Origin of the sequence: Vibrio sp. Of7-15, assembly GCF_022347565.1 — a bacterium.
In the GTDB taxonomy this organism is placed as follows: domain Bacteria; phylum Pseudomonadota; class Gammaproteobacteria; order Enterobacterales; family Vibrionaceae; genus NORP241.
On record NZ_JAKRGH010000010.1, the window covers coordinates 115,344 to 165,794 of the forward strand.

54 protein-coding genes and 1 tRNA gene (1 of these 55 cut by a window edge) are annotated in these 50,451 nt (G+C 40.0%); 13 read left to right on the plus strand and 42 right to left on the minus strand.

The features are described from left to right. The 4 genes in view from MHO82_RS12870 to MHO82_RS12885 are tightly spaced (at most 23 nt apart) and all read right to left on the minus strand, a layout consistent with a single transcriptional unit that may run on beyond the window. Nucleotides 1–72: the start of a hypothetical protein gene (locus tag MHO82_RS12870; RefSeq protein WP_239184352.1), read on the minus strand. 180 nt of this gene lie to the left of the window's left edge; only the first 72 of its 252 coding nucleotides appear in the window; the start codon lies at nucleotides 70–72; the stop codon falls past the left edge of the window. 9 nt (nucleotides 73–81) lie between these two features. Then, nucleotides 82–465 carry a M15 family metallopeptidase gene (locus MHO82_RS12875; protein ID WP_239184353.1) on the minus strand — a complete coding sequence of 128 codons (384 nt, stop codon included), beginning with the start codon at nucleotides 463–465 and terminating at the stop codon, nucleotides 82–84. 23 nt (nucleotides 466–488) lie between these two features. Then, complete coding sequence (locus MHO82_RS12880) at nucleotides 489–944, minus strand: phage protein (protein WP_239184354.1); 456 nt, start codon at nucleotides 942–944, stop codon at nucleotides 489–491. Beyond that, entirely contained in the window at nucleotides 944–2,059 is a 1,116-nt protein-coding gene (locus MHO82_RS12885; RefSeq protein ID WP_239184355.1) for a DUF2586 domain-containing protein, read from the minus strand. The genes MHO82_RS12880 and MHO82_RS12885 overlap by 1 nt, the downstream gene beginning before the upstream one ends. 858 nt (nucleotides 2,060–2,917) lie before the next feature. Here MHO82_RS12885 and MHO82_RS12890 point away from each other — a divergent pair. Next, complete coding sequence (locus tag MHO82_RS12890; RefSeq protein ID WP_239184356.1) at nucleotides 2,918–3,169, plus strand: ogr/Delta-like zinc finger family protein; 252 nt, start codon at nucleotides 2,918–2,920, stop codon at nucleotides 3,167–3,169. An 18-nt stretch (nucleotides 3,170–3,187) separates the two neighbouring features. Here the strand turns inward: MHO82_RS12890 and MHO82_RS12895 are convergent, their stop codons facing one another. The 4 genes from MHO82_RS12895 to MHO82_RS12910 form a co-directional block, all read right to left on the minus strand. Further along, entirely contained in the window at nucleotides 3,188–3,403 is a 216-nt protein-coding gene (locus tag MHO82_RS12895; RefSeq protein WP_239184357.1) for a hypothetical protein, read from the minus strand. Nucleotides 3,404–3,524: 121 nt separating this feature from the next. Then, a complete protein-coding gene (locus MHO82_RS12900; RefSeq protein ID WP_239184358.1) occupies nucleotides 3,525–5,681 on the minus strand; it encodes a replication endonuclease in 2,157 nt (718 codons plus the stop codon). Next, entirely contained in the window at nucleotides 5,681–5,908 is a 228-nt protein-coding gene (locus MHO82_RS12905) for a hypothetical protein (protein ID WP_239184359.1), read from the minus strand. Before MHO82_RS12905 ends, MHO82_RS12900 begins: the two co-directional genes overlap by 1 nt. A gap of 116 nt (nucleotides 5,909–6,024) precedes the next feature. After that, on the minus strand, nucleotides 6,025–6,309 hold the full coding sequence (locus tag MHO82_RS12910) for a hypothetical protein (RefSeq protein WP_239184360.1): 285 nt from the start codon (nucleotides 6,307–6,309) through the stop codon (nucleotides 6,025–6,027). A gap of 328 nt (nucleotides 6,310–6,637) precedes the next feature. Between MHO82_RS12910 and MHO82_RS12915 the strand changes: the two genes are divergently transcribed. Further along, the gene (locus MHO82_RS12915; RefSeq protein ID WP_239184361.1) at nucleotides 6,638–7,243 is read left to right on the plus strand and encodes a helix-turn-helix domain-containing protein; all 606 of its coding nucleotides are present in this window, start codon (nucleotides 6,638–6,640) and stop codon (nucleotides 7,241–7,243) included. Between the two features lie 107 nt (nucleotides 7,244–7,350). Here the strand turns inward: MHO82_RS12915 and MHO82_RS12920 are convergent, their stop codons facing one another. The 19 genes from MHO82_RS12920 to MHO82_RS13010 form a co-directional block, all read right to left on the minus strand. After that, a complete protein-coding gene (locus MHO82_RS12920) occupies nucleotides 7,351–7,608 on the minus strand; it encodes a hypothetical protein (protein ID WP_239184362.1) in 258 nt (85 codons plus the stop codon). Between the two features lie 420 nt (nucleotides 7,609–8,028). Further along, complete coding sequence (locus tag MHO82_RS12925; protein WP_239184363.1) at nucleotides 8,029–8,319, minus strand: TM2 domain-containing protein; 291 nt, start codon at nucleotides 8,317–8,319, stop codon at nucleotides 8,029–8,031. Between the two features lie 207 nt (nucleotides 8,320–8,526). Beyond that, nucleotides 8,527–8,823, minus strand: a complete 297-nt coding sequence (locus MHO82_RS12930) for an antibiotic biosynthesis monooxygenase (protein ID WP_239184364.1) — start codon at nucleotides 8,821–8,823, stop codon at nucleotides 8,527–8,529. Between the two features lie 226 nt (nucleotides 8,824–9,049). Next, complete coding sequence (locus MHO82_RS12935) at nucleotides 9,050–9,646, minus strand: hypothetical protein (protein WP_239184365.1); 597 nt, start codon at nucleotides 9,644–9,646, stop codon at nucleotides 9,050–9,052. A 95-nt stretch (nucleotides 9,647–9,741) separates the two neighbouring features. Beyond that, entirely contained in the window at nucleotides 9,742–10,218 is a 477-nt protein-coding gene (locus MHO82_RS12940; protein ID WP_239184366.1) for an STM3941 family protein, read from the minus strand. Between the two features lie 358 nt (nucleotides 10,219–10,576). Beyond that, nucleotides 10,577–11,143, minus strand: a complete 567-nt coding sequence (locus MHO82_RS12945; protein WP_239184367.1) for a hypothetical protein — start codon at nucleotides 11,141–11,143, stop codon at nucleotides 10,577–10,579. Nucleotides 11,144–11,635: 492 nt separating this feature from the next. Beyond that, complete coding sequence (locus MHO82_RS12950) at nucleotides 11,636–11,800, minus strand: hypothetical protein (RefSeq protein WP_239184368.1); 165 nt, start codon at nucleotides 11,798–11,800, stop codon at nucleotides 11,636–11,638. Between the two features lie 331 nt (nucleotides 11,801–12,131). Beyond that, a complete protein-coding gene (locus MHO82_RS12955; RefSeq protein WP_239184369.1) occupies nucleotides 12,132–12,608 on the minus strand; it encodes a hypothetical protein in 477 nt (158 codons plus the stop codon). A gap of 335 nt (nucleotides 12,609–12,943) precedes the next feature. Further along, nucleotides 12,944–13,489: a hypothetical protein gene (locus MHO82_RS12960; protein ID WP_239184370.1), complete on the minus strand. Its 546-nt coding sequence runs from the start codon at nucleotides 13,487–13,489 to the stop codon at nucleotides 12,944–12,946. 145 nt (nucleotides 13,490–13,634) lie between these two features. Continuing rightward, the gene (locus MHO82_RS12965; protein WP_239184371.1) at nucleotides 13,635–13,982 is read right to left on the minus strand and encodes a hypothetical protein; all 348 of its coding nucleotides are present in this window, start codon (nucleotides 13,980–13,982) and stop codon (nucleotides 13,635–13,637) included. A 111-nt stretch (nucleotides 13,983–14,093) separates the two neighbouring features. Beyond that, the gene (locus tag MHO82_RS12970) at nucleotides 14,094–14,678 is read right to left on the minus strand and encodes a hypothetical protein (protein ID WP_239184372.1); all 585 of its coding nucleotides are present in this window, start codon (nucleotides 14,676–14,678) and stop codon (nucleotides 14,094–14,096) included. Nucleotides 14,679–15,192: 514 nt separating this feature from the next. After that, nucleotides 15,193–15,765, minus strand: coding sequence for a hypothetical protein (locus MHO82_RS12975; RefSeq protein ID WP_239184373.1), 573 nt, complete (start codon nucleotides 15,763–15,765; stop codon nucleotides 15,193–15,195). Between the two features lie 128 nt (nucleotides 15,766–15,893). Next, nucleotides 15,894–16,508: a hypothetical protein gene (locus MHO82_RS12980; protein ID WP_239184374.1), complete on the minus strand. Its 615-nt coding sequence runs from the start codon at nucleotides 16,506–16,508 to the stop codon at nucleotides 15,894–15,896. 81 nt (nucleotides 16,509–16,589) lie between these two features. Beyond that, on the minus strand, nucleotides 16,590–17,183 hold the full coding sequence (locus MHO82_RS12985) for a type IV secretion system protein (protein WP_239184375.1): 594 nt from the start codon (nucleotides 17,181–17,183) through the stop codon (nucleotides 16,590–16,592). A 254-nt stretch (nucleotides 17,184–17,437) separates the two neighbouring features. After that, a complete protein-coding gene (locus MHO82_RS12990) occupies nucleotides 17,438–18,016 on the minus strand; it encodes a hypothetical protein (protein WP_239184376.1) in 579 nt (192 codons plus the stop codon). 94 nt (nucleotides 18,017–18,110) lie between these two features. Next, on the minus strand, nucleotides 18,111–18,470 hold the full coding sequence (locus MHO82_RS12995) for a hypothetical protein (RefSeq protein WP_239184377.1): 360 nt from the start codon (nucleotides 18,468–18,470) through the stop codon (nucleotides 18,111–18,113). 166 nt (nucleotides 18,471–18,636) lie between these two features. Then, nucleotides 18,637–18,936 (minus strand): DUF6694 family lipoprotein, encoded by a 300-nt coding sequence (locus MHO82_RS13000; RefSeq protein ID WP_239184378.1) that lies wholly within the window; start codon nucleotides 18,934–18,936, stop codon nucleotides 18,637–18,639. Between the two features lie 446 nt (nucleotides 18,937–19,382). Then, entirely contained in the window at nucleotides 19,383–19,730 is a 348-nt protein-coding gene (locus MHO82_RS13005; RefSeq protein ID WP_239184379.1) for a hypothetical protein, read from the minus strand. 162 nt (nucleotides 19,731–19,892) lie between these two features. Then, complete coding sequence (locus MHO82_RS13010; protein WP_239184380.1) at nucleotides 19,893–20,288, minus strand: hypothetical protein; 396 nt, start codon at nucleotides 20,286–20,288, stop codon at nucleotides 19,893–19,895. A gap of 767 nt (nucleotides 20,289–21,055) precedes the next feature. Between MHO82_RS13010 and MHO82_RS13015 the strand changes: the two genes are divergently transcribed. Beyond that, nucleotides 21,056–21,316, plus strand: coding sequence for a hypothetical protein (locus MHO82_RS13015; protein ID WP_239184381.1), 261 nt, complete (start codon nucleotides 21,056–21,058; stop codon nucleotides 21,314–21,316). Nucleotides 21,317–21,431: 115 nt separating this feature from the next. Here MHO82_RS13015 and MHO82_RS13020 read toward each other — a convergent pair whose 3' ends face one another. The 4 genes from MHO82_RS13020 to MHO82_RS13035 all read right to left on the minus strand — a co-directional run bounded on the left by MHO82_RS13020 (nucleotide 21,432) and on the right by MHO82_RS13035 (nucleotide 25,792). Beyond that, nucleotides 21,432–21,998 (minus strand): hypothetical protein, encoded by a 567-nt coding sequence (locus MHO82_RS13020; protein ID WP_239184382.1) that lies wholly within the window; start codon nucleotides 21,996–21,998, stop codon nucleotides 21,432–21,434. A 310-nt stretch (nucleotides 21,999–22,308) separates the two neighbouring features. After that, complete coding sequence (locus MHO82_RS13025) at nucleotides 22,309–23,949, minus strand: methyl-accepting chemotaxis protein (protein WP_239184383.1); 1,641 nt, start codon at nucleotides 23,947–23,949, stop codon at nucleotides 22,309–22,311. 220 nt (nucleotides 23,950–24,169) lie between these two features. Continuing rightward, on the minus strand, nucleotides 24,170–25,276 hold the full coding sequence (locus tag MHO82_RS13030; protein WP_239184384.1) for an endonuclease/exonuclease/phosphatase family protein: 1,107 nt from the start codon (nucleotides 25,274–25,276) through the stop codon (nucleotides 24,170–24,172). 33 nt (nucleotides 25,277–25,309) lie between these two features. Continuing rightward, on the minus strand, nucleotides 25,310–25,792 hold the full coding sequence (locus tag MHO82_RS13035) for a hypothetical protein (RefSeq protein WP_239184385.1): 483 nt from the start codon (nucleotides 25,790–25,792) through the stop codon (nucleotides 25,310–25,312). A gap of 201 nt (nucleotides 25,793–25,993) precedes the next feature. Between MHO82_RS13035 and mobB the strand changes: the two genes are divergently transcribed. Beyond that, nucleotides 25,994–26,566 (plus strand): molybdopterin-guanine dinucleotide biosynthesis protein B, encoded by a 573-nt coding sequence (gene mobB / locus MHO82_RS13040; RefSeq protein ID WP_239184386.1) that lies wholly within the window; start codon nucleotides 25,994–25,996, stop codon nucleotides 26,564–26,566. A gap of 51 nt (nucleotides 26,567–26,617) precedes the next feature. Here mobB and torS read toward each other — a convergent pair whose 3' ends face one another. Then, nucleotides 26,618–29,575 carry a TMAO reductase system sensor histidine kinase/response regulator TorS gene (gene torS, locus MHO82_RS13045; protein WP_239184387.1) on the minus strand — a complete coding sequence of 986 codons (2,958 nt, stop codon included), beginning with the start codon at nucleotides 29,573–29,575 and terminating at the stop codon, nucleotides 26,618–26,620. Between the two features lie 101 nt (nucleotides 29,576–29,676). Between torS and torT the strand changes: the two genes are divergently transcribed. The 3 genes from torT to MHO82_RS13060 all read left to right on the plus strand — a co-directional run bounded on the left by torT (nucleotide 29,677) and on the right by MHO82_RS13060 (nucleotide 32,374). After that, complete coding sequence (gene torT / locus MHO82_RS13050; RefSeq protein ID WP_239184388.1) at nucleotides 29,677–30,705, plus strand: TMAO reductase system periplasmic protein TorT; 1,029 nt, start codon at nucleotides 29,677–29,679, stop codon at nucleotides 30,703–30,705. Between the two features lie 105 nt (nucleotides 30,706–30,810). Further along, nucleotides 30,811–31,269, plus strand: coding sequence for a methylglyoxal synthase (locus MHO82_RS13055; RefSeq protein ID WP_239184389.1), 459 nt, complete (start codon nucleotides 30,811–30,813; stop codon nucleotides 31,267–31,269). Nucleotides 31,270–31,387: 118 nt separating this feature from the next. Then, nucleotides 31,388–32,374 carry a zinc-binding dehydrogenase gene (locus MHO82_RS13060; protein ID WP_239184390.1) on the plus strand — a complete coding sequence of 329 codons (987 nt, stop codon included), beginning with the start codon at nucleotides 31,388–31,390 and terminating at the stop codon, nucleotides 32,372–32,374. Between the two features lie 28 nt (nucleotides 32,375–32,402). Here the strand turns inward: MHO82_RS13060 and helD are convergent, their stop codons facing one another. Continuing rightward, the gene (gene helD, locus MHO82_RS13065; protein ID WP_239184391.1) at nucleotides 32,403–34,490 is read right to left on the minus strand and encodes a DNA helicase IV; all 2,088 of its coding nucleotides are present in this window, start codon (nucleotides 34,488–34,490) and stop codon (nucleotides 32,403–32,405) included. Between the two features lie 242 nt (nucleotides 34,491–34,732). On the opposite strand from helD, the gene yccS reads away from it, so the two are divergent. The 4 genes from yccS (at nucleotide 34,733) to MHO82_RS13085 (ending at nucleotide 40,337) form a co-directional block, all read left to right on the plus strand. Beyond that, on the plus strand, nucleotides 34,733–36,901 hold the full coding sequence (gene yccS / locus MHO82_RS13070; RefSeq protein WP_239184392.1) for a YccS family putative transporter: 2,169 nt from the start codon (nucleotides 34,733–34,735) through the stop codon (nucleotides 36,899–36,901). A gap of 121 nt (nucleotides 36,902–37,022) precedes the next feature. Then, nucleotides 37,023–37,664 (plus strand): LysE family translocator, encoded by a 642-nt coding sequence (locus MHO82_RS13075; protein ID WP_239184393.1) that lies wholly within the window; start codon nucleotides 37,023–37,025, stop codon nucleotides 37,662–37,664. 248 nt (nucleotides 37,665–37,912) lie between these two features. Next, the gene (locus tag MHO82_RS13080; RefSeq protein WP_239184394.1) at nucleotides 37,913–38,398 is read left to right on the plus strand and encodes a DUF3015 family protein; all 486 of its coding nucleotides are present in this window, start codon (nucleotides 37,913–37,915) and stop codon (nucleotides 38,396–38,398) included. A gap of 79 nt (nucleotides 38,399–38,477) precedes the next feature. After that, nucleotides 38,478–40,337, plus strand: coding sequence for a DUF4105 domain-containing protein (locus tag MHO82_RS13085; RefSeq protein WP_239184395.1), 1,860 nt, complete (start codon nucleotides 38,478–38,480; stop codon nucleotides 40,335–40,337). Nucleotides 40,338–40,392: 55 nt separating this feature from the next. On the opposite strand, the gene MHO82_RS13090 is transcribed toward MHO82_RS13085, so the two are convergent. Then, nucleotides 40,393–41,325 carry an exopolyphosphatase gene (locus tag MHO82_RS13090; RefSeq protein WP_239184396.1) on the minus strand — a complete coding sequence of 311 codons (933 nt, stop codon included), beginning with the start codon at nucleotides 41,323–41,325 and terminating at the stop codon, nucleotides 40,393–40,395. 234 nt (nucleotides 41,326–41,559) lie between these two features. Between MHO82_RS13090 and MHO82_RS13095 the strand changes: the two genes are divergently transcribed. After that, nucleotides 41,560–42,111, plus strand: a complete 552-nt coding sequence (locus MHO82_RS13095) for a hypothetical protein (RefSeq protein WP_239184397.1) — start codon at nucleotides 41,560–41,562, stop codon at nucleotides 42,109–42,111. On the opposite strand, the gene MHO82_RS13100 is transcribed toward MHO82_RS13095, so the two are convergent. The 7 genes from MHO82_RS13100 to nrfB all read right to left on the minus strand — a co-directional run bounded on the left by MHO82_RS13100 (nucleotide 42,085) and on the right by nrfB (nucleotide 47,995). Then, nucleotides 42,085–42,603 carry a GNAT family N-acetyltransferase gene (locus MHO82_RS13100; protein ID WP_239184398.1) on the minus strand — a complete coding sequence of 173 codons (519 nt, stop codon included), beginning with the start codon at nucleotides 42,601–42,603 and terminating at the stop codon, nucleotides 42,085–42,087. The two genes, MHO82_RS13095 and MHO82_RS13100, sit on opposite strands and share 27 nt — an antisense overlap. 10 nt (nucleotides 42,604–42,613) lie before the next feature. Beyond that, complete coding sequence (nrfF, locus tag MHO82_RS13105) at nucleotides 42,614–42,991, minus strand: heme lyase NrfEFG subunit NrfF (RefSeq protein WP_239184399.1); 378 nt, start codon at nucleotides 42,989–42,991, stop codon at nucleotides 42,614–42,616. Between the two features lie 86 nt (nucleotides 42,992–43,077). Beyond that, a complete protein-coding gene (locus MHO82_RS13110) occupies nucleotides 43,078–43,608 on the minus strand; it encodes a DsbE family thiol:disulfide interchange protein (protein WP_239184400.1) in 531 nt (176 codons plus the stop codon). Nucleotides 43,609–43,633: 25 nt separating this feature from the next. Beyond that, on the minus strand, nucleotides 43,634–45,583 hold the full coding sequence (locus MHO82_RS13115) for a heme lyase CcmF/NrfE family subunit (protein WP_239184401.1): 1,950 nt from the start codon (nucleotides 45,581–45,583) through the stop codon (nucleotides 43,634–43,636). 134 nt (nucleotides 45,584–45,717) lie between these two features. Next, complete coding sequence (gene nrfD, locus MHO82_RS13120) at nucleotides 45,718–46,698, minus strand: cytochrome c nitrite reductase subunit NrfD (protein ID WP_239184402.1); 981 nt, start codon at nucleotides 46,696–46,698, stop codon at nucleotides 45,718–45,720. Continuing rightward, nucleotides 46,695–47,384 carry a cytochrome c nitrite reductase Fe-S protein gene (gene nrfC / locus MHO82_RS13125; protein ID WP_239184403.1) on the minus strand — a complete coding sequence of 230 codons (690 nt, stop codon included), beginning with the start codon at nucleotides 47,382–47,384 and terminating at the stop codon, nucleotides 46,695–46,697. Before nrfC ends, nrfD begins: the two co-directional genes overlap by 4 nt. Nucleotides 47,385–47,395: 11 nt before the next feature. Further along, complete coding sequence (gene nrfB, locus MHO82_RS13130; RefSeq protein WP_239184404.1) at nucleotides 47,396–47,995, minus strand: cytochrome c nitrite reductase pentaheme subunit; 600 nt, start codon at nucleotides 47,993–47,995, stop codon at nucleotides 47,396–47,398. A 576-nt stretch (nucleotides 47,996–48,571) separates the two neighbouring features. Between nrfB and nrfA the strand changes: the two genes are divergently transcribed. Then, nucleotides 48,572–50,002 (plus strand): ammonia-forming nitrite reductase cytochrome c552 subunit, encoded by a 1,431-nt coding sequence (nrfA, locus tag MHO82_RS13135; RefSeq protein ID WP_239184405.1) that lies wholly within the window; start codon nucleotides 48,572–48,574, stop codon nucleotides 50,000–50,002. A gap of 273 nt (nucleotides 50,003–50,275) precedes the next feature. On the opposite strand, the gene MHO82_RS13140 is transcribed toward nrfA, so the two are convergent. After that, nucleotides 50,276–50,351 (minus strand) — tRNA-Gly (locus MHO82_RS13140). Nucleotides 50,352–50,451: the final 100 nt, after the last annotated feature.

Below are 50,451 nucleotides of genomic sequence, written 5' to 3' on the forward strand. Positions count from 1 at the left end.
AGTAATTTTCAATGCGATGCCTTTCAGTACTTCCCACAAGGTTTTTCCAAGAACCCCTGTAATAAAAGGCATATTGCCCTCCTATGGGTATACAGTGCGACACAGCTGGAAGTGAGGGCCATCTTTAAATGTTTTCCAATCTCCACCCCATTCAATGGTAACGCCAAGCTCAGCCGCAGCTGTTTTCATTGCTCTGGCAATCTGGTGGTATAAAGGCCAACTCCAATCAATGCGCCCGTGAACATAAGCCCCTAAGTCCACCGCATGGCCTGTTAAATGTCGGCTACGTAAGGTTTTTGAAGCCCCTTTTTCCACCAATGCTTGTTGTCGCTCTGGTGTACGAAGCCCTTCCAGTACTGAAAAATCCACTTCGGTGATTTCAATAGCACGTTCAACCACTTTCACCAGATCAGAATGCACACCCTGTAAGCGCGTTTTAGAACGGTGACTTAATACAAAGCTCATAGTTTTACTCCCAGCTGCGTGGCTTAGCCGATCAAGTTACGAACGTCGTAACCACTTAGGTATGACACACCGTCGATGTGGATAAAGTTAGGATCTGTTACTAAACCTTTCACTTTGTGTTTTGATTTGTCCACCGATGACGGATCAATATCCAGTAAGCTATCAATCATCAGTTTCACGCCATACACTTCTATTTTTAGCTCTTCACTACCCGTATTTGCGTAGAAGATACAGTCATGTGGGCGAATGCTACGCCAGCTGCCTGCCGATTTGGCCGCTTCACCCAACAGCTTAAAGTTTTTGGTATCCAGCTCGTATTCCAGCTCAGCACTTACTGCACCGTCGGTATAACCATCTGGCACACCACGTGTTTTTGCTACGTCTGATTCATCTGAAATACTAACGGATGCTTTTTCCACATGAACTAAAATGCCGTGGATATCGATATCGAAACTAACACCTGAAATTCGTTTTTCCATTAAATGTCTCCTGGGTTGCTAAGATCTAACATTAAGTTGGCTGTAATTTTTTTCGGGCAATCTTTTGGTTTTGCCGACAGGTAAATAACAACAGAGTTTTTACTTTCCCAAACAATGGAAATGTCGTCTGATTTTGGTGATTCAATTTCACCCGGCATCACCAATTGGCCAACACTGCCACTCACGGCCATTTCACGTAGTGGACGGCAATAACGCTGTTGAGCACGAGCCGTGCTGCTAGGACTGCTGTTAAAAGAGCGATCACCAATATCAGCAATGGCAATTAAACGAATACGACGGGCAATTTTGTCCATAATGCGGCGATATTCGATCACCTGGTAATCACCGCCTTCCACATCAAGCAGACGGCCATCAGCCCAGTAGATACCATCGTAATCAGGGAACCATGCTGGAACCGATAAACGATTTTGTTCTAGTGTTTGCAATGTTGCCGTGGTTAGCTCTGCGCCAGCACTATCAACAGGCAAAGTAACATCACCCACCAGCGGGCCTGTTTTAATGCGCATTGGTGTATCGGCAATAGATGCCATGCGATTACATAAACGGCCCATCAACTTACCCAGTGCATCTGGGAAGATTTGTGGTACCAGCATTACGCCATCAGCGGCAATACCATCTTGAATAGCGACAGTTGCCACTTCGTAATCAGCCCAAGTTTGGGTTTTGGTATCAATACCTGGTGCGCACAATGCCATCCATGTCCAGCGACCATATTTAGCAATCAGCTCATGATAAAGCGCTTGTGCTGTTGTAATGGTGGCTTGATTAGCCGTTGGAATACACAATGCAACCGCTTCAAAGCTTTGTGTTTGCTGAGCAACCTTAACCGCTTCAACCCACTCTTCTTCCGCAGCAACCACCGACACCGCTGCTGTCCAATTCTGACCACCATTTTGCATAGCGGCCATTACATTTGCTTTCAGTTCAGAATCAGATTCGCCGAGTAATTCGTCAAAATCAGATTGAGTATTTACTGAAAGTAACTTACCCACATTTTTAGTACCTAAGCCGACAAAAAGCACATGACGTTCAACTTCCGTCACTGGCCCCTGCATCAGGTTTAGGGTGTTTACTTGTACGATTGGCCACGCCATTTTTATTCCCCTTTTTGGTTTCACACTTCACGAAAGCTTGTTTTCGTTGGAATAAAGAATACGTGTTTCTCGGTACTGGTTCATCTACTTCACTTCCGCCTAATTCGGATAATTAAAAAAACCGAACAACACCGAATTATTCTTAATAATTAATGATTTAAACAAAGTAAAACCAATCTTAAATGAGTGGTTTTTGCTCAAAAGAAACAGCCAATATCAATAAAAGGACAAGCATAGAAAGCAGTTCAAGAATAAAAATAAACGCAAAGATAGGGGGATAGAAGAAAAGTCGAAATAAGTCGTTACGTCGTCACTACTGAGTGGCTCTATAACTATATTACCCGCATGACACTAACAGCTTTACGGTCATCACTGTCTAGCACGATGACTCAAAAAAGAAGAGCTACATGTCTCAATGTCGCTGGCTGGAGAATTAACGGCCAAGATAAAAGAAAAAATCCAATGCCATGACAACAAGAAAGAAAAAGGTGGTAGCCATTCGAACGAATAAAAGGCGCTAGAGGCACTCCATTTTAATGCCTAAATAGCTTTACGGTTTTCTTACAAAGCTCTCTACATGCTTATAAGAAGCTCTATAAGATAGAAATGAGTGAAGGGGGCACTCTGCCAAATGAACACTACTTGATATGATCCACTGTCATAACATGCTCAAAAAGAAGGGGCTTATCTTTATCCTTTTTCTATTGATTTCATCACTTAAAAAATAATATTTAAAAACAAAATAAAACATTGATTTTTCTATATAAAAAATCCTATTAAAAACACAACCACTGTATGAAAAAACAGTGCTTTTGTGGTATAATAAAATCCATAAGTTTGAATCAAAATGGATGTGTTATGCGAGTATTCTGCCCTGAATGTGGTGATAAAAGCCGTATTCAAAAAACCAACCGAATTTCAAATAGCTATGCTGATCTATATTGCAGTTGCGGTGATCCTGAATGTGGCCATTCTTTTGTCATGAACTTAAGTTTTAGCCATACCCTCAGCCCTTCCGCTAAAACCTCCTCTCAAATGGCCATCGAGCTCCTAAAATCGTTAGCACCAGAACAGCGTAAAGAACTACAACAACAACTTTCCTCTTTATAAATAAAAGAAAGCCCTCACTCAGAGGGCCATTTTCTGTGACTCGACTTCGTCAGCTAACTGGATCAGCTGGCGGAGGCAATCAAGTTTTTCGGGCTTAAGTTGCTCTTGCTGATCTGCCACAACTAAACCTACTAAGTACATCCCTAGTTCAGCTTTGCTCTCTTGCTCAGTACTTAATGCAACGCCATCAAGAATAAATTCCATTGCCTCTAGGTATAGCTCTCTATCTCTCATATGTACTGCTCAATCCTCGCCAAAAGACCTGTACAAATATACAGTATTATTTCTGATTATACAGTAGTACGAGAAAAAAAATGATGCAAGTCGCTGATATAAATGCGAGTTAGCTTAAAAATCACCAACCTTCCCATTTAACCTCCTCTAAAACCTCCTCAACACGTACCTGTAAACCAATATGAGTACGATCTAACCAGGTCTTACGGCCATCTAAAGTAAAAACAGTATCTCCCCTTATCATTGCTGCTACGCCACCTTTATCAACATCAATGCCATTACACTCAAAATGCCCTAGAATTGACTGTTTTAGCACACCGCTTTTATCCCGCGTACAGTTATTGACAGAACTCCAAGAGGCACAGAAATCCTCCGTTTCAGGAGTAGATACCGAACTTTTTAAAGTAAGATCTGATGAAGGTGTTTTTTTGCATAGTACCCAACCATCCATGCGACTGATCACCGTAAGATCAACCCCATTCGTCACACCTTTTAGCTTTGTAACTAGCTCACCATAACCATTTTCTTTAGGACGGTACGCCAAGCGCAGTGGTTGAGCGTTACGCGCACAAAACACCCCACCCATGGCTTCGACAAACATCCCCCAATTACCAGAATCAGCTGCAACCCGAGCTACTTCAATTTGATGCTCTTCTGATTGCAAATCAAAGAACGAACGAACTTGCGGCTTATAGGGATTACTTTTAATTTGTTGCTGCTCTTCTATCGCCAATGGATCTTGCTCTAAACGTCTTAATTCCCGCCACACAGACACAGAAGGCCCACCAATCTGCTGAAACTGACGAATCCCCCACTCACTCGCCCAGCCTGCGACCGATTCCGCTGTCACCTCTGCTTTTTCACCAGACTCTTCATCGTCTTCAACTTTAAAACCATCAATGTTCTTAGCGATATATTTCGCGATGTAACCCGTCGCACTGCCACATTCTGGGTCTATGACCTTGTAATCAAAGCGCGGTTTGATCAGAGCAGAAACCGTCTCAATATGCTCTGTACTCTCTTCACTTAATGGCAAAGTAAACTTTCCATCTTCATCTTTAGTTTTCGCAATCGCATCTGACCAACATTTAAAATCTACATCGCTGGCACCAAGCTCTGATCTGTCTTCCTCAGTAAAATAATGCGCCAATACCCAGCGAATAACAGGTTCATGTTCAGGGTGGAAAAAAAACAGCGCATGCCAATGAGGAGTTGCATCGTGATGAGGCTCACACACTCGAAACCCCATAAGAGGAACATCAAGACGTTTCAATTTAGCTCTTGCTTTAGACCAAGCATGAGAAAGGTAACGCTGAGTTTGCTTCGGGTTAAAACCTTGGTACTTTTTATTTTCAACCGAGCACGTTTTTCCATTTGAACGCACAGAATGATAGGAATGATACTTACTTGGAGCGGTCATGGTAAAAAAGCCACCCATCAGCCCATTTTCGGTGGCAATATCTTCAAAGCCACGCATACGAACCATTAGCTCATGACGACGAATTTTGGGGTTAGAAACAGATGCCTTAACTGCTTCTATCACGTCAATTTCTTCGCCTGTAAGCTCATTTCTCGCAACAATATTAGACAAAGCCTTTAAGTTGGCGATTTTTCGAGCACGGTAACCCTGTAATCCAATATGACTGATATACGCAGATACGCCTTTGCGAACTTGGCCCATAATAATTCGGCAGTGTTCACAAAAACGTCGGTAAGCAATATCTAATTTTCTAAGCCACCAAGCTTCATTTATTAAACGAGCAATCTGACCAAGAGCGACGGTTTCTTCTATTCGTGCTTCATACTCTTCGTTACTTTCTTCTTGTTCTTGGGGAATACTTTGTGTAGGGACACTTGGCATAAAGGACCACGGAAACCAAACATCCCTCATTACCTTGGCTGTAGCAACGGCATCTTGCCTTTGATCAATACAAGACATTAACACTCGATGACATTGATCAGCCAACTCAGAGGCTAAAGATTTCCTTCTTATCTCATTCCTTAACCTTTCAATCTGAACCGGAAACTGGCCAGCAGCTTCACGCACCATAGTGACTTGTCGACGAAGCCAAATATTTGCACTACGGCTTTTACCATTGCGCTGAACATAGCGCTCCCAACGAAAAACATATTGTTTTAACAGTGAAACAGCAATATCGGAAGGGATACCACCAAATAGTGATCTCACCCATTTGCTGTCATCCCTCCAAAGTTTCGCTTTACTAGTATGACTAACAAGGATAGCTTCATTCGGCGTAATGGCACTCAATACCTGCATTACAGCTCCACAAACTCATGAGCATCACAAAGTAGAAAACCACCAGCGTTATCCCTTTTTGTGAATAAACCATGCACCATGGATGAGCACTTTAGCTGTTCACATACCGCTTCCATTGCCTCTTCACGACTTTCAAACTCCCCTACCTGCTGATTCATTATCTCGTGAGTATGCACCTCGCGAATCACATCACCACCAAAGCCTAAATAAACAAAAAAATAGTTCATGCTACCCTCCACAATAAAACCTAAATTGACGAATAAAAAAACACACAGAACCCTTTACTATCAACTCAATCAGAAAAAGGGATGGACTGTTGGCTAATTAGCCAGAGGTAAGATAGCTAGTAAAAATCTTTGGATGGCTTATGAGACAAAGGAGTGAGAGCTCCCACTAACGTATTAATAACACGGTGGACTTGTTTTTTTTCCCACACTGTAAGTTCAGAAAAAGACTTCGCGATATGCCGCCTAGTGAATCCAGCAGAAAAGCAAACCGATCGTTTTACTTCTTCCGTTAAATTGTCGTACATCAGGCCAACTTGACTCTCGGCCCCCAATAAAGCACGGCAAAACGCAATAGACTCATTTGCAGGCCTTGGGCTGTGACTTTTCAATTCTTCGTACATACATCCCTCTAATCAAACTAAAAACCAAAAACAATACTAAACGTCAATTGAATATCCCTACTTGAACATTCCACAGCCAAATAACGGACAATCAAATGGTTTATTGTTACTAAAACTCTATTGAAACATTCAAATGACTGGCTCTTATAGCTACCTTACTTAGCTGTTAATGAGACATTTAGTGCGATAAATAGCCAAAACTTCACACTTAACGCTGTAGATATTGAAATCATAGTGTTATCCTTCTCTTTAACAGTTATTCAAATCAACACCCAGCAGGCCAACCCTAAAATAGTCATTTGACTGCTTGGTGATATTAGGTGATCAAATGCATCCAAGTCAAGATGTAAACATGAAAGAGATAGCAAAATTACTGCCTATGGACTACCAAGGCGGTAAAGATGTAACAACAAGGTTACTCAAAATACTTAATTTGGCGGAATACAGATCGCTATCGGATGCTTTTGACGTTTCTTGGGGAACCATCTCAACATGGCATAGGCGTGAGCAAACGCCATTTGAAATTGCAGTGCGAACCCATTTAGCAACAGGGGCTTCTTTACGCTGGATTTTACTTGGCGAGGGGGAAATGTTTGAGAGCGGACAGCCTATCGTTTCATCTAACAATATTGACGTTCCATACTACACATTGGCAGATGGTATTTTAACCGATGAAGGAACGATGTCTTTTGATCCTAAATTTCTTGCCGATATGCCAGAAAAATTAATGTTAGTGGAACACGACAATCAAAAGATCTTTATCAATACCAGCATAAAAAAAGCCGTAAGCGCGACTTACCTAGTAAAGATTGATGACGATTATTCGATCTGCGAGCTACAAAAGCTACCAGGGGGAAAAGTAGTAATGCACTTCAACGGCAGCAACTATGAAGTCGCTACCGATGAATTAGAAGTGGTTGGGAAGGTGGTGTAAAAATTACAGGAAAACGTTCGTAGCCCCCCTTTTACGCCACTAAAAAGTCACTACACTTCATGGTTTTCGAACAAAAGCCAGCTATTTTAGCTTCATTTCACAGCTGGCTATGCTCTCACCCGCAGATCAACCTGAGTTTGTAAATCATCAAATTGAGCCTCAGTGATAGCGTCAGGTAAGATAACTTTATAAGTATCATTGCCTTGTGCTTTTAATAAAGTATTAAGCCACTTCTTACTTATATATGTATCTACTGTTGCTTCCGCCCAAGACGTCGCATTAATAATATCTTTTCTTGAAACGACTTTTCCAATGTTACCATTAAACAGCTTCAAAGCTTTTTTTGCTTGATTACTTAATGCCATAATTCACTCCTTTAACCCATGCTATATCTAATTAAAAAATACTCGAAGGCAGAACCAAAACTCAGATAAGACATCATTAATGTATATTAATTGTACAGAAAAATAGAAGTACATAGAACGATATGCATCAAGGATTAACCATCATTATGTAGAATAATTATCCCTCGGGATAGAAGGTTATTGTGCGGTGCTTTTGGAAGTAAGATTAAGATGCTTCAAGGGCAACAACCCTAGCCGCTGCTGAAGGGTGTGAAATATTAAAAAGGAGATATAATATCTATTTAAAACACAAAAACGCAACCCATAACAATAAAGCTATGCGCTGCGAATAACTCTTAAATGGTTTATTAACTAGCGTGAATTTAAGTACGGTAAATGCTCGATGATGACTTAACCGATGCTAATTTAAACTCGATTTACTTAACTTTCATATCTAGTTTCAAATTTCTCATCAGATTCGCACAGATACATAATAAACTCGATGAAAGCGATAATTGAAGGAATCAACGTCCAACAAAACACCAAGTACAAAAAGCCTAGTCCAACTTTACCTAGATAAAATTTATGAGCGCCAATCCCACCTAGGAAAAAAGCCAGTAATGCGGCAGAAATTCTACTTTTCTCACCTTTCACGCCTTTCTGCTGTGCTCCACAACTTGGGCACGCTCTCGCAGTTTCATGAATTTCTTTTCCGCAACCACTACAAAACATTACTACATCCTTATTACAAATACTGCTGAACAAAAGATGCGCCCACCATACCAAATAACACACATAAAACATTGATTTAGTTCAATATAGTGCAATTTAATACCACGTGTAAGTAAGAGGCCATACTGACAATAGAGAATAAACTCATAACCGAAAATGCAATTGTTGGAAGTCAATATTAAATATTTTACTACGTGGCCGCTGCCACTATTTGGTTCTGTCTTCTACTTCATCGAAGGCCTCTACAGAAATACGCTCTGCAATATCCCGCATTTTCTGCATTTTTTCTGGATTACGATTTTTCCAAAACGCTTCCCAATCTTGGTGCGTTTCCCACTTCGCAATAGTTAACACTTTTTCAGGCGTCTCATAAGAGCGAAGCATAAAGCTCCCCAGTGCTCCATCTACTGAATGGTGAATCGAGTCTGTCGCCGAACGCCACACAGTTTGAAACTCATCCATTTTATCTACTGGTACACGCCATTCATACACAACTCTAAACATAAAACTCCCTGTAAATACTTAGATTTAAATCGTAAGTTATTAGCTCTTATTTCGACCTTCTATGTGTGCCGACACAGTTTCTATTATTTCATCATTGGTTACATCCCAGACTCTTCCAGGCTTAAACTCCCCTGACCACGCTGCGATATTGCAAAGTAACTGCCCTAAGCGCATTTCGGGGTATAACTCCCACCGAACCCGAAATCAAAAATGCCGCGTATTATGGTTACCTTGTTAAACCTCTTTCGTATTGTTCAAGCTTATTTAAAAATTGAACGATAAAAGCTTGTTCGTTTTTATCTACCGTTAATGAACGAACAAATTCAGCTTCTTGTCGTATTTCAGAGCACTGTTCAACTGTTGCACCATCATTACCATAAAGAATCCCTACGGGCCACTCATGCTCACAATATGAAAGCCAATCTAGAATACAACGGCGTAAGAGTTCTTTACCTTCACTACGAGTGGCATCTAACTCATAGCACTTACGGTAAAAATCCATTTCAGTTAATGAACCAAGCTCTTCAAAAACACCTTTTGTTTTATATATATTTTGAGCTAGTTTCCCAAGCCATAGTGTCGATTCATAATTCCTAACTTCAAACCCTTTTTTTAAAGTAGGATAAATAAGGTTTACAAAAAGTTCATACCGAATACAGCAATGCTGGTTCTTCTCCAGATTCAGTAGGTATTGCCACACCCAAGCACGTATTTCATCTTCATCTTTAAAAGAACCTATAAACAACTGAATCGATTTTGCTGCCTGTTTTCTCAATCCAGTATTCAGTTCTCTTTCAAACTTTTCAAGGTACTCAATATTCATAATAATTATGTTTCTTTAAAGATTAACGCCAACCATAAGCAGCGAGCGATTTTTACAAACCTAAAGCCTGCAAGGAGTAATATTCTATGGCTTTGTTATGTATTAGCATCTTCACAATAACGAACCTTCCAATCATTTAAGTGCTTACATATTTGTTCAGGTGACAACTTAAATTGGTTGTTAATAACCCCCTCCATACCTGTAAGAGTAGATGCGATTTTTCTACTGCCTTGCTGCTTTTCATACGAAGAAGAGTACTTAATGGCTATCATTTTGTTACCACCAATTTTACCTACATAGAATAGATCAACCTCATGCCAATCCAGCCTCCAAGGTTTGGCTCCATATCCAACTTCAAATCCTGATGAATCAAGTTTTATGTATGAGCGTTTGAAAAATTGCAAAATTGATGCTGGTATGGCTAAACCAAAAAATAACACACACCCCCATCCAAATATGGAACCAGTGTGAATTAAATACCCCCCAATAGCCACAAACACAATTCCAGCTATTAGGTGCTTTATTGGCTTCAGCTTACTCCCTTCAATAGTTAAGCTCTCACTATTGCTCATATCGACTCCATGTGATCTTTGTATAATACCTGCTATCAGATGTGTCCACCGAACTGGTAAAGGTGACCACTGCTATCAAAAATTTAACATACGCCAATAAAAAACAACGTTGTATTCCAACCTGTAATTCCTCAGGTTAATATCATCATGACGCGCTGATCTAGAATATTTTAGATCTTTTTTTTCAGCTGCACCATGAACAATAAAATTAAATCTTACCTCTTTTAGGGACACCTTATTAGGTCCACTAAGGCATTCATCTTGGCTAGATTCATCCTGCCCATCATCTTCCCAAAAACAAATCTCACATATTTCATATGTAAGCTGTTTAAGCACATTATTAGAATTATTTACCTACCTAAAAAGTGTACCTAAAATTCATATACCAGCCTCCATTACCATCAGGAGCTAAAGAAAAACTTGAACTTTCATCATAAAAAATTTGGTCCGAAGCCCACGAAGATAACCACACGGCATTCAAGCCTATGAGATTAGCTATAAATATATCCCCCTCGCTCTCATCTTCGTCTGCGAGATACAGGTTATACGCCCCCACTGAAGCTAACCCTGCTGTAGCAGTTATTCTTGATGCCGGAGGTAGTGTCTCAGTAATAAGGGGGCTTGTTAAGATATAGGACCACCCCATAAATTCAGGAGCAAAAGCTGCTGCCCCCGAAAATAACCCAATACCAAGTTGAGTCCAAAGAAACTCGCTGGGATCACGAACTCCTAAGTACTGATTTCGACTTTGAGAGCTCGTAAAACTATTATACTTTGATGAAACAATTAAATTATCACCTGCTAATACGTTAGGTTTTTCAATATGATGATACTCATAATTACCTAAGTGAGCTCCCGTATTTTGACTGAATGCTACCGCATCAATAGAACACATGGCTAAAGCTAGAACCGCCAATTTTTTCATTTATAATCCTTTATTAATAAAGCCTTTAATTGCTAACGCAAGCAATAAAGTGCCATGTACTGAACTAACAAAGCACTCTGAACAAGAACCGCCGAGTGTAACACGTTATTTTGATTAAGAATAATGTCTCTAAAGTAAAACTTTCTTACAGGTAAACTCCTGACCAAATTTACTCATTTCCTCACTTACAGCGTGAATTCAACTATCAACGTTAATATAGAACTATTCCTCTGTGTGCACCTATAACGCTTAATTAAATATAAAGCTAAATCATCTTATCGAAGTCATTTCCCTGTGAGCACTCAAACTGATTTAAATTGAAAAACTTTAAGCGTTGAAAATCACTCATAAATTCTTGCTATGTAAATATTTTACTATTTCTTCTTCCGTCAGTGTATGGATGAGTTTACTTCGCTTTAACTGAGCAATAGGGTCAAATCTTTGGGGTTTATCCAATTTACAACCCCACCAAAGCTGAGGTTTTGAAAATAACTAGACTCTACGTAATTCCAACAGACGTTCAGGAGAGGCATCTGATTGGTACTCAAGCCCCGACTCACAACCACAACAATCACAAATTTCAAATGTCGTACAACCGAAACGATCTAATGCTGTAAAGTCTGGATAACCACACACCGGACAACCTTCAAGGTTCATACTTCCTCCAAATACATGAAGCTATTAAAAATCTGACTTAAAGATCTTGCTAGCTTTCGTTTGCTCTCAATATTTCCCCCATAAATCGCAAGCTTCATCGATATAAAATAGTCACTTGGCATTTTCAATTTTTCCGCCTGCCATCAGTGTTATTGGGATATTTTTGATAGAACCGCAACCTAATGAAGAAGATGTAGATACTGGTTTTTGTCTTTCACCATTTAACATATTAATAATGCGTAATTTTATTCTAAAAAAAGAAAAAATTGACACACTTTTTCGTAAAAAGTGCGTCATATTTTACAGCATCAGTTTGATAAATATGTAAAACTTAAATCTCGCTTTTTTTGTGTTCTAATATTACAGTCTCAAATTGAGATAAAGCTTTATTAGCCAAAAGGTCTGCATCCTCAGCTAACTCTTCCCAGAATCTATCGCTTGTAAATGAACCTTTATATGTATGACGTTTAAATTCAAACGTATATTCACCAATCTTATTCTTTCCATGGTAATAGATTGCATTGACTGATCTGTCGTACTCCATCGGAGTCGGCACAACGAATACTGTAAAAGCAGATAATAATGTTAATGCATCACTCTTGTAGCGCCCCTTAAATACTTCGACTTCCATTTCCATGGTATAACGATCTTCACTCAGGACTCTAGTAACTGAAGCACTCTGAGAAATATCATTTTTAAACTCTTTGCCAAATAATAAGCCTCTTTGGTAATCATCTGGTGACATACCACGAAACAAAAAATCATTTTTTAATATTACAAATACAGGCTCATTTAAATTTGATTTCAATTCGTTGTATTAAAAACCTTCATCTTGGACTTTAATTCTGGTACTCGAACAACCAGCTACTAAAAACACCACTAAAAGACAAATGGCACTCATCTTATTCATATACACAACCCAAAAAATTTAGAATTTACTGCTTAGTTGAGTTTCGTACATACCTTCAGATTCGGGAGATATACCGACCTAAGCCATATACAGAAAACACAAATCAAAGCAGCCATAACCTGAAGCTAATTTATATTCCGTAAAGAAAAAATATCTCCAATACCTACAGATAATACAGAAGAAACACCAGGTTATTTATATTTAACTGCACAGAGAAATAGATAGAAATTAAATTATAACGTCATTCCCCACACTATAAGGCTCCAAAAAACAGCGCCTAAAACTAACCATAAATAGTTCAGAATACTAAATTTATTATTTTTACTTCCATCGGGATTATTACAAACTGCATTTGCGAGTACCTGAGCTTTATATAACGACCAGCAAGCAGCAGGCAAAAGAATGAAGCTTATATAGTCAGTATATTGAAAGCCTATTTCTTTTCCTGGAAGTTGATCTGAAATCTGAGACACCACGTAAGTTAGTACGTAAACAAGAGCCCAAACATCAACCATTTTTGACATTTCTGATGTTGGGTTACTGTGTTTACCCAGCATTTTTTTAAACAAACTATGCGTAAAGAATACAGAGAAAATGCTTCTAGCAATTGGCCAAACTTTATCTCCTGTTTTATTCCTGTAATTACTCCAGTTTTTATAAAACCAATAAAAATGGTACATTCCTAAAGTCCCAAAAAACATAATAATAAATTTTTTTGGTGATACTATGTAAAACTCATCTCTAGTATTTAATGCTACTTCTTGTTCTGATTTATCCATACTTACTTTCATTTTTATTCCAGAGTTACAATTTCTAACTTGACTTTTAAATGTTGTAAAAGCCATCAGAGCTAATTTTTGATCCAAGTAAATAAAACTCAACGAAAAATAAACACTTCGCGTTGAGATTTCATTTTGGTCGTTTTTATATTTGCGAATTAGTCATATTCTCAGACTGTACCGGTTTTTTACATGCTTCCAAGGCATCACTATTTTCAAGCATGAGTGAAACAAGAGCTAACTGATACCTTTGTGGGTCAGCAGAAAAATTTGCTCTTAACTCCGGTTCGGCTGCATCATACAATACATCTGACTGGCAATCACAAGCTCTCTTATCGCCACCTTTAATATCACACGCAATATCCAACCCCATACGGAATAGTTTGTCACCCGCCGAATTTGAGCGTACCTTTTCTGCAGTGCTTACGTTTGATTTTTGGGCACTACAAGCTGTTAATAACACAATGACTATGGCCGCTATTATTTTTTTCATTTTTTAATAACAAACTATATTAATTAATATATTTTAATTTCCGATATCTAGAATGCCCAGAAGGCTTGCTTTACTTTGGAAAAAAGCAATTAAGAACCAATATATAAGCGTTTAGTTCAGAACTTCAACAGATTGATCCGATTTTACTTTATGAGCAAACTCTACTTGAGCTATTTTCATGTCCATTTCATCTTTTGTTAGTACACCTTGTTCATGCAACCAATTGAATTTACCTATTTCATTATCAATATCATTTTCTTTATTGACTTCACCATACCAGTCTAATAACTGCTTTTTCTTTCTAGCTTTAAGCTCATCAACTATTACATCATGTTTTTTATCATGAATAATATAAATATTTCCACGCTCTGCTTTAAATACAGAATACTTAACTTTAGAAAAGTGAGCAAAAACCACACACAGTAGCCCAACAGCTAACCAAAAGCCTTTCCCTGTAAGAGGTGCATTTAAATAAATTGCATATCCAAGCTGAAACACTCCAAGAACACACCATAGCAACCCTACATTTCGAAGCCATTCATTTTGCTCAATTCGCAATGACGACTTATTAGGAAAATCCGCATAGTGTAAGTCAACGTCATCTGCACCACTTTTATCCTTAAATGAGAAATTGAATGACTCATCAGAAAATGTAAAGGTATGTTTATTTGAACGCTTTTTTTGTACTATTTCCATTTTTAACACTCTGTTTATATTCAAGGTTTAAAAGTTTCTCTATAGACACTGGGTACTTACCTCTAAACTAAAAAATATTAATTATGTGCTGTTAACACTAATACCACCGAATACTAATAACTGCATAATAACTAACCAAACCCACTAGAATTCGACGGCCGAGCAGCTCAATACGATGATTTCCATTCTGAAGAAAATATATCGAGTGCTTCGATCTTTTAATAAAGAATCAAAAGTGGTGACAACAAGGTTCTAAGAAATTGATTTAAATAATTTATTAATTTCATGAAGCCTATTTATAAAATTAATTATACGGCAAAGCGGTTTAAAATTAAATGATATATTTAAGATCATACATTTCTGCCATGAATGGTTGGCTATTACTCAAAAAGAACAAAAATTTGAGATAGAATAAATACTTTCGGTGGGTAGAAAGAATAAAGAGATAGGACGATGTGCACACCACCCTAACTAAATATGAAATGCTCTAGGTTAAACCTAATCAATGAGTTGTTTACTTTTCAAACATAATAAAGCTAGGTGCTGTTGTTCCATCATTGACATACTCTACTTCACGCCAACCTTGTGATTCCCATTGCCGCTTAATTGTTACATATTTTTCTTCTTGTCTGACTTCCGTAGATCTAGTATAAAATATCGCTTTAGCTAACTTAGCCTTTGATTTACCATACTTTATCGAATACTTAGACATAACTAATGCTGAGGATAGAAGTGCAAATATCAGTACAATAAAACACCAAGGCGTTTTCAAGCTGGCTAGATAAAAAACAAATACAAAAAGAAAGACACTCACATACTCAAATGCAACCTCTTCCACAGCCCCTGCCACTTTAGTACTATTCTTTTGGTGGCGTTGTGAGGGTTCAGATTGATTTTTATACTTTTCAATCACCTCATTTGCTATCTGTTCAGCTTCTTTACGAGACATCCCCGTCACTTCACAGATAGATTCTAACGTTGAATTCAACTTATCTATGTCTACAACACTTTTGTTCTTCCTTTTTTCAAAAGCCTTCTTAATGATTTCATTGATCAGTTGCTGTTCTTTCCAATCCGGGTTATTCATCTTCTAACTCAATTCGTATTTACTTATGTTTTGGCTATACATCATATTAGTTACCTGATAGGTGAATATCTACTGATTCACAATAGTCTTAAATTCCCTATCCACAATGGTTCAACTGATGAACTAAACTACTGCTGCCTATTATTCTCTGTTCTGTACTGGATCAGCTCAATTTTCTCAGTGTGTTCTCTTGCTTTCTCTGTAACTAAGCCCTGAGCTTTATATTCTCGGTACTCCCCAAGCACAATACTGGATATGGCAAAAGAAATAATGAAAATTATAACCCCTCTTGCTATAAAAGGTACTTTATAACCTGTTTTAATGTAGGCAAGTGTTCGAACAGGCGGAAGTAAAAAACAAGCGATAATCAGAAAGCCCATAGCAATTAAAAACATATCATCGGTAAAAATAATACTTAGGAAGAAGAAGAAACAACCAAAAACCCAACTAAAAAACAAACTGAATAATGACGGTTTTGAAAACTCTAAAGGCGTTGAAAGCTCTAAAGGTGATGTTGAACGATCCAAAGGTTTTGAAAACTCAGTTCCATCTTTATGCTTTTCAATCACATCATTTGCTATCTCTTGGGCTTCCTCACGAGATATCCCCGTCACTTCACAGATAGACTCTAATATTGAGTTTAATTTACTTTCACTGATAACACTTTCATTCTTCTGTGTATCAAATGCCTTTTCAACTATCTCATCGAGCAGTTGCTGCTCTTTACAATCCGGGTTACTCATTTTCTAACTCAATTCGTATTTACTTATATTTCGGTTATACACCATATCAACCATCTGATATGTAAATATATTTACTACTACCTATTGTTTTCTGTACTGTATTAATTCAACTACTTCAGCGTGTTCTTTTGCTTTCTCAATGTCCTGTGCTTCCTTATCTTTTCTTTCTCCAGTTAAAACCCCAAATGTCATAAAGAGAAAAATTATAAACACTCTCGCTGTAAACGATATTTTATTACCTGTTTTGATATAGGCAAATTGTCGAACTGGCGGAAGTAACAAGCAAGCGATAACAAAAAAGCACAGAGCGCCTAACAATGTCTTAGAGAAAGCCAAAATACTTAATAACAAAAAGAAACAACCAAAGAACCAACTAAAGACTAACCGGGGCAATAAAAAATTTGAAGGCTTTGAAGACTTTGAAGACTTTGAAGGCTTTGGAGATTCTAGAGGCTCTGAAGCTTTTGTAGGTTCAGTACTATTTTTATGCTCTTCAATTACCTCCTTAGCTATCTCTTCAGCTTCATCACGAGACATTCCCGTCATTTCACAGATAGACTCTAATGTTGCATTCAATGTATTTTCATCGATAACATTGTCGTTCTTCTTTTTTTCAAATGCTTTTTCAATGATCTCATTGAGCAGTTTCTGTTGCTCTCTATTTGTATTACTCATCTTCTAACTCAATTTGTATTTATTTCATATTTAGCTACTAAAAAGCGACACCTTTAACGAGCACAGTACACTAAGTTGGCAGGCGAATAGTCTTTTTGCTACGTTAAGTGCTATTACTGTGCTACCTATCGTTGTTGGTTAATACCACACCAATCATCTTATATGTACAGTTTTACCGCAGTAATAAAGCTAACATAACGCTCACTATTCATCTGCCTTTAGGTTCTATAAAGAACCATATTGCTTATATTCCCTTACCGTATCTGTTCAACGGCTTCAACTTGTTTTTTTGCTTTTTCAACAGCTAAATCCTGAGCTTTTTTTTCATCGACTGCCGTAAGAAAAACACCTGACATTACAAAAAGGACAAAAATTGCAGCTCCTCTAGCCTTAGAGGATATTTGCTTACCTGTTTTGGTGTAAACAAACTCTCGAACAGGCGGGAGTAAAAAACAAGCCATAGCTAAATAGCACAAGGCAACTAGAAATGTCTGTGAGAACGCACTAATACTTGATGCTATGCACCAAACGCCAAAAAACCAGCTCCATTTTGAAAATTTTGAAGACTCTGAAGGCTCTGGGGACTCTGGGGACTCTGGGGACTCTGGGGACTCTGGGGACTCTGAAAACTTAGATGTATTTTTATGCTTTTCAATCACCTCGTTGGCTATTTCTTCCGCTTCTTCACGAGATATCCCCGTTACTTCACAAATAGACTCTAATGTTGAATTCAATGCATCTTCATCAATAACATTTTCGTTCTTCTTTTTTTCAAGTGCCTTCTTAATAATGGCATTAATCAGCTGCTGTTGTTCCAAGCTCGGATTACTCATCTTCTCACTCAATTCGTATTTACTTTATCTAGCAACTAAAAAAGCCTACATCGTCAACGAACACAGTAGGCTCAAATTTACAAAAAATAACGCTTTACCACGTTAACTGCTGCTGTGCTGCCTTTAGGTTTTGGTTATACATCATATCAATCATCTGATACGTACACATGTCTACGGTTCCACAATAGTCGTGGATTGCTCTGTCCAATACTGGTCGGTTTGTAGCCTGAGTTAGCTTTTTAAAAGCATTCAGGTTTTGTTTTTCCATCATTCGAAGCATCGACTCTTGACACATATCTACTGTTTGACAGTAATCTTGTTTCACTCTGGCTTGAATATACGCAACAACTTCTTTTTTTTGTGCATCAGAACCATCAAAATCAAGAGGGTGAATGAATTTCGCACTCGCTGAAAATGACATCATAGACAATAAAGCAATAATGAATTTTTTCATATTTTCCCACAGCCATAATAAAAGTAATCTGTTGAACGAATAGCGTATTGAATTGAACGCAAGGTATTTAAGGTGTTACATAAAAGAACAGATACAGCAGGATTTTACGGCAGCAATGAAGCGACCGTAAATTAATTCTCACCCTGCTTCTCTGTTCTATAAAGAGCTACTGCTGCTTAGAGAGAGCGATGATCTCATCCGCAGTCTTTCCGCTGATCGACTCCGCAATTTTTGCGTTAATATCTTCTTCAGAAGCACCATTTCGCATGGCGGTAAAACCAACTTTTAAAAATAGTTGTGCTAGGCTTGCTTGAAGTTCTTTCTGTTTTTCTTCTGGTAAACTTTCCATCATTTCCTCCATCGAGGATTTCATTGCCTCTTGAGAAGAGGAGTCAATTGTTGGTTCTCCGCAGCCAGCAAGAGCGACCAAAAGAAAAAGTGGAGCTAATTTACGAAATTTAATCATGATAAACCTAACCTAAATAATCATGCTTTTAAGGCATAACGAAACGTGAATTCATATCAAACTAGGCAAAAGTTGCCAATTTTATAAACTCATTAATTTTTATACTGGTACGACTAGAACAGAATGATAAATCGAGGCATTCTGTTCATGTAATTCAGATTAATAGAGTTACCTCTATTTATGGCAAACATCAACGTCGTATAAAGATGAAAGCACCTGAAGTACATATGCGCGTATGATACTGTAAAAACTCAATTTTTTTTAAGAGTTTTTGACAATAATGTTAGGTGTGCCGACTATCAATAAATTATTGTGATTATTAACATTAGTGTATTGTTCAAATAAAAAACAAAACAGCTGTGGAAAAGAATAGTGTTTCTTTACATAGTTAGAAGCCGTTCAAAATAAAGTCAACAAGTTGATGTCACAGCCATCTACCTGCCATGTTAATTTATATCTTTAGCATTATTGAGGTACTTTCCGTTGAGATGCTCTTTAAATAGCTTATTTTTCTCACTAAGCCGTACAGCCCGATATTCGGTCGTTAACTGTACGTACGGCCTACAATCTATGGAGTACCTATTCCCATCAAAAAAGATACCATCACCTTCAACTAGCTTAACCTGCCAGCCCACGGTATAACCAGGGCAATTCGATACAGCCGATACTATCTCGCCATTTGCCCTTTTAACCCTGCCAAAACCATTCCTCTGTGTGCCTTCAAGAATTACTCCAATTTCAATACGCTGATTTAAGCCATGCAATTCATACCATCCATACAGTGCAATAGACAATAGAATGACCAATGAAACTCTTGCGTGAGAACTCACCCTCTTTTTCGTTTGAAAACATAACAGTTACTCATTTTCACTAACATCAACGACTCCTAACTAATTAAGAGCACGCTGATATAAGTGTACCTTGTTGAATCAATAAAACACATAAACTGCACGGTATTACCTGATCTCTATCCTTACAACATTGCTGTCTATACCACCAAGAACAATTGGCTCATTTTTGTGCAGCAACACTGACGTTTGTATCTCTTGGGTACGGTTACCAAAATAATTTCCTTCGACTCTTTGGCTTTCATCTAATTTGTTTTCTTCAAAAAACCATATTTGGACAAGGTAACCATCATCGATATTTTCGACAGTACCAGATATAGATAGCGTTTTTAGTTGTTCTGTTTTCGTCTTTTTAAAATTCCCACTTCCTGTAATAGCAGCAGAAATGACCCCCCCACCTGAATGAACTATAACTTGCTCTGGGTGAATAATATAACGCGAAGAACACCCCCCGATAGATAAAACAACCACAAGTAATGCTTTCAATAACGAAAGAGTCTTCATTTTTATTCCTACTGAAGGGTAATGCCTATTCTCGCAGAATGTCACAATTTTCTGCTTAACCTTACATAAAGATGTTACTAATACTTTACGAACCAAATTTCATATTGTTATTATGTTCCTAATTTCCATACCTTACTTCTTTGTTTTGCCGATGAGCTAGCCGCCCATCGGCTTTTTTATCGATATCTCAATACCCCCGCTCCTATCAACGTTCTGCTACAGCCGTTAGCAATTTCTTATTTTATTAAAACCGTTTTATAAATTACACCACAGTAGTCAATGCCAACTTTGCTTCTATGTTTTACAAATAACACGATAAATTCATGTAATTAATATGTTTCTATCTAAAATTTACGCGACTCATCTCTGTATTCTTGTTAAAGAAGATCGCTATACAAATGTTTCATAATTAGTATACTTGTCTCAAAATCAAGATATGAAACCAATATGATAATAGAAGAAGATTACCCTTGCCCAAATTGTGGGTTTGATGAGTTTTGCTACAACGAAGATGCGACATGGAGGTTATGCCTAGACTGCATGCTATTTCAATCTGTGTACGATAAGTCAAGAAATCGTCAGCCTACCAAACTTATGCCTTTTTTTGTTGGACCAGGAATTAGCCTATACCATTAACCTCTCGATATTGAGCCTTCAACTCTATGTTTTACGGCTCATATCTTTAACCGATAAGCACTTCGCCAATTAGCATACAAAAGGAAGTTTGTTTCTTAGCAAAGCATTAAATATCTTGCCAAAAGCACTGTATGGATATACAGTTAAGTATTGTAGTTCGTATCTTGATGGGAAAAGTAATGCAACTAGCCGATGTGAATGCAGAATTAGCACAAAAGCCAAAATGGGAAGTTTGCAGTTCTTGTTTAGAGGTTTCTGAATGTATTCAATTTATTGGTGCAACATCACCATGGTTAAAAGCTGGATTAGGCAACCCTAATAAGATCTGGCGCTGCAAAAAATGCACACCAGTGAAAAGTAAATCTTTATTTTTAAAAGATAGTGCAGCTTGATTATCCACAGCTAAAGATAACAAGAAACCTACCCAACTACCAATTCTCCTATACTCTAAAATGATAAAGAGCACCCATAAGTGCTCTCTATCTTTTTTACAGAATTACAGCCAGCTTAGAAGGCGTAACCAACAGAAAACGAAATGTCATTTACTGTTGATGTAAACTCAGCATTAGGTGCAGCTGTCAGAGGCTTATGCTTTTGCTCTGCTGTATTGTAATTAAGAACAGCACTTAAGAATAAGCCGTTATCCATTAAGTAATCATAACCTAGGCGAAGCAATAAGCCTGTGCTGCTATCACTTGTCGCTGTAGTGATTGATGAGTTTTTAAACTCAGTTTCCACATTAGAAATACCAGCACCTAAAACAATGCCACGGTAAGCACCCTGGTTATTAAAGTTATAATCGTATGAGATACCAGAGACAGTTGCCTTCATTACATTTGAATCGTCTTCTTCACCCGAAAAGTAAAATACATTTACTTTTGAGTTCGAACCAAACATCACACCACCATTAAACACAGCAGTTGATCCACCATCTGAGCTCGCCTCTGCACCAAAAGCGGAAGATTCATTATCGATGCTAAATACATTCATACCAACGCTAGCGTAAGGCATAATCTCAGCATATGAATTAAAGCTCAAAGTAAATAAAGCCGCGCCTGCTAATAATTTTTTCATTTTTATTATCCTAAATACATGTTTAACTAGCAAAATTATTTATGGCGCGCAGCATAGTCAATTTATTGACAATATCAATGAATTAATAAATCATTGTTCATTTTATTGATGATTATGTGATTTAGTTCTAAAAACCTCATATGCATTACAAGTCATACTTTAGGCTTGAAAAACAAAAAAGCCTTCTCGGTATAACCCGAAGAAGGCTAAGAGTTTTATGAACAACCTTATCAGAATGCCTCTCTGTTAAAGGCCATACAATTACAAGAATTTAAGCAATAACGCTGGATCAAACAGTCAAAAACACACCCTAAACCTTAAACTGATCCACCAAGCTATCTAACCGCTCACATTGCTCAGCAAGTGACTCACACGCATTTTCTGCACTGCTCACCATTTCAACCATTTGATAACTATTGCCAGCAATTTGTTGAACATTGGTGTTAATATCTTCACTCACTTTACTTTGCTCACCAGCCGCTGCTGCAATGTGCGTATTCATTTCATTAATGACTTCTATAGAACGGCTGATTTCCTCTAACGAACTGGATGCTGAACCTGCCTTATCTACGGTTTCTTCACCACCAATTTTACTCGCTTCCATTGCTGTCACCGCTTCTTTTGCACCAGCCTGTAAACGCTCAATCATGGTTTGAATTTCACCCGTACTTTCTTGCGTTTTACTTGCCAAAGCCCGAACTTCGTCCGCTACGACCGCGAAGCCACGCCCTTGCTCACCCGCTCGTGCTGCTTCAATCGCGGCATTAAGCGCTAACAAATTCGTCTGTTCAGCAATACCCCTTATCACATCTAAAATAGAAGCAATATTCGCAACATCCGCATCTAACGTGTGAATCACTTCGCTGGCATGTTCAATCTCATTGGCTAAGTGCTGAATTGATTTTACGGTATTACCTAATACATCGCTGGCGGTTTGAGACTCTTCGCTCGCGCGCTTACTGGCAGAAGCAGCTTCATCGGCATTGCCGCTTACTGATTCACTGGTCGTTCGCATTTCGTGTACCGCTGCAGCAACCACTTCACTTTCCTCTTGCTGGCCGGAAGCACTTACCACCACACCTTGAGTTAAGCTTTTAATGTTCTCCATTTCGGCACGAACCGCGTTTGAAGCAAAAATCACTTCTGTTACCGTCGTTTGAATTTTTTCAACAAAGGTATTAAAAGAAGACGCTAAGCTTCCAACCTCATCTTTGGTTTCAGCATCAATACGTTTTGTTAAATCACCATCACCAGAAGCAATCTCATCCATTGCTTTTGACAGACGCTTAATCGGCGCTACCAACCAACCAGAAAGTAACCAGCTAAATACAACAGCAAGAAGAATAGCGACTCCAGTTCCAGCTTGGAGTACCAAGGAGGCAGTATCTCGTGCTGCTTCACGCTCCACTCGCAATGACGCCTGCTTGTCTCTTATCGTTTTTTGCATTTCGATTAAAGCGCCACGTAGCTCTGCAAATTTAGCATCCATGGTTGATCTTGTACGCGCGTAATAATCACTCGCATTAGCGGGGTTATTGAAAAGTGGCTCATACAGCCCCACCCACTGATCAATTGAGGAATTGAGTGTATTAAATGTATTTCGCGTATGACTTGGCAGTATTTTTGAGTCATATAACATTTGGGCTTTACCTAATCTAGGGCCCGCTTTGTACGCATTATCTTTAAATTCTTGAATGTTATAGTTGATTTTTGCTTGGCTTCCTTCAGCAAGTAATAAACCCTGTGCGGCTGTCATTACTTGGTAAATATCACGGTAACCACTTTCTAAATCTCCTAACACCAACTGCACTTTTTGCAGTCTGCCATTAATCTCATCTTGTTTATTAAACATAACGACATTAAAAATGGTTATGCTAACAAATAATGCTACGACCAATGCCACTGGTATCGACATCTTAACCCGTAGTGGTAAGTGATTTAGCCACTTCATGAATTCACCTTGTTTGTTATAAATGATAATACTTACAAGAATTTTAGCTGTTAACTGTATAAATATGAATGAATTACTAACTATAACCCTAATAAATATGACGATTTACTGAAAACTCACGTACTAACTCCACAATTAGGTGCTTTGCCTGACTCAAATTTAGAAAAAGCACAAGAAATACTTTACGTTTTAATGACTTATCTAAGTTCAAAGCCTGTAACTACTCTATTTCAATATCAACCCACACTAAGCGGTGATCGCTGCCTGCTTGCGCTCGCTCTCGGCCTTTTTCATCACAAATAAGCGCGCGTTCAGAACTGCCTTGAGCTGGCCAAAACACGCCAGACCCAATTGCATTCAGATCTGTGCTGGGCAATACATAATCTAATCGTAGTCCATTAATATGTGTCCATGACGCACGCTCACCTTTTCTTGGCTGCCATACACGAGCTTGTACTGCCCCCTTACTTTTCGGCATTAAGCTTCCATGAGAAACTCGCTGATTCACTCGCTTATGCGACAATAAATTGCGTATAACTTGAGTCTCCCCATCTCCGTTTATTGGATCAGCATTTAAATCTCCCATGATCACAAAAGATTGCTCAAGCCGGAGGCCACCTTGTCTCCCGCTATCATCCAGTACAGATGATGCCGGATCCAACATTTCATGAATGAGTTTTAGCTCGTCTTTATTGCGTCGCTTATTGCGCTGCTCTATCCCATCAAATACAGGCGGTGTAGGGTGACTTGCTAAGACTGATACCTGTTTATCATTAATGGTAATCGGGATCTCACAGTGGTTTTTAGATGATAAACGAAGTTCATTTAGCGCTTGAGGAGAGTAATAGTTTTCTGGAATCGAATGGGATGGTAAATTTTTCCAAAGCAGCTTTTGCCATGATCGAATATTATTTGTGTCAATCGGGTATTTGGATAAAAGTACAAAACTAAAATGGCCATGATGAAAGCCAAAACCAATCCCGTCATCGGGCAACGATGGGATCTTCTCGCCATGCAATGAAACACTAGCAAGTAATCCAGTATTTGACGGTGGACAATAGGCATAAGGATATAATGGCTTATTTGAATTTGAAGCGTGATCAGTTAAATAATCACGGCAAAAAATATCCAAAGATCCATCGTCTCCACCTTCTCCTGGATGATCAAATTCACATAACAGAAGTACATCTGGAGCCGTCTTTAAAATAATACTGGCCAGTTTTTTAAAACGAGGATGAGATTGATTTAACAGCTGCTGCTTGATCGCTCCTTGCTCTGGCAGTGAAAGAGATATATTAAACTGAGCAAAACGAACTTTAGTGACCACAACATTAACCTGATAAAATAATAATCGGCTAATTTAGCTAACTAATGTTTTAATTGCCATTCTAATCTGTTTCGCGTCTTGCCCTGCCCGGTGCTTAATTGGGCCTTGAGCTTCTAGGGCTTTAACAAACACATCTTTACCAATCCCTTCCCCTTTAAGCCAATGTTTTACTTCAAGCAATAAAAAAGAAGGCCTCATGTGTGCGGCATGATATAAACGCCCTAACCAAAATAGATCCCACTGGCTATCACACAATACATAATCATAATGCGCTAATACTTGATTTAAAGTTTGGCATACCTGTATCACAGACATCCCATCTTCAATCAATTCTGCTCGGGAAATATGATGAATTTCATTTTCAGCAACATCATCCCAATAAGTCCATAAATCAGCAGATGTATTCGGATTAATTAGTACGCTTTCAACCCTACCATCTGGTAATGAGAACCCCACTTCGATGGGATATGACTGTTTCGATAATCCAGAAGATTCGAAATCGAGAGTTGCCCACATTTAACACTCCTTGTTCAGCTACTTCACGGCTAACACCTGCCATCGACTGCTGAGCTTCCTGCCCACCTATCTTGCATCCCGCTTGTGTCTTTTAAAAGACTAGTTCATTTTTCCTACTATCGACAAACTACAAAATAAAGACCTTGTGATTTTTAAGATTAAACGACACAATTCTTACTCTCACCTAAATAAAGAATAATCATGAACGCCGACATGAACATCGATAGTCACGGTCTATTTTTACTGGGCTTTGCCGGATACAGTGGCTCAGGGAAAACAACACTACTCGAAAAAGTCATTACTCAGCTAAAGCAACACAATATAAGAATTGGGCTGATCAAACACAGTCACCACACTATCGAACCAGATACTCCCGGAAAAGACAGTTACCGGCTGCGTCATGCGGGTTGTAGCCAAACCCTACTGGCAACCAAAGAAAGACACATGCTTTATTTTGAATACCCAGAAACTAACCCACCCGAACCAGAACTACAACAATGCATTGAGCAATTGGATCATTCATGCCTTGATATGATCATTGTTGAAGGTTTCCGTGATGAAAAGTTTCCAAAATTGGAGATACACAGACCAAGCTACGGCAAGCCGTTATTATGTGAAAAAGATGAACACATTATTGCCATCGCCAGTGATGATTTCAGCCCACTGAACAGCACCGAATTAACTTCATTACCTCAGCTTGATCTCAATAATACAGACCAAATATGCCAGTTCATTTTAGAACGCTATCATCAATTTTCAGGATCATCGCTCTAATCAACTTTAACTCTGAAAAGCGTTAATGATGAGGCTTGATCAATAACGCTTTTAGCCAAACCTCTCATGTAACGCCTGCTGAGACGCTTCAACTAAATACGCCATCTCACTGGCTTTACATTGACTAAGATCTCCTTCTTTTCCAGCCACTTCAAATTGTAAACACAATTGATGCAACTGCTGTAAACCTAAACTGCTGGCCGATCCTTTTAATCGATGAGCCAGATCAGCCACGGCTTTATAATCTTCTGCTTTTAAAGCGACTAAAAGAGGCTTTAATGTGTCATTTGAGGACATTTCAAATAAGCTCACTAGCTTACTGATCTGCTTATCACCCAAAACGGCTAGATCATTGGCCAACACACAATCATCTAAAATAACCAACGCTTCAGAATCCGATTGAAAGCCTTCATGCTCAATTTCTTGATCTTTACTTAAAGATAGCTCAGCCCCCTGAACCACACTTTGATCCAACAAAAGGTCTCGACCTGATAAGGCTTTCACAATGCTCTCTTCCAATTGTTTCTCCACTAAAGGTTTAGGCAAAAAGCCATCAAAACCAGCACTCAAATACCCTTCAACTTCTTCATTAAATACGTGAGCAGAAAACGCAAACGCCGGAGTTGGGTTACTCTTTTTGTCTATGCCCTTGTTATTTTCAATTCGTCTTAAACGGTGCATCAATGTCACCCCGTCCGTGTCTGGCAAATTGATGTCTAGTAGCAGTAAATCAAAATCTTGATGTTCAATCACCTGCTCCGCACTGATCCCATCCACAGCAGTCACCACTTGATGCCCCAAACGCTTTAAAAAGCCTTCAGCCACTAAACAGTTCACTGGGTTATCTTCCACCAGCAAGACTTTCGCAATCACCTTTTCGCTACTTTCAGAGTCAGGTTGTTCAATAGGGCTAGTCTCAATTAAAGGGACAGAAAACCAAAAACTACTTCCTTGTTCTTCTTTTGAATCTACTCCAATTTCACCATTCATCGCATGGATTAAGCGCTGGCTAATAGCAAGCCCTAACCCTGTGCCACCATAAGCTCTTTTACCCGCAGAAGCTTGTGTGAAAGCTTCAAATAAACACGCTTGCTCTCTCGTAGAGATCCCAATTCCTGTATCGGTAACTTCAAATAACAAGTTATCGGCTGTCCCTTTATCACCTGTATCCCCAGAGCCAATAACAATTGTAACTTCACCTTCTTCTGTAAACTTAATCGCATTACCCACCAAGTTGATCAAAACTTGACGAATACGTGTTACATCTCCTAAGTAATAATCTGCTGTCGGTGTTTTGAATTCCACAACAAGCGTGAGCCCTTTTGCTGTTGCGCGGCTTTCCAACATGTAGTAAACATCATCAATCAGATTTTTTAAGTGAAATGGCGCAGACGCTATTTCTAAATGACCAGCTTCAATTTTTGAATAATCCAACACGTCATTCAAAATATCTAATAAGCTTTCTCCACTTCGATTGATCACGTCTACGTAATGTTTTTGCGACAACGTTAAGCCACTTTCTTTCAATAAAGACGCGGTTCCTAGCACACCATTCATTGGGGTTCGAATTTCATGGCTCATTGTTGCTAAAAATGCAGATTTTGCTTTATTTGCTTGCTCTGCAACGGCCCGAGCTTTGGCGTGATTCAGTACTTCGTCATTCAGTTTTTGGTTTGTCGTTTGCAACTGTTCCGTACGTTGCATCACCAGCTCTTCTAGGGTGTTCTTGTGGGCCTGTAGCTCTTGCTTTATCAAAGCTTCCGCTTCTGCCACTCTCACTAGCTCTTTCGCCGTATCACGAGCGATAAGAATAGAACGCCCCATTTTTGCTAACTCATCTTGCCCTGTAACTTTAAAGTCAAAATCCAATTTTCCGTCAGATACACTTTCTAGAGACTGAGAATATTGATTTAACCGAGTGATCACTTGAGCATAAACGTAGCGCCACATGATTAAGGCCACAATCACAATTCCAAGTAATGAAATCACCACTAAGCTGCTTTGCGCCATATTCAAAGTTTGATTGACATGACTTACCGCAGTGGTGGTGACTCGGTTGGCCTGCGTGATCAGCTTATCTACGGTCTCATTTAATTCTTGAAACTGAATTAAGTTTTGCTGGCTTAATTTATCAATATTTTGCTGGGTGTAATTTAAGGTTTTTAAACGGCTAAAAATACGCTGAAGTTCGACCAGCTCCTGGGTTAATTCTGTCATTTTCAGTGAACGGCTTGGGTCTTCAACCGCTTTAACGCGTCTTAAAATAATATGAATGTCCCCCTGGAAGCTTTTATGGAGTATTTCTATGTCACTTAAACTTTCAGAGCTTTTAGCATCATCAATGGTGTTAATAATTTTAAAAGCCAGCAACCGTAATTCATGCAAACGCTCGGCTAAATCTAAATCCACTTCTACTAACGTATCGAGCGCATTATAAATGGCTTCTTGCTCTCCTGATTCAACTAAGTCATATATCTTCGTCACATTAGCCACCGCAATGGTGTTGGAATTCAGTACTTGGGAGCTCGCAAGCTCTTCCACCTGAGAAGCCCGTTTCGTCATTTCAGAAGCTAAAGTGTTCACCTCTGATTTTAATAAAATCTTCTTACCAACCAGCACACCAAGGTTAGCCAGATTATCGATGATACCTTGTACATTATCATCGAGCGCTTTAAGTAAATGCGCATCAAACTGATAGCTTCCGAGCCCTTGTAAGCGTTGCAGTAACGACTCAATATGTAACGTAATTGCACGTCCATTAAGCTGGCGTTCTTGTTCCGTTTCTGCCTGAGCCAATACCTGAGCGGTAGAGATAATTCGAGTACTCAAATCAGACAGATGACGAGCTTCCACCAATGCAGGTACAGCGGAATTAATCACTGCACGCTCAGTTCTCGCCACCAGCGAAAAACCTGAAACACCAATTACCGCCGCTATTAACATTAATAACGCAACAATAGAAAAAGCTAACAGCAATTTACGCCCAATACTGGCTCGAATTAATAACATAGTTTGGTTACTTCACTGACTAATAATCTGTTTTAAAATAGCGTATGCTAATTGTTATTCTTGACTATTTTGCCAGTTATTGGCCGAAAGACACCAACAAAATGTTTAAATCATTACTTTTTCTAGGCTCTTTTTTTGCAGCAGGGCTATTTTTACCTATTTCGGCTTCCGCTCAAGCCCTTAATACAGTGGAAAAAAGCGACCAACCTTGGCGACTTTGTGCCGTTTACCCGCACCTAAAAGACTCGTACTGGCTTTCCGTCAATTACGGCATGGTGGATGAAGCAAAGTTACACGGTGTCGAGCTGAAAGTATTTGAAGCTGGTGGCTACCCGCATTTTGAGCGCCAAAGCCAACAACTAAAAGAGTGTAAAACATGGCAGGCTGATGCCATTTTGTTGGGTTCTGTTGACCAATTTGCGTATGAAAAAAAACTGAAACAGTTAGTGGGAAATACACCTGTGTTTGCCACCGTCAATAAGCTCAGTACTCGAGATCCTGACAGCTACGACATTATTAAAGGGCAAGTCGGCGTTGATTGGTACTGGATGGGCTATCACACCGGTCAATTTCTTGCTGCTCGTCACCCAAAAGGATCAGGAATCGTAAACATTGGTTGGTTACCTGGCCCTAAATCACGTGGTGGGACCAAACCCGTGACTAAAGGCTTTAAAGATGCCATTAAGAACAGCGATGTGCGGATTGTCTCAACATTATGGGGGGATAACAGTAAAGAACTACAACGCAACCTCATCCAAGAAGTATTAGAAGACAAAACGATCGTTTATCTGGTAGGTGGAGCCGTTGCCATTGAAGTGGCCATCAGTGAAGTGCGAGCCCAAGAGCGAACCGATCAAGTCAAGTTGATCTCAACCTATCTTAGCCATGCCGTCTATCGAGGATTACGCCGTAATAAAGTGTTGTTTTCACCCACGGATAAAATGGTGCTACAAGGGCGATTGTCTATACAGCAAGCGATCAACTATTTGGAGGGATTACCTTCACCATCCTTAGCCAATCCGGTGATTGAATCTCTGCATCCGGCCTATTTACCAACAGAGATCATAGCGCAATCCCTATCACCTGCGGAGTTCAGACCTCAATTTTCCGTATTAGCACCAATAGAATAAGAACAGAACCGTAAAAGTGATATGTTTGTCATTTTTCTTTTGCTTTTCTTAAGTACACTGAAGCCAATTAACCTATTTTGTTTATCAATCGAATGGAGTGATTGAATGCACACAACAACTCGTATTATGCCAGCGCAAAAACACATTGCTTTGGTTGCACATGATAATTGTAAAGCCGAACTTCTACGCTGGGTTAGCGAGAATAAAGACAAACTACAAGGCCACTTTTTGTACGCCACAGGCACCACTGGCCATATGCTGAGTAAAGAGACGGGATTAGCAATTAAGAGCCTAATCAGTGGCCCACTTGGCGGCGATCAACAACTCGGCGCACTCATTTGTGAAGGTAAGATCGACATGATGATCTTCTTTTGGGATCCACTTAATGCTGTACCGCACGATCCAGACGTGAAAGCCCTTCTTCGTATCGCCGCTGTGTGGAACGTACCTGTCGCCACTAACCGCGCCAGTGCAAATTTCATGGTGAACTCTCCAATGCTATCAAAAGAAACCGAAATCGAAATTCCCGATTACGACGCTTATTTAGCAGAAAGAATTCAATAAACTAGCCCTTTACCTAAAACCTAAAAGGGAGGTATTCAGCCTCCCTTTTCTCTCATCTTACCAACCAATAATGTTCTATATTCAAAAGAGTAAGGTTCACTTTTGACAAGGAACATTTATGAAAGCCTGGTTGCTCACTAAGCCAAGTAGTATTGAATCTCTGACTTTAGGTGAGGCATCTATTCCTGTTCCAAAAGCTAATGAAGTATTGATCAAAGTCGCCGCCGTCGGACTCAACCCGTACGACTATAAGCTCGCTGAATGGGGTTCTCCAAACTGGCAATACCCTAAAATTCTCGGCCTAGATATCGCGGGGACCGTTATCGAAATTGGAGAATCGGTCACCAATGTTAAAGCGGGTGACCGTGTCTTCTTTTTTGCGAATCCAGATCAAGCTGGTGGCTTTGCCGAGTATGCAACCGGCCGAGCCGTTGCCGTCAGTAAAATCCCCGCAGGCATGAGCTTTATTCAAGCCGCTACTCTGCCGTGTGCAGGGTTTACCGCCTGGCAAGCCATTCACGATAAACTGCGATTACAACCAGGACAGTGCATTGCAATCACAGGGGCTGGCGGTGGTGTTGGTGGGTTCGCTACTCAACTTGCCTTACTGCAAGGGGCCACTGTGTATGCTATTTCTTCAGCAAAACACCATGCTCGCCTAGAACGTTATGGAGTACATGCTGTGATTGATTACCAATCTGAAAATGTCCCTTTGCGTTTATTGGAAGTGACCGAAGATCACATGGTCGAAGCTCTGATTGACTGTGTTTCTGTATCCTCAGCCACCAAATTAAGTCGATTACTGCGCTTTAACGGCCAAATAGTCATGGTAGCAGATCGGTTTGATCAGGCTCCTTTAGCCACATCGACTAAGGCCATTACCCTACACGAAGTTTCTTTAGGTGCGGTATACGCCCATGGTGACGATAATCACATTGCTCATCTCGCCTATATGGGAGAGCAATTGGCTAAGCTTGTTGTTGAAGACAAACTCGATACCATGATTGATACCGTTCTACCTTTTGAAGAGCTCTGTGGAGGGCTTGCCCGCTTACAAGTTCATCATACCAGCGGCAAACTGGTTATCTCTGTCACTGAAGAGTAATGCCGCCATTCACTTTCGCTCATTTACGTTACTTACCCCCTTTATGGCGGTTCACCACCGCGTAGTTATCAATTATCAACTCTGAGATAAAACAAGATGGTTTATGGCCAAAGGTTATCCATACCTGCTCTTTTGCTCGTGTTAAAGCAACATAAAACAAACGTCTTTCTTCAGCGTGAAGAAATTCATCTTCTGAGGCCAATAATGCACTCGATAAAGAATCCGCTCTAGAGCGAGGTGGAAAAACGCCTTCTTCAACTTGTAACACAAACACAAAATCCGCTTCCCGGCCTTTACTGGCATGGCAAGTTAAAAATTCAATGGATAAATGTGGCCATGCTTTTTGCCATTGGGCTAACTGTGTGGGCTTTAAGTAATGGTTACGACCAAGAAGCATGACCGACTTACCACTTTTATGCTTTTGCGCTAATTGCTGTAATTCACCTTCAAGTTTTGCATGTTCAATGATGTTCACCGCTTTTCGTTTCTGTTGTTTAAAACTATTCAGCTGCTTAGGTAACTGGCTAGGATTACACTGAACAAAGCGGTTAGCCACTTCGCCAATCTGGCTGTTAAAGCGATATGTTGTGTCTAAATGGCTTAAACGGCAAGCACCAAAACGCTGCTCAAATCCTGTTGTTAAGCTCACATCAGCTCCTGCAAAACGATAGATCGCTTGCCAATCATCCCCTACTGCAAATAAAGAAGCACTACGGGCACCATCATTATCAGAACAAGGTTGCTGGCAAATGGCCTCTAGCAAAGCCAATCGTTCTGGTGAAATATCTTGGTACTCGTCCACCATGACATATTGCCAAGGCGACTGAAATTTACCTTTATTGATGTATTGGCTAGCAAGGCGAACCATCCCATTAAAATCGATGCTTTTGGTTTGTTTTAAGGTTTGAACATACGCTCGATAAAACGGCCAAACAAGGTTAAGCTCGCTGTTTAAACGTGTGTAATCATCATGGTGCTCAAGCCGTTGCTGGATCTCTTTTTTCGGTAAGCATTGCGTATTCAACTCTTCTATTTGACGTAGTATCCAATTAAGCAGTTTTTCATTGTTTCCTAGCTGACGAAGATCAACGTCACCTTTTAGGTTTGCAATTTGCCACTGTGATAAGTGCTTTTGCCAACGCTTTGCCACCGCTGCGGTTTGCCATTGTTCACGTAACGTTTCAGCAGCCCATGCTAAACGAGCGGTTTCATCTGTTGCAATCGGGCTAATTTGAACCGCTCCTTTCTCAACATCACGGATTATTTCCATACCCAATTGATGAAAAGTGGTTACCTTAACGCGTTCTGCTCCTTCATCACCTAATTTCTCACGGATACGCTCTGCCATTTCTTGAGCCGCTTTACGCCCAAACGCCAATAATAAGATCTGCTCTGGCTTTGTCTGCCCGCTTTTTAGCAAATAGCCTACTCTGGCCACTAACACGCTGGTTTTTCCAGAGCCAGCACCAGCAAGAATCAAGTTATGATCTTCATTCAATAAAATGGCTTTTTGCTGAGAAGGATTAAGAGGTGAACTTTCACACTCTGAAAACCAACGTTGCCAAGTAATAAGCTCAGACTCCAACCATTCTTCATTATAACGCTCAGCCCACTCTCTGGTATTTTCAACCCACCCCAATAAATTGGGGACAATATCAGGAGCAACTTGCTTGGCTAATTCATACGGAACTTTGATTTGTGCAAACGCCTCTTCCACTTTGTTTTTCAACAAATAAGCTTCAGACTCTTTTAAATATTTACCAGAATTAAGCAGACGATAAATACCTTCTTCCAGTTCAGGGGCAATTTTATCAATCTGCTTTTTCTTTTCTTGCCACCATAAAAAGTAATCTTTGGTGAGTTGATCCGCCACTTGCTGACATTGTTGCCATGGTAAGCCTAAAACACGCCAACGCGGTCGATCATACTGGTCATGAAAAACCAAACCTCCCCACAAAACTCCCCGCTTAAGTGTAATGGCACCATTCCAATCACCATAGGAAAGCCGAAATTCGGATTCGTTTGAAATAAAACAGAGTTGATGATTACGTGAAGTTAGCTGATAAAAATCACCCTGGACAAATACTTGTGCCAGCCAACTTGCGGATAATTGCATCTTGTTTCCCCTGTAAATAAAAACAGTGGTAGATTAACAGCTCTTGTGAATATTGCTAGCCTTTGTCACTGCCTAACTTATCAATCTTCCAGACTGTAATATAGTTTACTCTTGCTGCTAACACTGACATTACAAGTGATGAATTTATCATCAAAAGAAATACGTAACTCATTAATTGTATTAAGTGTTCAAAAACAGTTTGCTATTATTTGTACTTCATTGCCTTATTTAACCATGATGAGTTGAACGTGAAATTAAAACTAAGACAAGTTTGGGCCAACAATACCATTAATTACAGTGTCCGAGTTCTGATTGCCTTAGTAGGAGCCGTTTTACCCTGTTGGTATTTGGAACAAACCACCGCAATTACGCCACTCATCTTAGGTATTATTGCTGCCGCTCTAGCTGAAACCGACGACAGTATGTCTGGCCGCATAAAAGCATTAACAGTCACGTTCATCTGTTTCGCTATTGCCGCCTTTTCTATTGAATTGCTGTTTGATTACCCCATTTTATTCACCATTGGGCTATTCGCCTCAACCATCGGCTTCATTATGCTAGGTGCCCTTGGTCCTCGTTACGCCAGCATCGCTTTTGGCTCTTTGTTAATTGCGATTTACACCATGCTCGGCGCTCATGAAAGCCCTAACCTTTGGTATCAGCCAACGTTACTGCTAGGGGGAGCCGCTTGGTATTACTCAATTTCTTTGTGCTGGCAGCTTATATGGCCAATGCAGCCCGTTCAACAAGGGCTAGCAAATGTGTTCAATCAGCTGGCAACTTACCTTGAAAGTAAAAGTCGATTATTTCACCCTATTGGCAATTTGGATCCCCAACCTCATCGCATTACCGCCTCTAAACATAACGCCCAAGTCGTCGCAGCGTTAAACCAAAGCAAAGCCACACTGCTTTCTCGCGCTAAGCACGGCCAAGTCGATGCCACCAGCGATCGGTTTTTAAAGATTTACTTTCTTGCACAAGACATTCATGAACGGGCCAGCTCTTCTCATTACCGTTATCAAGATTTGGCCGACTCTTTTGGCCGTAGTGACATTTTGTTTCGCTTTCAGCATTTGTTAAACGAACAAGCGAAAGCCTGCCGAACCATTGCAAAGTCGTTAGCACTTGGGATCCCATATCGACATCAGGAAAGCTCGGTGCAAGCCCTAAATGAATTGCAAGACTCTCTGCTGTATTTAAAAAACCAATCAAGACCACAATGGCGATTACTCCTGACTCAGCTCGATTACCTATTTAAAAACTTAGCCACCGTAGAAAGACAACTTTCTAATGTCAGTAACCCTGATGCTACACCAAAAGAGGAAGACACCACCCTCGATGACAGCCGAGTAAGAACACCAAAAGACATGTGGCAGGTGCTTAAAGCAAACTTTCATCCCGACTCTCTTTTATTTCGCCACGCTATTCGAATGGCCTTGGCCCTGTGTGCGGGATACGGCTTAATTCAGGCTCTGGAGTTAGAGCGCGGTTACTGGATTTTATTAACCACGCTTTTTGTCTGCCAGCCCAACTACAGTGCTACACGCCAAAAATTAACTGCAAGAGTCGCGGGAACTGTGGCAGGTTTACTCGCAGGTATTCCATTACTGACGTTCTTCCCTGATCCCGGTAGCCAACTGGTACTGATGATCATTGCTGGGATTCTGTTCTTTGCTTTTCGATTGGCAAACTATGGTTTTGCCACCGCATTTATTACTCTGTTAGTACTGTTTTGTTTTAATCAGCTTGGGGAAGGTTATGCCGTTATTCTACCGAGATTGGGGGATACATTCGCAGGCTGCCTACTGGCGGTTATTGCTGTTACCTATATTTTGCCTGACTGGGAAGCCAGAAGGCTGCATAAAGTCATGGCCGATGCCACCCTCGCAAACCGTGATTATTTAGCACAAATCATTGGCCAATACCGCATCGGTAAAAAAGATAATTTAAACTACCGTATCTCTCGCCGTAATGCACACAACACTGACGCTAGCCTTAGTTCGGCAATCAGTAATATGCTGGCGGAACCAGGCCGTTATCGTATGGCAACAGACGAAAGTTTTCGTTTTTTATGTTTAAACCATGCCATGCTCAGCTATATTTCTGCTCTTGGGGCACATCGAACTCAGCTTGATGATGAACATACTCACCAACTGGTTTCTCAAGCGCATCGAGTGATCCACCATCATTTGGATGTTTTGCATGCCCAACTCCACCAGCTCAACACTGATTGCGAAACATTACATGAGCAAGACCAAGAACTGGAAAAACGACTGGCTCTATGGCGTGAAGAAAGCGATAACTCTCTTCGTATGGTGCTACAACAGTTGCACTTAATTCACCGAATGATGCCTGAATTACATTCCTTAGCTACCAAGCTAGCAGTAAGAACCAACAATGAACTCAGTTAGAGTGTTATAAGTTTCATATATAAATATTTACAGATTTTAATTTCAATAAATATGTTATAAGTCTTCACATTATCTTATAAGAGAGTAAGATCACCGCCTTTTTTACTCTCTAGAATTTTATATGATCGACTTTACTATATTGCCAATTTATCTATTGGCTGTGTTAGCACTGTTACTTATTCCCGGCCCGGATATGCTTCTAATTGCCAGCTCTAGCCTAGCGTATGGAAAGAAAGTGGGTCTGTCCGCCAGCTTAGGAAATTGCACTTCTGGGCTTATTCTGACCTTGTTGGCTAGTATGGGGGTTTCCACCATTATTGCGGTAAACCCGCTGGCACTCGAAGCCTTAAAACTACTCGGCGGCGCATATTTACTAAAAATGGGGTGGGATTGTTTTCGTGTCGAGTCGGTAGACACCAGTAAAGGCCCAGATGAAAACAGACAAGCGCGCGCACTCTATAAAAAAGCAGTATTCAGTAACTTACTAAACCCGAAAGCATTGCTGTTTTTCACTCTGTTTTTACCACAATTTGTGTCTAGCCAAATCACCGCAAGCTCTGGAGAACAGATGCTAGTATTAGGGCTAATCTTAAACGCATTAGGGTTAACGTTTAATCTTATTTTGGTTGCTTTTGTTGGATCGCTAGGAACTAAGCTATTAGGTAACCCAAGCTTCTTACGCTACCAACATAAAGCAATGGGCGCTATTTTCGTCATCATGGCTCTATGGTTGTTATTTAGCCAGATGCCATCTCAGGCTTAATTTACCAATAAACAATTAGTTACGTACCCTTTTATCAATTTAATGTAAGGGTACGTTACCTGTTGCAGGTATAAATGTATCCCTTTCATTGCCCCCTTCCTCTATTACCTTCACGTTTGACTGTATAAATAAAAACAAAAAACTCAATAAACATTCTGTTTTGACAAGCTTCCCCCTTGAATCAGTAGTATGAGTTATATATTATCGTGCCTTCTTTATAAAAAACAACGTTCAATTAAGGTGTTATAATGTTTAAACATATTGCTTCATTTGCCCTCGTTACTTCTCTGCTTTCTCCAGTGGCAATGGCTTCTGAAGAACACAGCATCAACCCATGGACTCAATGTGGAATCGGTGCAATGGTGTTTAATGACAACCCACAAGCCGCTGCGATTTCAAATGTAATTTGGGACCTTGGTACAACAGCCGTTTCTTCAAACATCAGTTCAGAAAGCAATTGTGAAGGCTCTGAAGTGAAAACCGCGATGTTCATTCAACAAAGCTACAACAACATTATTGAAGAAACAGCACAAGGTAACGGCGATCACCTGACAGCTATGCTTGATCTACTAGAAGTTGATGCAGCAGCTCGTGAAGATGTACTAAGCGGTGTTCGTGCAAATATGGCACAAACGGTAAGCCAGCCTGAATATGCCACATCAACAACACCTGAAAAGGCCGAAATGTATTATAACGCTTTAATTATCAATGCAGCTCAACATAACCCTGCCTAATTAACTGATTGCATAAATATAAAAGGCAGCTGTTTGAGAGCTGCCTTTAGTGTTTCTGGTATTTGATATTAAGTTCTTTATGAAAAAGCTCATTTATTCTTTCTACTTTCTCTTTTTATTTTCATCAACCATTCAAGCCAGAACCGCTAATGATCTGACGGATGCTTATATTTCACAACTATCAGAAAATACTACCTGGTTAAAACTTCTCCATTATGAGAAAGGCTATTTTTCACCAGTGAAAAGTGAAGTAACGACTGAAAGCTTTTTTCTTTCTGAACATGGTAAATATTCCCCATACGAAGAATTAAAAACTACTATTTCATCCATGCTATCTGAGCACAGCAAAACCTCACAATGTCGTTTTCCCGCCAGAAAATTATGGTTACAGAAGGTATTACCTGAAATCACAGAAAAGATGCCCAAAGTGAGCTGCCCTGAATATGAAGAATACAAACAGCATTTTTCAGCCTCTTCTCTGAGTTTAGTTTATGCTTCAGGTTATTTAGGCAATCCTGCCTCTATGTATGGTCACTTATTAATTAAGTTAAACCAAACAGATAGTACTGAATTACTCGAAAATACATTGAACTATGGGGCCATGGTGCCACCAGAGGAAAGTAAATTAAAATACATTACTTTCGGCATCTTAGGCGGCTATCAAGCACGCTTTTCATCGGAAGAATTTCACCGACATAGTAATACTTACAATGAATCAGAACTACGTGATTTATGGGAGTACGAACTAAATCTAAGTAAGGATGATATTACTTTCTTACTGGCCCATCATTGGGAATTAAAGGACAAAACGTTTACGTATTACTTTTTTAAACAAAACTGCGCTTATCAGATCGCTAAACTATTTGAGTTGGTTATCAACAGACCACTAACCAATACGAAAAAAGCGTGGGTTATGCCTTATGACGTTATTGCAGCGATAGCCGATAAAAATATTCCAAAGAACAAGCAACTCGCTTCCATTCGCCAACATGAATCACGACAAGAAGCCTTTTACAATAAATTTCATCAGCTATCCCATGAAGAACAAGAAGTAGTTAAGCAGATTGCCGATCCTGAAGGCTCTGTTGCTTTTTCTGATTTCGCAAATCAAAGCACTGAAAGCCAAAAACGAATTGTAGATACATTGTTTGATTACTATAGCTTTTTAGAAGCAAACCAAGATGAGCTCAACCCTGAAGATAAAGAGAAAAAAAGAACGCTACTAGCAAAACGTTTTTCGTTATCCACTGAAGAAATCACCTGGAAAAAAGGGACCACATTGCCTCCACATCAAGCACAGTACCCTTCCCTGTTCCAGTTTTCACCTGTTTATCATTCAGAACAAGATCTTGGGCTAGATTTACGTTTCAGAGCAAGTTACTACGATCTATTATCGCTAGATGCTGGAAGGCTACCTTACTCCGCACTCTCCATGTTCGACCTACGATTATCATATCGTGACGATCAAGTGACTTTAAAACAATGGGATCTGTTCAATATTATTAATTTGAATGTGTCCAACACCAGCTTACCTCATGATGGTGGCTACAGCTGGGCAATAAAAGCCAACATCGAAAATATTGATCTCACCTGCAATGATTGCTTAGTCGCTGGTCTATCTGGCGGTATCGGTAAAAGTTATGAACTGAAAAAAAACACAGCTATTTATGCCATGCTCGATGGTAAAATCCAAGCCCCAGACAGGGAACGAGGCTACATGAAACTGGGCGTGAAAAGCGGCTTAGTTGCTCAGATATTACCTAGCTGGCGTACATCTTTCAGTGCAGGTTATCATTACTACTTAGATAATACCGATCTACATGGCCACAGCCTGAATTGGGAACAACGTTTCGGTACCTCAAAATCTTGGGATATTCGTACCAACCTTAATTATGACGGAGCAACAGAATTTGGCGTTTCCTATGGCTATTACTGGTAATAAAAAACCTCTGCCGAAACAGAGGTTTTATTAATTCATTAGTTTATATTCTAAACTAACCGTCTAAATTAATTTGCTCGATTAACTCATCTAACACATGCTGAGCTTTATCTGTTGGGATCTGACAAGTACCTGCCGCATGGTGACCACCACCATCATAACGCAGCATAAGCTCACCAATATTCGTTTTTGAATTACGATCAAAAATAGACTTACCAACAGCGTACACTGTATTTTGTTTTTGGAAGCCCCACATTTTATGGATCGAAATATTACATTCAGGAAATAACGCGTAAATAATGAAGCGGTTACCAGCATAAATGGTTTCTTCATCAGTAAGATCAAGAACCACTAAATTCTTGTGTACTGTTGCACAACGTAGGATTTGCTCTTTGCATTTAGCTTCATGCTCAAAGTACAGATCGATGCGTTCTTTAACATCAGGTAAAGCCAGTATTTCATCAATGGTATGGTTCTTACAATAATCGATAAGATCCATCATTAAGTTGTAGTTCGACACTCTAAATTCACGGAATCGACCTAAACCAGTACGAGCATCCATTAAAAAGTTCAGGAAGTTCCAACCTTTAGGCTCTAGTACTTCTTCACGATTAAACTGAGCCGAATCCCCTTTATCTACCGCTTCCATCATGTCTTCCCACTCTTTCGGGAAGCGCTTAAAACCACCATAATAGTCCCACACCACACGAGCTGCAGAAGGGGCATCAGGTTCAATAATATGGTTTGGATTGTCGCCTGTATTACGGATTGTTTCAGATAAGTGGTGATCAAAAACTAGGTGGGCATAATGAACATAAGGTAAGTTGGTAATAATGTCATTTGGCGTGATTTCAATTTTTCCATCTTGCATGTCTTTCGGATGCACAAACTTAATATCATCAATTAAATCCAACTGCTTTAGCAGCACAGCACATACCAGACCATCAAAGTCACTACGGGTTACCAACCGAAATTTTGGCTCAGCCATCAAAAATATCCTTTTACGAGTAGTTTTAAGCGCATTACGCTCACCATACTATATTATGACCATTGATTCAGTACCGAACAGCCTCTATACCCTATGTTAGGTGTTGCAGATCACAGTTTTTTCAAAGACCTACCTAACCCCCTCAAGTATAGATACAAAATAACAGATTGAGAAAGTTATCGATCACGTTCAAAATATCGTCCCATCTCTTAGTGAAAATTACCTCCCGACTTTATGCCTGTATTACTCGATTTACTACAACGTGCTGGCTTGGCTGAACTGACTAGCTCTTCGCAAACACAAGAAGAGTCAGACACCTTTATTACAGCCTACTCCAGCGCCTTCGACGCAGTCTGCAAACAAAAACCAGATAGCACCCAAAACGATCTTCTACTGGGCTTTATAACCAAAACCTATTTAGCCAAAAGAGAGTATTACCAAGCCCAAGAAGAAAGTATGGAGAACATGCGCCAAGTTTTTAAGGATACGGTAGGAAAAGAACACGCAGGTAAATTCAAGTCTCAAGAATCTGATTCATTGCAATTTACCGCGTCTGTATGGTTTATGGTGCAAGGTTATACAGGCATTGATTACAGCTACGCTTATGAGCATGCTGATGACATTGCGCATCTGTTAAGCCAACAAGCTGAACAAATAGAGTCTATCCGATCCGAACTCATGAGGAGTTACTATGTGGGCGTTGAACATTCTCAGAGGAATAAAGATAAAAGTTCTTTTATTTCTGCCCTCACCCAGCCACTAAGACGCTGGTTTAAACGTCACTGAATACAGCGCGAGTGATGGACCACTCACCGCCTCTTCAACATTACGCTCAAACGATAGGCCCAACTTTTCAAGCAAACGAATACAAGGCAAATTATGGGAAAGCGTAATGGCGACTAATTTGGCTAACCCCAATGACGTTCTTGCGTACTCCAAAGTTACTTGAGCAGACTCAAACCCATAACCTTTATTGCAATATTCAGGAAGAAAACCGTAGCCAATATCAATATCTTCAAGGTTTTCTCGCTTCACAAGGCCACAAATGCCAATAGGCGTTTTTGATTCTTTCAGCTCCACTAAGTACAGACCAAGCCCAGCAATTTGATACATTGGGAGAAAGCTGTCTAATAGATAATATTTTGCGTCGCGTACGGAGCGTAAATTTTTATCTCCAACAAAACGTAAAAATTCATCGCTATTATACAGTCGGTAAATAAACTCGGCATCTTTTGCGCTTAATTGGCGAAACCTCACTCGATCCGTTTCAGCAAACATAATTTCCCTTTTATTCGTTTATTGAACTTTTCACTTTACGATACCCAATAAAGGTAAACAGTAATAGTAGTGCAACTGGACCTAACCATAATAAATAAGTGCGAGGCTCAAATTTCGGTTGATACAATACAAAATCACCAAATCGATCGATCATAAATCCAATAATTTCAGTGTCCGTTTTTCCCTCATCCACCATCTTGTACACTTCTAAACGTAAATCTTTTGCGATTGGTGAATTAGATTCCATTAAGTTCTGGTTTTGACACTGCGGGCAGCGTAATGCTTTCGCTAATTGCACCGCACGGGTTTGCTCTTGTTCACTCTCAAATTGAAAAGTTTCGACTTGTTCAATGCGCTGCAGATCTGCTGCCGAAAAGATAGCATTCACCGACCCTTCCAGCTGGGGGCTTCCATACAAAAATGTAGGAAAGAAACTAAATATAACAATAAGATACCGTAACATCATCATATGGTTCAGCTTCTCAATTTGTTAACTAAAGGAGCAAAATGTTTTTGCCACACAACATCGTTTAAAGCACCAATGTAGCGAAAAAGAATGGTGCCATTGTGATCAACCAAATAGGTTTCGGGAGTTCCATACACGCCAAGATCCAAAGCCAACTCTCCTCTTGGATCAAAAATAATGTTTTGATATGGATTACCCGTTTGATCTAGCACATCCAACGCCGCATATTTATCATCCCGATAGTTCAAACCAATCAGATTCACTCCCTGTTCTTTCGAAAGCTGAGTTAAATACGGGTGTTCTTTTTTACATATCCCACACCACGATGCCCATACGTTAAGTAAACTCACTTCACCATGAAAAACATTTTGATTTAAGCGAGCATCACGCTCAGTAAGCGATGGTAAATCAAAATCAGGGACGGACTTTCCCACCAGAGGCGATGGCGGTACAGCCGAATTTTTCGCCGACAGCCCCGCAATTAAGCCACCAGCAACAAAAATAACTAAGATAAAAGGGATAAATAATCGTAACTTCATGACATTCACTATTTGCTTTTTATATTCAGTGTTCATTTGCGGCAAAACTCAATTCGCCTTCTTGCCGAACAGCAAGTCTACGTTTATTTTTCACCAAAGACAGTACTGCCATTAAACCTCCCAACATCATGAGCAAACTTCCCACCCATAACCATCGAACAAAAGCTTTATATTGGATACGCACCGCATACTCATGACGGCTTAATTTTTCTCCTAATGTAATATACATGTCCCCCAGCCATCCCCAAGCGATCCCAGGCTCACTCATGTTCATTGTTCTTACGGAATAATGACGACGCTCTGGCTGAATCAACACTGATTTTTTCTGCTGACTGGTCACATGAATAACCGCTTTTTCTGAGGTGTAATTTGGCCCAACCAGAAGCTCTGTATCCACATATTCAACCTGTAAATCTCGGAGCTGTACCACTGACCCGGGCCCCATTTTCACGCTGGTTTCATAAGAATAAACGCTCTCTAATGCAGCTCCAACTACCGTAACCGCAACCCCTAAATGCGCTACTACCATGGCGTACTGCCGTAGTGAAAACTTACCTTTGGATATAAAAACGGATTTAAAACCTGTTAGTGCAATCCAAACCGCCATACTAAGGGCCAATAGAGTAATGAAACCACCTTCTGCTCCAAGTAGAAAGAACACCACACTACCAATACCACAAGACAGCAAACCCAATTGCACCACCATTTTTTTCAAAACACTGGACGATGTTTGTTTCCATCGACTTAACGGAGCCAGCCCCATAAACACAAAAATTAGCAAACATAGTGGTGCAAATAAGGCATTAAAATACGGCGCACCGACAGAAATATTCCCCAAATTAAGGGCTTGAAAAATCATGGGGTAAAATGTACCAAGCAATACCATCAACGTAGTTACGGCAAACATGCTGTTACCCGCTAAAAGTAGCACCTCTCGGCTAATAAAACTCTCTAATTTTACGATCGGGATTTGGTGAGAACGCATCGAGTACAACGTCAGAGCAACAAATAAGGCCACCACTAAGATCGCCAATAAAACCAGCCCGCGAGTTGGATCCACTGCAAACGCATGAACCGATGTGAGCACACCAGATCGAACAACAAAAGTGCCGAGTAAACTTAAGCAAAAAGTGAAAATAGCAAGTAAAAAACTCCAATTAAGCAACACTTTTCGCTTTTCACTGGCAATCAGAGAATGCAGTAATGCGGTTCCAGTTAACCAAGGCAGTAAAGAGGCATTTTCGACCGGATCCCAAAACCACCACCCTCCCCAACCTAGCTCATAATACGCCCACCAAGAACCTAAGCTAATGCCTCCTGTTAGCATCACCCACGCGGCTAACGTCCAAGGCCGGCTCCACTTCGCCCACGGCAGATTAATATCTTTCATGGTTAACGCTGCGACAGCAAAAGCAAACACACCAGAAAAACCAACATAACCAAGGTACAGCATTGGCGGATGAAAAATCAGCCCGACATCTTGCAGCATAGGGTTAAGATCGCGCCCTTCTGCTGGCACAATTAATAAACGTTCGAACGGATTTGAAGCCAGCAAGGTAAATAACGCAAACGCGGCACTTAACATAGCAAGCACCGTTAACACGCGAGAAATGTAGTTTTGGTGATGGTGGCGATGAACAAACGCAATAGCGACAGACCAACAGACCAAGGAGAATAACCAAAAAAGCAATGACCCTTCATGGCCGCCCCAAACCGCTGCTATTTTAAAAAACATTGGCAGGTGAGAGTTAGAATGCGCAGCAATGTAAGAAACAGAAAAATCATCTACGGCAAAGCCATAGGCTAATAAAAAAAGAGAAAGAGAAATAGATACAAAAGCACCGTAGCTTAATCGCCACGCATAACGAATAAGATGTGGATCTTTTTTGGCAAAACCGATCAACGGGATCACACTGCCAAGTAAGGCTAATACAGCCCCTAAAATTAACGCTAAATGACCAAACTCTGGGATCATATAAAATTCCGATTATATATTTGCCATACAGAGAAAAGTACATCTCTGCATGGCAATATTATGAGTAAGAGCTCATCAGACGTGTCCCTCAATTAGTTACATAGAAATAATCATCGCAGAACACATCTAGATAGCTATACAATCGTCATCTGACCTGCATACAAAATAAACGTACGCAGCATTAAAACTCCAAGCAAGCTTAATGACGTCACCAACATAATAAAGGCTTTATGATGTTTAACCCCTTCCGGACTCACAAAGTTCAATGTGAGTGGTACTAGCATGCCCAATCCGATCACACCATACCAAAACCAGTTAGCCCAAAAGCCTTCCCCTATTGCAGCCATGGCAGCCGCTTCTTTTTGGCCTCCACCTAAAATCAGCCCAATGAAAAATGCAAATAGAACAAACAATTCGAACAAAACAACTGGGCGTTCAAATTTGTGAATCCATTTTACGCTTGCACTGTGTACCGACTCTTTAAAGCCGATAATTCCAAACAACAAGCACGCTGCGGCACCGGAAGATAGGCTAGAAAAGAGGAACAAAATCGGTAAAACAGGGTTATTTAATAGTGGGTAAGTTTTCAACGCAGACAGTAAAAAGCCAGTATACGCAGCCAGCAAAATAGCTAAGAAGCCTAAAAACAGCTCGATGCCGTTTTCAAATTTTTTCAGCTGAGGCAACACTTTTTCAATCAGCGGAAGTACCTTCTTCGCAACAGGGACACGATCTTTAAGAAAAGTAACTACCTCATCTTTATAAATCACGGCTAACCAAGCAAACAACACCATCATGTATACTTGGAATAAAATCACCCCCATCGACATAATAGAAGTTGGATTATAAAAGATCATAATCTTCCAAAAAGACAACGGCTTAGTCAGGTGGAAAATCAAAATCGTTAAACCACTGATGATCCCGAGTGGCGCTAATATCGCAGTCGCTTTAATCATACCATTCGCAGCGGGATTACCTTCAATAACCTTCCGCTTTAAATAAATGGCAATCATAACGGCCCCAGCAGACATACCCGCTAAAAACAGATAAATGGCAATGATCCAGTCCCACACTAAAGAATCGAAGTAGAAGGCATCGGCAAATGTTGAACTCATCCTTTTATCTCCCCTTTTTGATGCGGCACTTTATACAGCTTAGGCTTCGTACCTAATTCCACTTTTGAGCGATAAACCAACTTTTGGTTAAGCACTTGGTTTATTTCACTCTGCGGATCATTCAAATCACCAAACGTCAGTGCTTTGGTCGGGCACGATTCTACACAAGCTGGTAGCTTTCCTGCCTTTAAGTTGGTATCACGACAAAAATTACACTTATCAGCTGATTTCGTTTCTGGCTGGATAAAACGCACTTTATAAGGGCATGCCGCTAAGCAGTAGCCACAACCTACACATTTGAACGCATCAACATCCACTATGCCTGTTTTTGGATCTTTATACGAAGCTCCTGTCGGGCACACATACACACATGGCGCATTATCACAATGCTGACAAGAGACACGGCTGAATTGGTAATCAGCATTTGGAAATTCACCTTGTGGCTCACTGCGCACTATCTCAAGCCTTGATACTCCATCAGGGACATTATTTGTTTCTCGACAAGCATCAGTACAAGCCGTACAGCCAATACACAAGGTTTCATCGTGTACCATACCATAGCGCTTATCACCGTCTTCCATGGTGTTTACTACCGATTTATTACCAAATGCCGCTGTACTGGCAACACCCGTGGTAAAAATAACGGCACCAGATCCTACGAGAAAATTTCGTCTAGAACATGTCATCTTCTCTCCCCCTACTCTTCTTTTTTCAAGTCTGAGTGGCAGTCGACACACATCTTGATCTTTTCTTTACGTTCAAGCCCTTTCATTGCGTCTTTTTCAGCATGAACCGTATGGCATGACGCACAGGTTAAGTTGACGGCATGAACATCGTGAGTCCAACTTTTTTCACGTAGATCAGTGGCTTCATGACAATCAATACATGTCTGATTTTTTGAAAAAATAAACGCGTTATCCAGTACGGTTTTATGAGTCCCCGCAACCGATTGGCTTGCCCCTAATTTCTTCACTTCAGGTGCACCATCTCGATGCTGCGGGCCAATAGTGCTATGACAATCCACACAACTTAACTCACGATTTGTTTTCCCGTGAATAACGTCACCATGTGTACCTTGAAGTGTACTTTTTGAATCCTTGTGGCATTGAATACACTGGTAATCTTGATCGCGTATAAACGTAACTTGATGCTTCTCAGATGCCGAGTTTGAACTAGCAACCTCAGAGGTTGTACGTTGTGGCTCAGGATCTGCGACAACACTGAATGATAAGCCATACATACAAGTAACTAACAATCCTGTTAGCAGTGTACACATTGCTATTTTTACATTGCCCATGATTAATCCTTTTATTTCCTTATATGATCTTCCAATCACACGAATAATGAGGAAACACTCTATTATTTTTTATATTCAACATTGCTTTTGATTTCTTTATTAATAAATACCGAGAAATTTAACACTCACTTATAAATAAAGACATCAATTGATACTGATTCTTATTTAACTGTTAGCCACAACGCTTAACAGCAATTATTAAACAATATTTCAAAATATTAATATTTGATTCATGTAGAAGTTAGCCCATAAGGGGTAGTAGAAATGCACCTTTTATGATTAGGATCAATTTAAACACTATAAATGACTGATTTTAATAAAGTATTAAATATTCAGTTGCATATTTCTATTCACCCTAAAGGAAAATACCACTTTAGGGTTAATTTTTATTTTTCATGATACTAAAAAGGGTTTTAATTATATTTAATTAAACTTTTTGATCTAAAACAAATAACGTATTTATTTATTTCATCTCTAATTTAATTTCCATTACTATTATGTGGATTTTCAGGTTCTTATTTTAGCCACCTTCACAACGCTTGGCTTTTTTATAATTTGAATACTGGAGATACAATTGTGAGCATACAATGGACACGTAAATCTGCCGCACTCATCACCCTGCTATCTGCGTTGTTTTTAAGTAACAATGCACTAGCAACAGATGAACGTGCAGAGAAACCAAGAATAGAACCTCGCAATGAGCAATTTGAACAAGCTCATCCTGAACAATATCGTACATGGAAAGCCACAAGCGAAAGTGAAGATATTGAAGATGCATTAAAAGAAGATCCAAACATGGTGATCATGTGGGCTGGGTATGGTTTTGCAAAGGACTATAACAAAGCTCGCGGGCATTTTTACGCCATAGCAGATGTACGCCAAACCCTGCGTACAGGTGCCCCTAAAGATGAAAAATCAGGCCCTATGGTCATGGCATGTTGGAGCTGTAAAAGCCCAGACGTTGCTCGCATGATTGATGAGCAAGGTGAAAATGCTTACTTCTCAGGAAAATGGTCAAAAGGAGGCTCTGAAATCGTTAATGCTATTGGCTGTTCAGATTGCCATAATACCAACAGTGAGGCCTTTAAACGCGGTGAGCCAGAGCTAGCACTCACCCGCCCTCACGTTGAACGTGGCATGATCACCATTGGTAAAAAATTTGAAGATCAGCCTCGCTTAGACCAACAAGCTCAGGTCTGTGCTCAGTGCCACGTCGAATATTACTTCACAGGGCCAACAAAAGCAGTGAAATTTCCTTGGGACAAAGGAACTACGGTTGATGAAATGGAAGCCTACTACGATGAGATCGGCTTTAAAGACTGGACCCACAAAGTTTCTAAAGCCCCCATGCTAAAGGCACAACACCCTGGTTATGAGACATGGCGTGATGGCATTCACGGTAAAAATAACGTCACCTGTGTCGATTGCCATATGCCTAAAGTTCAAAATGAAGATGGAACGGTATTTACCGATCACAAAGTGGGTAATCCATTTGATCGATTTGAAGACACGTGTGCTCAGTGTCATACACAAACCAAAAAAATGCTCAAAGATGTTGTTGCTACACGTAAATCTCAAGTACTTGAAATGAAGCTCACCGCAGAAAAACAAATTGTCGCCGCGCATTTTGAAGCCAAAGCAGCATGGGATGCAGGCGCAACTGAAGAAGAAATGCAACCAATCCTAATGGATATTCGTCATGCACAATGGCGTTGGGATTACGCCATTGCTTCTCATGGCATACACATGCATGCACCTGAAGTAGCACTTCGTGACTTAGGCACTGCAGTAGATAAAGCAACGGATGCTCGTACAAAGCTCATCCGTCTACTGGCTAAAAAAGGCATTACGGATCCTATCGAACTGCCCGATATTTCCACTAAACTCAAGGCACAGCAAGCTCTAGGTATGGATATGGATAAAATGAATGCAGAAAAAGAAGACTTCTTAAAAACAGTCGCGCCTCAATGGGACAAGCAAGCAGAGGTTCGCGAAGCAACGTATTAATTAATTCACATACCAAAAAGAGTAGAAGCCACTCACTAATAAATCGCTTCTAGTCAGAAAAATCACCTCAAAGTGCTGGTAAAAATATCAGCACTTTTTATGCACTAAAAGTGTACCCAACTCGCCTTCCAAGCTAAATAACACGAGATCGGAATAATTGAAGCCACTCAACTTGCACTTTTAGCGCTAAGCTTCGCTACACTCACCCCAATAGTAAAAAGTAAATATCTTAAACACAAAAAAGCCCCAGCATTTCTGCTAGGGCTTCTTATTTGGAGCGACACACGAGGTTCGAACTCGTGACCTCAACCTTGGCAAGGTTGCGCTCTACCAGCTGAGCTAGTGTCGCGTTGCTGAAATCTTATAAAAGATATCAGACTTAATGAGATGGTGCCCCGGGCCGGACTTGAACCGGCACAGCGCGAACGCCGAGGGATTTTAAATCCCTT

What these genes read in the sequence shown, in the direction of transcription:
- MHO82_RS12970 (WP_239184372.1), bottom strand. Translation starts at nt 14,678, where the DNA reads ATGGAAATAGTACAAAAAAAGCGTTCAAATAAACATACCTTTACATTT.
- MHO82_RS13080 (WP_239184394.1), top strand. Translation starts at nt 37,913, where the DNA reads ATGTTTAAACATATTGCTTCATTTGCCCTCGTTACTTCTCTGCTTTCT.
- helD (WP_239184391.1), bottom strand. Translation starts at nt 34,490, where the DNA reads ATGCAATTATCCGCAAGTTGGCTGGCACAAGTATTTGTCCAGGGTGAT.
- MHO82_RS12945 (WP_239184367.1), bottom strand. Translation starts at nt 11,143, where the DNA reads ATGAAAAAATTGGCGGTTCTAGCTTTAGCCATGTGTTCTATTGATGCG.
- nrfB (WP_239184404.1), bottom strand. Translation starts at nt 47,995, where the DNA reads ATGGGCAATGTAAAAATAGCAATGTGTACACTGCTAACAGGATTGTTA.
- MHO82_RS13060 (WP_239184390.1), top strand. Translation starts at nt 31,388, where the DNA reads ATGAAAGCCTGGTTGCTCACTAAGCCAAGTAGTATTGAATCTCTGACT.
- MHO82_RS12975 (WP_239184373.1), bottom strand. Translation starts at nt 15,765, where the DNA reads ATGAATAACCCGGATTGGAAAGAACAGCAACTGATCAATGAAATCATT.
- MHO82_RS13075 (WP_239184393.1), top strand. Translation starts at nt 37,023, where the DNA reads ATGATCGACTTTACTATATTGCCAATTTATCTATTGGCTGTGTTAGCA.
- MHO82_RS13100 (WP_239184398.1), bottom strand. Translation starts at nt 42,603, where the DNA reads ATGTTTGCTGAAACGGATCGAGTGAGGTTTCGCCAATTAAGCGCAAAA.
- MHO82_RS12960 (WP_239184370.1), bottom strand. Translation starts at nt 13,489, where the DNA reads ATGGATAAATCAGAACAAGAAGTAGCATTAAATACTAGAGATGAGTTT.
- MHO82_RS12915 (WP_239184361.1), top strand. Translation starts at nt 6,638, where the DNA reads ATGCATCCAAGTCAAGATGTAAACATGAAAGAGATAGCAAAATTACTG.
- MHO82_RS12965 (WP_239184371.1), bottom strand. Translation starts at nt 13,982, where the DNA reads ATGAAAAAAATAATAGCGGCCATAGTCATTGTGTTATTAACAGCTTGT.
- MHO82_RS12990 (WP_239184376.1), bottom strand. Translation starts at nt 18,016, where the DNA reads ATGAGTAATCCGAGCTTGGAACAACAGCAGCTGATTAATGCCATTATT.
- MHO82_RS13035 (WP_239184385.1), bottom strand. Translation starts at nt 25,792, where the DNA reads ATGTGGGCAACTCTCGATTTCGAATCTTCTGGATTATCGAAACAGTCA.
- MHO82_RS12995 (WP_239184377.1), bottom strand. Translation starts at nt 18,470, where the DNA reads ATGAAAAAATTCATTATTGCTTTATTGTCTATGATGTCATTTTCAGCG.
- MHO82_RS12950 (WP_239184368.1), bottom strand. Translation starts at nt 11,800, where the DNA reads ATGAACCTTGAAGGTTGTCCGGTGTGTGGTTATCCAGACTTTACAGCA.
- nrfD (WP_239184402.1), bottom strand. Translation starts at nt 46,698, where the DNA reads ATGAGTTCAACATTTGCCGATGCCTTCTACTTCGATTCTTTAGTGTGG.
- MHO82_RS13025 (WP_239184383.1), bottom strand. Translation starts at nt 23,949, where the DNA reads ATGAAGTGGCTAAATCACTTACCACTACGGGTTAAGATGTCGATACCA.
- MHO82_RS12910 (WP_239184360.1), bottom strand. Translation starts at nt 6,309, where the DNA reads ATGTACGAAGAATTGAAAAGTCACAGCCCAAGGCCTGCAAATGAGTCT.
- MHO82_RS12895 (WP_239184357.1), bottom strand. Translation starts at nt 3,403, where the DNA reads ATGAGAGATAGAGAGCTATACCTAGAGGCAATGGAATTTATTCTTGAT.
- MHO82_RS12875 (WP_239184353.1), bottom strand. Translation starts at nt 465, where the DNA reads ATGAGCTTTGTATTAAGTCACCGTTCTAAAACGCGCTTACAGGGTGTG.
- MHO82_RS12930 (WP_239184364.1), bottom strand. Translation starts at nt 8,823, where the DNA reads ATGTTTAGAGTTGTGTATGAATGGCGTGTACCAGTAGATAAAATGGAT.
- MHO82_RS13015 (WP_239184381.1), top strand. Translation starts at nt 21,056, where the DNA reads ATGGATATACAGTTAAGTATTGTAGTTCGTATCTTGATGGGAAAAGTA.
- MHO82_RS12920 (WP_239184362.1), bottom strand. Translation starts at nt 7,608, where the DNA reads ATGGCATTAAGTAATCAAGCAAAAAAAGCTTTGAAGCTGTTTAATGGT.
- MHO82_RS13090 (WP_239184396.1), bottom strand. Translation starts at nt 41,325, where the DNA reads ATGGCTGAGCCAAAATTTCGGTTGGTAACCCGTAGTGACTTTGATGGT.
- mobB (WP_239184386.1), top strand. Translation starts at nt 25,994, where the DNA reads ATGAACGCCGACATGAACATCGATAGTCACGGTCTATTTTTACTGGGC.
- MHO82_RS13095 (WP_239184397.1), top strand. Translation starts at nt 41,560, where the DNA reads ATGCCTGTATTACTCGATTTACTACAACGTGCTGGCTTGGCTGAACTG.
- MHO82_RS12985 (WP_239184375.1), bottom strand. Translation starts at nt 17,183, where the DNA reads ATGAGTAATACAAATAGAGAGCAACAGAAACTGCTCAATGAGATCATT.
- MHO82_RS12900 (WP_239184358.1), bottom strand. Translation starts at nt 5,681, where the DNA reads ATGCAGGTATTGAGTGCCATTACGCCGAATGAAGCTATCCTTGTTAGT.
- MHO82_RS13055 (WP_239184389.1), top strand. Translation starts at nt 30,811, where the DNA reads ATGCACACAACAACTCGTATTATGCCAGCGCAAAAACACATTGCTTTG.
- MHO82_RS13010 (WP_239184380.1), bottom strand. Translation starts at nt 20,288, where the DNA reads ATGAAGACTCTTTCGTTATTGAAAGCATTACTTGTGGTTGTTTTATCT.
- MHO82_RS13115 (WP_239184401.1), bottom strand. Translation starts at nt 45,583, where the DNA reads ATGATCCCAGAGTTTGGTCATTTAGCGTTAATTTTAGGGGCTGTATTA.
- MHO82_RS12905 (WP_239184359.1), bottom strand. Translation starts at nt 5,908, where the DNA reads ATGAACTATTTTTTTGTTTATTTAGGCTTTGGTGGTGATGTGATTCGC.
- MHO82_RS13020 (WP_239184382.1), bottom strand. Translation starts at nt 21,998, where the DNA reads ATGAAAAAATTATTAGCAGGCGCGGCTTTATTTACTTTGAGCTTTAAT.
- torS (WP_239184387.1), bottom strand. Translation starts at nt 29,575, where the DNA reads ATGTTATTAATTCGAGCCAGTATTGGGCGTAAATTGCTGTTAGCTTTT.
- MHO82_RS13000 (WP_239184378.1), bottom strand. Translation starts at nt 18,936, where the DNA reads ATGATTAAATTTCGTAAATTAGCTCCACTTTTTCTTTTGGTCGCTCTT.
- MHO82_RS13110 (WP_239184400.1), bottom strand. Translation starts at nt 43,608, where the DNA reads ATGAAGTTACGATTATTTATCCCTTTTATCTTAGTTATTTTTGTTGCT.
- MHO82_RS12880 (WP_239184354.1), bottom strand. Translation starts at nt 944, where the DNA reads ATGGAAAAACGAATTTCAGGTGTTAGTTTCGATATCGATATCCACGGC.
- MHO82_RS12935 (WP_239184365.1), bottom strand. Translation starts at nt 9,646, where the DNA reads ATGAATATTGAGTACCTTGAAAAGTTTGAAAGAGAACTGAATACTGGA.
- MHO82_RS12885 (WP_239184355.1), bottom strand. Translation starts at nt 2,059, where the DNA reads ATGGCGTGGCCAATCGTACAAGTAAACACCCTAAACCTGATGCAGGGG.
- torT (WP_239184388.1), top strand. Translation starts at nt 29,677, where the DNA reads ATGTTTAAATCATTACTTTTTCTAGGCTCTTTTTTTGCAGCAGGGCTA.
- MHO82_RS13085 (WP_239184395.1), top strand. Translation starts at nt 38,478, where the DNA reads ATGAAAAAGCTCATTTATTCTTTCTACTTTCTCTTTTTATTTTCATCA.
- MHO82_RS12890 (WP_239184356.1), top strand. Translation starts at nt 2,918, where the DNA reads ATGCGAGTATTCTGCCCTGAATGTGGTGATAAAAGCCGTATTCAAAAA.
- MHO82_RS12980 (WP_239184374.1), bottom strand. Translation starts at nt 16,508, where the DNA reads ATGAGTAACCCGGATTGTAAAGAGCAGCAACTGCTCGATGAGATAGTT.
- MHO82_RS12940 (WP_239184366.1), bottom strand. Translation starts at nt 10,218, where the DNA reads ATGAGCAATAGTGAGAGCTTAACTATTGAAGGGAGTAAGCTGAAGCCA.
- nrfC (WP_239184403.1), bottom strand. Translation starts at nt 47,384, where the DNA reads ATGACATGTTCTAGACGAAATTTTCTCGTAGGATCTGGTGCCGTTATT.
- MHO82_RS12925 (WP_239184363.1), bottom strand. Translation starts at nt 8,319, where the DNA reads ATGTTTTGTAGTGGTTGCGGAAAAGAAATTCATGAAACTGCGAGAGCG.